At 42.7% G+C, this 57,671-nt stretch carries 50 protein-coding genes and 5 pseudogenes (2 of these 55 cut by a window edge); 41 read left to right on the top strand and 14 right to left on the bottom strand.

Annotated elements, in window-relative coordinates:
• Both G4V62_RS04490 and G4V62_RS04485 read left to right on the top strand, forming a co-directional pair.
• A protein-coding gene (locus tag G4V62_RS04490) for an AI-2E family transporter (RefSeq protein ID WP_165199639.1) crosses the window boundary here: on the top strand, window positions 1-901 show its 3' portion. It extends 179 nt beyond the left edge of the window; only the last 901 of its 1,080 coding nucleotides appear in the window; its start codon lies beyond the left edge, outside the window; the stop codon is at window positions 899-901.
• 511 nt (window positions 902-1,412) lie between these two features.
• Window positions 1,413-1,997, top strand: a complete 585-nt coding sequence (locus G4V62_RS04485; RefSeq protein ID WP_165199637.1) for a redoxin domain-containing protein — start codon at window positions 1,413-1,415, stop codon at window positions 1,995-1,997.
• Window positions 1,998-2,275: 278 nt separating this feature from the next.
• On the opposite strand, the gene G4V62_RS04480 is transcribed toward G4V62_RS04485, so the two are convergent.
• The 3 genes from G4V62_RS04480 to G4V62_RS04470 form a co-directional block, all read right to left on the bottom strand.
• A complete protein-coding gene (locus tag G4V62_RS04480) occupies window positions 2,276-2,968 on the bottom strand; it encodes a TraR/DksA C4-type zinc finger protein (protein WP_165199635.1) in 693 nt (230 codons plus the stop codon).
• A 54-nt stretch (window positions 2,969-3,022) separates the two neighbouring features.
• Window positions 3,023-3,394, bottom strand: coding sequence for a PaaI family thioesterase (locus G4V62_RS04475; RefSeq protein ID WP_165199633.1), 372 nt, complete (start codon window positions 3,392-3,394; stop codon window positions 3,023-3,025).
• A gap of 168 nt (window positions 3,395-3,562) precedes the next feature.
• The gene (locus tag G4V62_RS04470; protein WP_165199631.1) at window positions 3,563-4,504 is read right to left on the bottom strand and encodes a 1,4-dihydroxy-2-naphthoate polyprenyltransferase; all 942 of its coding nucleotides are present in this window, start codon (window positions 4,502-4,504) and stop codon (window positions 3,563-3,565) included.
• A gap of 217 nt (window positions 4,505-4,721) precedes the next feature.
• Between G4V62_RS04470 and G4V62_RS04465 the strand changes: the two genes are divergently transcribed.
• Genes G4V62_RS04465 through menE form a run of 5 tightly spaced genes read left to right on the top strand, consistent with a single transcriptional unit; the run spans window position 4,722 to window position 10,957 of the window.
• Entirely contained in the window at window positions 4,722-6,110 is a 1,389-nt protein-coding gene (locus G4V62_RS04465) for an isochorismate synthase (protein WP_165199629.1), read from the top strand.
• Window positions 6,110-7,834 carry a 2-succinyl-5-enolpyruvyl-6-hydroxy-3-cyclohexene-1-carboxylic-acid synthase gene (menD, locus tag G4V62_RS04460; protein WP_165199627.1) on the top strand — a complete coding sequence of 575 codons (1,725 nt, stop codon included), beginning with the start codon at window positions 6,110-6,112 and terminating at the stop codon, window positions 7,832-7,834. Before G4V62_RS04465 ends, menD begins: the two co-directional genes overlap by 1 nt.
• A 3-nt stretch (window positions 7,835-7,837) precedes the next feature.
• Entirely contained in the window at window positions 7,838-8,698 is an 861-nt protein-coding gene (menH, locus tag G4V62_RS04455; RefSeq protein ID WP_165199625.1) for a 2-succinyl-6-hydroxy-2,4-cyclohexadiene-1-carboxylate synthase, read from the top strand.
• Window positions 8,667-9,479 (top strand): 1,4-dihydroxy-2-naphthoyl-CoA synthase, encoded by an 813-nt coding sequence (gene menB / locus G4V62_RS04450; protein ID WP_165199623.1) that lies wholly within the window; start codon window positions 8,667-8,669, stop codon window positions 9,477-9,479. The genes menH and menB overlap by 32 nt, the downstream gene beginning before the upstream one ends.
• A 17-nt stretch (window positions 9,480-9,496) precedes the next feature.
• Complete coding sequence (menE, locus tag G4V62_RS04445; RefSeq protein WP_165199621.1) at window positions 9,497-10,957, top strand: o-succinylbenzoate--CoA ligase; 1,461 nt, start codon at window positions 9,497-9,499, stop codon at window positions 10,955-10,957.
• Window positions 10,958-10,975: 18 nt separating this feature from the next.
• Here the strand turns inward: menE and ytzI are convergent, their stop codons facing one another.
• A complete protein-coding gene (gene ytzI / locus G4V62_RS04440) occupies window positions 10,976-11,125 on the bottom strand; it encodes a YtzI protein (protein ID WP_165199619.1) in 150 nt (49 codons plus the stop codon).
• Between the two features lie 118 nt (window positions 11,126-11,243).
• On the opposite strand from ytzI, the gene G4V62_RS04435 reads away from it, so the two are divergent.
• Complete coding sequence (locus G4V62_RS04435; protein ID WP_165199617.1) at window positions 11,244-11,582, top strand: hydrolase; 339 nt, start codon at window positions 11,244-11,246, stop codon at window positions 11,580-11,582.
• Here G4V62_RS04435 and G4V62_RS04430 read toward each other — a convergent pair.
• Window positions 11,547-12,404, bottom strand: coding sequence for a DUF6612 family protein (locus G4V62_RS04430; RefSeq protein ID WP_165199615.1), 858 nt, complete (start codon window positions 12,402-12,404; stop codon window positions 11,547-11,549). The two genes, G4V62_RS04435 and G4V62_RS04430, sit on opposite strands and share 36 nt — an antisense overlap.
• A gap of 180 nt (window positions 12,405-12,584) precedes the next feature.
• Between G4V62_RS04430 and G4V62_RS04425 the strand changes: the two genes are divergently transcribed.
• The 4 genes from G4V62_RS04425 to G4V62_RS04410 all read left to right on the top strand — a co-directional run bounded on the left by G4V62_RS04425 (window position 12,585) and on the right by G4V62_RS04410 (window position 16,569).
• Window positions 12,585-13,172, top strand: coding sequence for a hypothetical protein (locus G4V62_RS04425; RefSeq protein WP_165199613.1), 588 nt, complete (start codon window positions 12,585-12,587; stop codon window positions 13,170-13,172).
• 22 nt (window positions 13,173-13,194) lie between these two features.
• Complete coding sequence (ytkD, locus tag G4V62_RS04420) at window positions 13,195-13,665, top strand: RNA deprotection pyrophosphohydrolase (RefSeq protein WP_165199611.1); 471 nt, start codon at window positions 13,195-13,197, stop codon at window positions 13,663-13,665.
• Between the two features lie 410 nt (window positions 13,666-14,075).
• On the top strand, window positions 14,076-15,272 hold the full coding sequence (gene metK, locus G4V62_RS04415; protein ID WP_165199609.1) for a methionine adenosyltransferase: 1,197 nt from the start codon (window positions 14,076-14,078) through the stop codon (window positions 15,270-15,272).
• A 448-nt stretch (window positions 15,273-15,720) separates the two neighbouring features.
• Window positions 15,721-16,569, top strand: coding sequence for a MurR/RpiR family transcriptional regulator (locus tag G4V62_RS04410; protein ID WP_165199607.1), 849 nt, complete (start codon window positions 15,721-15,723; stop codon window positions 16,567-16,569).
• Here G4V62_RS04410 and G4V62_RS04405 read toward each other — a convergent pair.
• Complete coding sequence (locus G4V62_RS04405; RefSeq protein WP_165199605.1) at window positions 16,517-17,083, bottom strand: gamma carbonic anhydrase; 567 nt, start codon at window positions 17,081-17,083, stop codon at window positions 16,517-16,519. The genes G4V62_RS04410 and G4V62_RS04405 overlap by 53 nt on opposite strands.
• 125 nt (window positions 17,084-17,208) lie before the next feature.
• Here G4V62_RS04405 and G4V62_RS04400 point away from each other — a divergent pair, with 125 nt between their 5' ends.
• Together G4V62_RS04400 and tbcS are read left to right on the top strand one after the other, a co-directional pair.
• On the top strand, window positions 17,209-18,018 hold the full coding sequence (locus G4V62_RS04400; protein ID WP_165199603.1) for an alpha/beta hydrolase: 810 nt from the start codon (window positions 17,209-17,211) through the stop codon (window positions 18,016-18,018).
• 19 nt (window positions 18,019-18,037) lie between these two features.
• A complete protein-coding gene (tbcS, locus tag G4V62_RS04395) occupies window positions 18,038-19,120 on the top strand; it encodes a tetraprenyl-beta-curcumene synthase (protein WP_165199601.1) in 1,083 nt (360 codons plus the stop codon).
• Between the two features lie 32 nt (window positions 19,121-19,152).
• On the opposite strand, the gene mnmM is transcribed toward tbcS, so the two are convergent.
• On the bottom strand, window positions 19,153-19,746 hold the full coding sequence (gene mnmM / locus G4V62_RS04390; protein ID WP_165199599.1) for a tRNA 5-(aminomethyl)-2-thiouridylate-methyltransferase MnmM: 594 nt from the start codon (window positions 19,744-19,746) through the stop codon (window positions 19,153-19,155).
• Window positions 19,746-20,687 (bottom strand): annotated as a pseudogene (gene mnmL, locus G4V62_RS04385) (tRNA modification radical SAM protein MnmL/YtqA); the annotation flags it as partial. The gene mnmM and the pseudogene mnmL, both read right to left, overlap by 1 nt.
• A gap of 144 nt (window positions 20,688-20,831) precedes the next feature.
• Between mnmL and G4V62_RS04380 the strand changes: the two are divergent.
• From G4V62_RS04380 to G4V62_RS04355, 6 genes are all read left to right on the top strand, one after another.
• The gene (locus G4V62_RS04380; RefSeq protein ID WP_165199597.1) at window positions 20,832-21,101 is read left to right on the top strand and encodes a DUF2524 family protein; all 270 of its coding nucleotides are present in this window, start codon (window positions 20,832-20,834) and stop codon (window positions 21,099-21,101) included.
• Between the two features lie 392 nt (window positions 21,102-21,493).
• Window positions 21,494-23,917: a leucine--tRNA ligase gene (leuS, locus tag G4V62_RS04375; RefSeq protein WP_165199595.1), complete on the top strand. Its 2,424-nt coding sequence runs from the start codon at window positions 21,494-21,496 to the stop codon at window positions 23,915-23,917.
• A gap of 243 nt (window positions 23,918-24,160) precedes the next feature.
• Window positions 24,161-24,463, top strand: coding sequence for a rhodanese-like domain-containing protein (locus G4V62_RS04370; RefSeq protein WP_165199593.1), 303 nt, complete (start codon window positions 24,161-24,163; stop codon window positions 24,461-24,463).
• A 7-nt stretch (window positions 24,464-24,470) separates the two neighbouring features.
• Entirely contained in the window at window positions 24,471-24,827 is a 357-nt protein-coding gene (locus G4V62_RS04365; RefSeq protein ID WP_165199591.1) for a rhodanese-like domain-containing protein, read from the top strand.
• A 178-nt stretch (window positions 24,828-25,005) separates the two neighbouring features.
• Entirely contained in the window at window positions 25,006-25,473 is a 468-nt protein-coding gene (locus tag G4V62_RS04360; RefSeq protein ID WP_165199589.1) for a Dps family protein, read from the top strand.
• 266 nt (window positions 25,474-25,739) lie between these two features.
• Window positions 25,740-27,356, top strand: a complete 1,617-nt coding sequence (locus tag G4V62_RS04355; protein ID WP_165199587.1) for a putative polysaccharide biosynthesis protein — start codon at window positions 25,740-25,742, stop codon at window positions 27,354-27,356.
• Between the two features lie 82 nt (window positions 27,357-27,438).
• Here G4V62_RS04355 and G4V62_RS04350 read toward each other — a convergent pair whose 3' ends face one another.
• Both G4V62_RS04350 and cysK read right to left on the bottom strand, forming a co-directional pair.
• A complete protein-coding gene (locus tag G4V62_RS04350; protein ID WP_165199585.1) occupies window positions 27,439-27,669 on the bottom strand; it encodes a DeoR family transcriptional regulator in 231 nt (76 codons plus the stop codon).
• Window positions 27,670-27,858: 189 nt separating this feature from the next.
• On the bottom strand, window positions 27,859-28,791 hold the full coding sequence (cysK, locus tag G4V62_RS04345) for a cysteine synthase A (RefSeq protein ID WP_165199583.1): 933 nt from the start codon (window positions 28,789-28,791) through the stop codon (window positions 27,859-27,861).
• A 429-nt stretch (window positions 28,792-29,220) separates the two neighbouring features.
• On the opposite strand from cysK, the pseudogene G4V62_RS04340 reads away from it, so the two are divergent.
• From G4V62_RS04340 to G4V62_RS04320, 5 genes and pseudogenes are all read left to right on the top strand, one after another.
• A pseudogene (locus G4V62_RS04340) lies at window positions 29,221-29,544 on the top strand (MerR family transcriptional regulator); the annotation flags it as partial.
• Between the two features lie 116 nt (window positions 29,545-29,660).
• Window positions 29,661-30,593, top strand: coding sequence for a nuclease-related domain-containing protein (locus G4V62_RS04335; protein ID WP_165199581.1), 933 nt, complete (start codon window positions 29,661-29,663; stop codon window positions 30,591-30,593).
• Between the two features lie 231 nt (window positions 30,594-30,824).
• Window positions 30,825-31,628: a phosphotransferase family protein gene (locus G4V62_RS04330; protein ID WP_246218256.1), complete on the top strand. Its 804-nt coding sequence runs from the start codon at window positions 30,825-30,827 to the stop codon at window positions 31,626-31,628.
• A 304-nt stretch (window positions 31,629-31,932) separates the two neighbouring features.
• Entirely contained in the window at window positions 31,933-32,613 is a 681-nt protein-coding gene (trmB, locus tag G4V62_RS04325) for a tRNA (guanosine(46)-N7)-methyltransferase TrmB (protein WP_165199579.1), read from the top strand.
• Between the two features lie 93 nt (window positions 32,614-32,706).
• Window positions 32,707-33,252 (top strand): hypothetical protein, encoded by a 546-nt coding sequence (locus G4V62_RS04320; RefSeq protein ID WP_165199577.1) that lies wholly within the window; start codon window positions 32,707-32,709, stop codon window positions 33,250-33,252.
• A gap of 141 nt (window positions 33,253-33,393) precedes the next feature.
• Here G4V62_RS04320 and G4V62_RS04315 read toward each other — a convergent pair whose 3' ends face one another.
• Complete coding sequence (locus tag G4V62_RS04315; RefSeq protein WP_165199575.1) at window positions 33,394-33,723, bottom strand: hypothetical protein; 330 nt, start codon at window positions 33,721-33,723, stop codon at window positions 33,394-33,396.
• A 182-nt stretch (window positions 33,724-33,905) separates the two neighbouring features.
• On the opposite strand from G4V62_RS04315, the gene G4V62_RS04310 reads away from it, so the two are divergent.
• Entirely contained in the window at window positions 33,906-34,976 is a 1,071-nt protein-coding gene (locus tag G4V62_RS04310) for a M42 family metallopeptidase (RefSeq protein WP_165199573.1), read from the top strand.
• A 261-nt stretch (window positions 34,977-35,237) separates the two neighbouring features.
• Here G4V62_RS04310 and G4V62_RS04305 read toward each other — a convergent pair whose 3' ends face one another.
• Window positions 35,238-35,699: a YtoQ family protein gene (locus G4V62_RS04305; protein ID WP_165199571.1), complete on the bottom strand. Its 462-nt coding sequence runs from the start codon at window positions 35,697-35,699 to the stop codon at window positions 35,238-35,240.
• Window positions 35,700-35,857: 158 nt separating this feature from the next.
• On the opposite strand from G4V62_RS04305, the gene G4V62_RS04300 reads away from it, so the two are divergent.
• The 9 genes and pseudogenes from G4V62_RS04300 to ytxJ all read left to right on the top strand — a co-directional run bounded on the left by G4V62_RS04300 (window position 35,858) and on the right by ytxJ (window position 44,698).
• Window positions 35,858-36,388, top strand: a complete 531-nt coding sequence (locus G4V62_RS04300) for a hypothetical protein (RefSeq protein ID WP_165199569.1) — start codon at window positions 35,858-35,860, stop codon at window positions 36,386-36,388.
• Window positions 36,389-36,474: 86 nt separating this feature from the next.
• Window positions 36,475-37,539 carry a PTS sugar transporter subunit IIC gene (locus G4V62_RS04295; RefSeq protein ID WP_165199567.1) on the top strand — a complete coding sequence of 355 codons (1,065 nt, stop codon included), beginning with the start codon at window positions 36,475-36,477 and terminating at the stop codon, window positions 37,537-37,539.
• Between the two features lie 366 nt (window positions 37,540-37,905).
• The gene (locus G4V62_RS04290) at window positions 37,906-38,721 is read left to right on the top strand and encodes a DUF1444 domain-containing protein (protein WP_212508658.1); all 816 of its coding nucleotides are present in this window, start codon (window positions 37,906-37,908) and stop codon (window positions 38,719-38,721) included.
• Window positions 38,722-38,731: 10 nt separating this feature from the next.
• Entirely contained in the window at window positions 38,732-39,334 is a 603-nt protein-coding gene (ytpR, locus tag G4V62_RS04285) for a YtpR family tRNA-binding protein (protein WP_165199565.1), read from the top strand.
• Window positions 39,335-39,399: 65 nt separating this feature from the next.
• On the top strand, window positions 39,400-41,682 hold the full coding sequence (locus G4V62_RS04280) for a DNA translocase FtsK (RefSeq protein WP_165199563.1): 2,283 nt from the start codon (window positions 39,400-39,402) through the stop codon (window positions 41,680-41,682).
• Window positions 41,683-41,989: 307 nt separating this feature from the next.
• Window positions 41,990-43,311: pseudogene (murC, locus tag G4V62_RS04275) on the top strand (UDP-N-acetylmuramate--L-alanine ligase).
• Between the two features lie 156 nt (window positions 43,312-43,467).
• On the top strand, window positions 43,468-43,899 hold the full coding sequence (locus G4V62_RS04270; protein WP_165199561.1) for a DUF948 domain-containing protein: 432 nt from the start codon (window positions 43,468-43,470) through the stop codon (window positions 43,897-43,899).
• Window positions 43,900-43,918: 19 nt separating this feature from the next.
• Entirely contained in the window at window positions 43,919-44,356 is a 438-nt protein-coding gene (locus G4V62_RS04265; RefSeq protein WP_165199559.1) for a YtxH domain-containing protein, read from the top strand.
• A gap of 15 nt (window positions 44,357-44,371) precedes the next feature.
• Complete coding sequence (gene ytxJ / locus G4V62_RS04260; protein ID WP_165199557.1) at window positions 44,372-44,698, top strand: bacillithiol system redox-active protein YtxJ; 327 nt, start codon at window positions 44,372-44,374, stop codon at window positions 44,696-44,698.
• Between the two features lie 78 nt (window positions 44,699-44,776).
• Here ytxJ and pilM read toward each other — a convergent pair whose 3' ends face one another.
• Complete coding sequence (gene pilM / locus G4V62_RS04255; protein WP_165199555.1) at window positions 44,777-46,927, bottom strand: pilus assembly protein PilM; 2,151 nt, start codon at window positions 46,925-46,927, stop codon at window positions 44,777-44,779.
• Between the two features lie 162 nt (window positions 46,928-47,089).
• Between pilM and G4V62_RS04250 the strand changes: the two genes are divergently transcribed.
• From G4V62_RS04250 to G4V62_RS04225, 6 genes and pseudogenes are all read left to right on the top strand, one after another.
• Window positions 47,090-48,166 carry a bifunctional 3-deoxy-7-phosphoheptulonate synthase/chorismate mutase gene (locus tag G4V62_RS04250; protein ID WP_165199553.1) on the top strand — a complete coding sequence of 359 codons (1,077 nt, stop codon included), beginning with the start codon at window positions 47,090-47,092 and terminating at the stop codon, window positions 48,164-48,166.
• 509 nt (window positions 48,167-48,675) lie between these two features.
• A pseudogene (gene ccpA / locus G4V62_RS04245) lies at window positions 48,676-49,676 on the top strand (catabolite control protein A).
• Window positions 49,677-49,727: 51 nt separating this feature from the next.
• A pseudogene (locus G4V62_RS20770) lies at window positions 49,728-50,554 on the top strand (MotA/TolQ/ExbB proton channel family protein).
• Window positions 50,541-51,290: a flagellar motor protein MotB gene (locus G4V62_RS04235; RefSeq protein ID WP_165199551.1), complete on the top strand. Its 750-nt coding sequence runs from the start codon at window positions 50,541-50,543 to the stop codon at window positions 51,288-51,290. Before G4V62_RS20770 ends, G4V62_RS04235 begins: the two are co-directional and overlap by 14 nt.
• A gap of 296 nt (window positions 51,291-51,586) precedes the next feature.
• Entirely contained in the window at window positions 51,587-53,314 is a 1,728-nt protein-coding gene (gene acsA, locus G4V62_RS04230) for an acetate--CoA ligase (protein WP_165199549.1), read from the top strand.
• Between the two features lie 363 nt (window positions 53,315-53,677).
• Entirely contained in the window at window positions 53,678-56,866 is a 3,189-nt protein-coding gene (locus tag G4V62_RS04225) for an S-layer homology domain-containing protein (RefSeq protein ID WP_165199547.1), read from the top strand.
• Window positions 56,867-56,941: 75 nt separating this feature from the next.
• Here G4V62_RS04225 and G4V62_RS04220 read toward each other — a convergent pair whose 3' ends face one another.
• Window positions 56,942-57,671, bottom strand: the 3' end of a protein-coding gene (locus G4V62_RS04220) for a transglycosylase domain-containing protein (RefSeq protein ID WP_165199545.1). 2,165 nt of this gene lie beyond the right edge of the window; the window shows 730 of its 2,895 coding nt (coding positions 2,166-2,895); its start codon lies off the right edge, out of view — the gene reads right to left on this strand; the stop codon is at window positions 56,942-56,944.

Below are 57,671 nucleotides of genomic sequence, written 5' to 3'. Positions count from 1 at the left end.
TCGCTTCTTGTCGAAGTATATTTGGCAAACTGCCGCCATTCTTATCGTTTTTGTTGCCCTTTTAGGCGGGTTATTTTTAATTGGAGCAGCTGTGGGCGAATTTTTAATCAACCAATTTCAAGAATTGGTGAAGCAATGGCCGGTCATTTTGGATGCTGGATCGCGGCAAGTCAATGACATCCTTCAGATGATTGATTTTGAGAGTGATATCGTTCAGGAAATGCGTGACAACACATTGGATTTCTTGAAAAGTTCAGTTGGGACAATTGGAAACAACGTGATTGGCATTGCCGGAGCAGTGACTAATGCAGTGACAGTAACTGTCGTTATTCCGTTTATCTTATTTTATTTGCTTAAAGATGATGGTCAATTGTTACCTTCTATGCTTAAGTGGTCGCCGGCTTCATTTCAAACACACGTGAAAGAAACTTTGAAAGAAATGGATCAAACGATCGCAGCGTATGTATTAGGACAAATGCTCGTTGCCTGTGTCATTGGCTTATTCATGTTCATTGGCTATCTTATTATTGGATTGCCATTTGCCGCGGTGCTGGCGCTGTTCGCACTCGTCACGTCGTTTATCCCGTTTTTAGGTCCTTTTCTAGGCATATTGCCTGCGATTGTTATTGCAATACCAGAAGGGACGTTTATGCTAGTGAAGGTGCTCATCGTATTTGTTATTGTGCAGCAAGCAGAGGGGAATCTCGTGTCTCCACAAATTATGGGTAATCGTTTAAATGTCCATCCGGTGACGGTCATCTTAGTCATCTTAGCAACAGGTTCGGTATTTGGATTCATCGGTATTCTCATCGCGGTGCCTGTTTATGCTGTGATTAAAGTCATCGTCTTATCAACAGTGAAATGGGTGAGAGCAGCAAGAGCCGACGATTTGAAAGAGTGATGAAAGAATTGAAGGTGTGTGACTTTACTAAGAAGGAGCACGTTCCTAGTCAATCAACGAATGAGACGCAAGAGAGACTCGTAAATCTTTTTGGTACGCTTATCAAGGATGTAGACGAAGTCGCATTGACTTTGTCTACATCCTTTTTAAATAAAATAGCTTAAAAAAGATAAGGGCGTGAGAGGATACTGCACGTGCTAGCTTAGGCATTTTTGAAGTGTTGGTAAAGTCAACGCTCATTAAAAATAACGGTGGTTCTCGTGACCTATTCAGCGTAAGTCTATTGTTTAAAAGTTCATTTGGGGCAATACGATGATTGGCTTTGCTTTTATTTTTGGCATAATCCTCTTTGAGCGGTTGAGAATTTGCTAATGTATAGACCATCTAGAAGTGAACAAACTGTGAAAGGAGACAGTTCGCCAACTTTTGGTCGACTAACAATGGTATGAACCGTATGCAGTTTGTCGTACAATAATGACAGGTTACGAAAAAAGCATTGAGGTGGTTTATGATGTCTAAAATATCGTGGCGGCGACTGCTCGTTACTTTATTTTTGTTGGGCTTAGTGACTTGGCTAGGCGTTGATTTCTTTGTACAGCAACAAGAAGCGAGTAAGGCTGAAAGTGAACCGGTCTGGCTGACGGGGCCAGATGCAGAGATGCAGCAGGCGTCGTCTGGATTAGAGATTGGTGATCAAGCGCCTGATTTTAAGCTGAATGACTTAAGCGGCAAGGAAGTAAAGCTTTCAGATTACCGTGGGCAGGAGGTCTTGGTTAATTTTTGGGCTTCTTGGTGTGAGCCTTGTAAAGAAGAGATGCCTGTTTTTCAGTCTTATTACGAATCTGACGGACAACGTGTCGAGATATTAGCTGTGAACGCGACAAATACCGAACGGAGCGTAAAAGACGTGGAAACCTTTGTCGAAGCCAATGGCTTTACTTTTCCCATCTTACTTGATCGGGATGCCACGTCGGTCGAAGATTATCTCGCGTTTTATTTACCGGTTACTTATAAAATAGACGAAGAGGGAAAGATATCCGATTTGCATCGCGGGCCATTAACCCATGACATGATGGATGAATGGTTGAGCACTTGAGAGGCCGGCAGTGTTTTTAGGTAGGAATACGATTGACAAAGGAAAGGTACTTTTCTGGAGCGCGCTGACGAACGAAAAATATTCCTGCAGAACGGTAAAAGATTAATCATAACAATAAAAGGAGGTAAGTGTAGACAAAGTGGAATATGACTGAGTCTACACTTATTTATTTTGTTAGCACTATCCATTTTGACTCATCAAGCTGGGATGTAACAGTACGCGGTCGAAATAGAAAAACACGGCAAAATATTCGCAGGGCCGTGTTTTCAAATATTTTTTTAGCTCAGGAAGTCTTCACCAGTCTGTGCTTCATCGTCTAACGCATCTTCGTATGCTTCGTGGCTCTTAGATTGTACATTTATGTGACCCGCTCCATCCAAATCGCGACTTGCCATGAAGGAATCGTGGCGCTCAACCGCGCCAACCCTTTCTTCATTTGCTTCGTTTATATCGACATAGTTTTGAATCGCCGGATCTTGAATATCAGAGGGAGAATCAGAGCTTCCGTAGGTTGCGACTTCCTGCCATGCATCTTCGCCGTCATAACGATTGTCATCGGGCTGAGAAAAGGAGGAAGGCATTGAGGAGAGGATGTCCTCTTCTACAGGACGGTCACTGGCAAGGTGTTCATCGGCTGTCACGGTTGCCACAGTACGCGCTTCCGGGAGTGCTTGAAGCCGTTCTAAAGGAATAGGCGCGCCGGTTTCTTGGCAAATGCCATACGTCCCATGATTTATTCGTTCAAGCGCAAATAGGAGCTCTTGCCGCTCGTGGTCCTCATGCTCGTGCAGTGCCTGATCTTTTTCCCTTTCAAACAAATCAGTTCCGGAATCAGCGGGATGATTATCGTAGTAAGATAATTCACCGCCCATTTGCAGACGATCTTCGTGTGTATCGTCTGCATGTTGTAATGCCGCCAGTCGTTCTTTAATTTGCTGTTTTAGTGCTTGTAACTCGTCTTCTGAAATCATGTTGTCGCTCCTTTAACGATGATGTTTTCCGTAGTATGCGACAATGAAGCAAACTCATTCGACAGATTTGATTGCTATAGTACATCTAGCAATGCAAATTAACTTCTCGGTATCTTGATTAGTGAGGCGAATATCCCAAACCATTGTAGAACGGCCGCTATGAATCGGTTGTGCTGTTGCTACGAGCCAGCCGGATGACATCGGTCGCAAATGGTTGGCATTAATTTCAAGACCTACAGGGATTTGCTGTTCCCCGCAATGTTCAAGTGCGCCGAGGCTCGCTGCTGTTTCTGCAAGTGTCACGGAGGCACCTCCGTGGAGAAAGCCCATCGGTTGGTGCACAACAGGGAGAACGGGCATTCGTAAGATAACTTTGTCCTTTGATACGTGTAAAGACTCGATGCCAAGGTGAGTAAGTAAATTCATGTGCAGGATTCCTTTCATATAACATACGTGCGGTACGCAGTTTGACACTTCCAAAAGAGGCGTGGCGTTAATGATGTTTTTTCGTTGGAACTCAACAAAAAAGAAGTGTAGACAAATGAACAACAACTTTGTCTACACTTTTATCCCTATACTGAAAGAAATGATGGATTATGAGCCGAAAACATGCCCGAGAACGATACCGACAGATAATAAAAAACCAAAGGCTGTGTTCGTTTGTGCGGTCGCTTTCATCGCTGGCATCATTTGCATCGGCATCGTTTTACCAGCAAAACCACGTGAAGCCTGGAACGCTTTCGGCGTACTGAATAGAACAAGCAATGACCAGATCGGTGTCATCCCTGCAATGACTAACGAGATGATCCAGACATAAGAAATAATAAACATGCACGTTAACAATACAATTGCCTTAGGACGTCCGAGTAAGATTGCTAATGTTTTCCTGCCATTTTGTTGATCACCATCTAAATCACGAATATTATTCGAGAGTAAGATCGCACCGACTAAAATAGAAACTGGAATCGACAGCAGGATGCCATGCAAACTAATTGTTTCCGCTTGCACATAGTACGAAAGCATAATGATGACAAACCCCATAAAAAATCCTGACGTTAACTCACCAAAAGGTGTGTACGCAATCGGAAGAGGTCCGCCAGTATAGAAGTATCCTGCAGCCATACAGACTACCCCGATGACTGCAATCCACCAAGTCGTTTCCAAACAAATATATATACCGATCAATGCAGCGACCCCAAAAAGGCTAAAAGCGACACGGACGACTGTTTTTGGACGGATGCCTTCGCGGACAATACCGCCGCCAATACCGACTGATGATTCGTTATCAAGCCCCCGCTTATAATCGAAGTATTCATTAAACATATTTGTGGCAGCTTGAATTAAAATACACGCGATCATCATGGCCAAAAACAACGGCCAATGAAGTGTAGCGCTTTCTAATGACAAGGCAGTTCCTAAAGCAACTGGTACAAAAGAAGCGGTTAAAGTATGTGGCCTTAACATATGCCACCAAATCTGGAAATGACTTTTCTTACCAGGATGAGTAATCTTTTTATTGGCTATTCGATGATTCAAATCATTCGCCGTCCCTTCTTCATGTCGACGTTTGTCAAGATAATTCGCCTATTGGACAAGTGTGACCTCGACATAAAACGTTCATAATTCAGTTTAGGAAATTGGGGGTAAGGTGTCAATGCAAACAATGCCTCTTTTGTTGACACTTGTCTTCCGAGAGGTGTATCTTTAAGGTGCTATCCAATGGATAATGCTAGGAACAAAGGGGGAAACAACAGTGATTGACAAAAGCCAACAAAGCTTGTCGGAGCTACTCGCTGAAGCGAGCGGACGAGCCAAGCAAATGCAGACCCCTATTCTGGCAAGCTGGACGGAACTTATAGAAGCTGTTGATTTGCTCGACTTCTTTCATGAAGCTGCATATACACATAACGACCGGTTTTTCTGGCGAGGCCAGGATGGTATCACAATCGCTGCCTGTGGGGCATGTGAGCTTTTTGAATCAGATCACGACCATTTACATGAAATTGAAGATTTATGGAAAGAACGGATGACTTATTCAGTCAAGAATACACGAAGGGGACCGTTGACCGGTCCTCATCTTTTCGGTGGTTTGTCATATCATGGTGAGCCTTCTAAAGGATCTGTTTGGCAAGGATTCTCACCGGCTCGTTTTATTCTTCCAGAGATAGTGATTACGAGGGAAGAGGAACACAGCTGGTTTACCTTTAATTGCTTAATTACTGAAGAGACAGACCTCACCGATATTTGGCATCGAATGACAGCTTATAAAAATAAAATTGCCAAGCTATCTGCTAGGGAATTTGATGCTGTCGTATTTACAGACATTCTCAATCCCCATTTAACCGAATGGAAAGAAGCGATTGCTTCGTTAACACCTGAGTTAGGAATTTCACCCTTGCAAAAGGTCGTCCTTGCACGCAAAAAAGAAATACGAACAGACCGCCCTCTTGCAGCTGCTTTTGTATTGGAGCAACTATTAAGCAATCATGACGGTGGCTATATATTTGCTGTTTCGATAGGCGAAAGAACGTTTTTAGGTGCGACACCAGAACAGCTGATTAAGAAAAAAGGTCACGTTGTGGAATCGGCGTGTGTCGCTGGAACGATCAGAGCGGGTCAAACTGAGGCTGAGAGTCATGCGCTTGGCCAAGCGCTACTTAGCGATGAGAAAAACTTAGAAGAACATGCGTATGTCGTTCACAATATTGCTGAGCACATTTCCTCTATTGCGGAAAATATAACCGTGCCGACAAGTCCAAGAATTTTAAAGGCGGGGAACGTGCAGCATTTATTTACGCCAGTTCGCGGAATTTCCTATTCTGAACAGACGGTGCTGTCGATGGCACGCTTACTTCATCCTACGCCAGCACTTGGTGGAACACCGACAGATTTAGCTTTGCAAAAAATAAAAGAAGTTGAGCCCGAAGACCGCGGCTGGTATGCTGCGCCGATCGGATGGATGGATATGAATGGCGACGGTGAGTTTGCTGTAGCGATTCGTTCTGGTGTAATCGAGCAGAACCGAGCGTCTCTTTTTGCTGGCTGTGGGATTGTCCAAGCTTCTAATCCTGAGGAAGAAGCCGAAGAGGTGGAATTGAAGTTTTTACCAATGCTTCAAGCGTTAAGGGGGACAACGTTGTGATGGATTTAGCATCATCCAACACTTTAGCTGCTTTCGTTCAAGCGCTTAACCAGTCTGGGGTAGGACACGTAGTCATTAGTCCCGGATCAAGGTCGACGCCATTGGCCTTATTGTTTACGAGACATCCACAGATGAAGGAGTGGGTCTTGTTGGATGAGCGCTCAGCTGGTTTTTTTGCGCTTGGACTTGCGAAGCGGACCCAGCAGCCGGTGGTGCTTTTATGTACTTCTGGTACCGCGGCATCAAACTATCTTCCAGCAGTCACTGAAGCAAAGCATGGGCGGGTTCCATTGATTGTCGTGACAGCAGATCGTCCCCATGAGCTTAGAGACGTTGGCGCGCCGCAAGCCATTCATCAGCCTAACATGTATCAGAATTACGTGAAGTGGGAAGTAGACTTACCGATACCAGACGGCGATGAGGCGACACAAAAATATTTAACGATGGCGGCCAGTCGGGCAGCACACATTTCGAGTCAATCTCCAGCTGGCCCAGTCCATCTAAATGCCCCTTTTCGAGAGCCGTTAAGCCCACATCTAGACTGTACCTTTACGGGCCATGGCACACTAGTGCGATATTTGAATACCGAATGGACTTTATGTTCAGACGCAGTGCCGGATATGATACAATGGCTCAATAGGGAGAAGCCCCTCATCATTTGGGGACCTGATCAATTCAATGAACAAACAGAGCGCATTCTCACAATGGCTCAGCAGTTTAATTGGCCTGTGCTTGCTGATCCGCTGTCACAGCTTCGTCAAGGTGAGGGAAGTGTATTTTTCATCGACCAATATGACAATTTTCTTCGAGAGTCTGCCCATGTTGATGCTTTGCAGCCTGAAGTTATTGTACGAGTTGGTGCACACCCTGTATCAAAAGCTTTGCAAAAAGCGATCAATCAATGGAGCCAAGAAGCAGCTTATATTGTTTGGGATGAAGAAGCGTACAATGATCCTACGCTAAATGCAAACATACATATCCAAGCGAAGAGTGAGCGGTTTGTCAGGATGATCAATATACACAATCGAGACGTTGCGCCTGCTGATGAAAAGTGGCTCGGTTTATGGCAACACGCACAAAACGTATCTCTTGCTGAAACTCAGTGTGTCGAAGTCGAGGAGAACTTACAGGAGCATGCGATTTTTCCGATGCTTCGGAATGCGATTGCTTCATATGATGCTTTGTTTGTTGGAAATAGTATGCCAATCCGTGATTGTGATTCTTTTTTTCATTCGCTGTCACAGCCCTTGGCGATTTATGCGAACCGTGGGGTGAACGGGATTGACGGTGTTGTGTCCACAGCTTTAGGGGTTGCTGCTGCGGGATGCAGAGTGCTTCTCGTTCTTGGGGATGTTTCGATGTATCATGACTTAAATGGGTTACTTGCTGCCAAGCTTTATCAGCTGCCTGTAACCATCGTTGTTGTTCATAATGACGGTGGGGGAATATTCTCGTTTTTGCCACAAAAGAAAATGACTGAAGCAGAAGAATTTTCACGTCTGTTTGAAACACCTCATGGATTAGATTTTTCCTATGCTGCTTCTCTGTATGGTGCATCCTATGAAGTGGTGTCTTCACCGGCTGCTCTTGAGCGAGCTGTTGAACCTCGTGATCACTTGCACATCGTTGTTGTGAAAACGAGTCAACCGGATGGCGTAGAGGAACGTCGTGAAAAATGGAAAAGAATACGCATCAGTATTGATGGGAGAAGGGATAGAGACTAAAGGATGTATTTTCAGGCAAGAGGGGTGCCTTATCACTATCGCGACGCAGGACCTAAGGAGGCACCGGCGTTATTATTGCTTCATGGTTTTACAGCAAGTATCGAAACATGGGAGCCGTTTATTCCGCTATGGTCACAACAACATCGGGTGATTTCTGTTGATTTACCGGGTCACGGAAAGACACCTTCACCAGCTGAAGAAGGTCGCTTTAAAATGCAAGAGGTTGTTCATGATTTATGTTTGCTGCTTGACCATTTAAACATTGAAAAAACGTCGATATTAGGTTATTCAATGGGTGGGCGTGTCGCGATTTCTTTTGCTGTTCATGCGTCCGAACGAGTAGAACGGCTGATCGTTGAAAACGCATCGCCTGGCTTAAAGACGGAAGAAGAGAGACGCCAGCGCAGAGAGCGTGATGAGCAACTCGCTCATCGGATTACAACGTTCGGAATGGCATCTTTCGTTGCTTATTGGAGAGAGCTCGATTTATTTGCTTCACAAAAAGCGCTCCCAATGTCAGTAAGAGAGACGCTAGATCAAGAACGTTTACAAAATAGTCCTTCAGGCCTTGCTTCAAGCTTAAGGGGGATGGGGACAGGTGCACAACCGAGTTATTGGGATGCACTTCCTACACTTTCCGTGCAGCTTACATTTATTGCTGGCACATTAGATCAGAAGTTTTTAGACATCGGTCAAGACATTTGTGAACGCGTGCCAAACAATACGATGTTGGTTGCGGAAAATGCAGGGCACGCGGTTCATATTGAGTCCCCTGTATGGTTTGCCACGACAGTATTAAATGCACTGAATGATCAAAAGGAGGAACAGACAGATGAGTTGGGAAATGGTAAAAGAGTACGATGAAGTGTTGTATGAACATCGGGGTGCGGTCGCGAAAATTACAATTAACCGACCTCACGTTCATAATGCTTTTACACCAAATACAGTCACGCAGTTAATCGATGCTTTTGCGAGAGCTCGTGACGATGAGCGCATCGGTGTTATCATTTTTACAGGTGCAGGTGACCGGGCATTTTGTTCGGGTGGAGATCAGAAGGTTCGTGGTCACGGTGGGTATGTCGGTGATGATCAAATTCCGCGCTTAAATGTTCTTGATCTTCAGCGCCTCATTCGTACCATTCCGAAGCCCGTCATCGCGATGGTTGCCGGGTATGCAATTGGCGGCGGACATGTGTTACATATCATTTGTGACTTGACGATTGCTGCGGAGAATGCAGTCTTCGGGCAAACAGGACCTAAAGTTGGTAGCTTTGATGCTGGTTATGGTGCTGGTTACTTAGCGCGCATTGTCGGCCATAAAAAAGCTCGTGAAATCTGGTACTTATGTCGTCAATATAATGCACAAGAAGCGTTAGATATGGGGCTTGTCAACACGGTTGTCCCACTTGAACAGCTTGAAAAAGAAACGTTACAGTGGGCAGATGAAATGCTGGAAAAATCTCCGACAGCGCTTCGTTTCTTAAAAGCGTCCTTTAACGCAGATACGGATGGTTTAGCAGGGCTGCAACAGCTTGGAGGAGACGCTACACTTCTCTACTACACGACCGATGAGGCAAAAGAAGGACGAGATGCCTTCAAAGAAAAGCGCTCACCAAACTTTGATCAGTTTCCGCGCTTTCCATAAGTTGGAGTGGATATGATATGAAATTACCACGGCTTCTACAAAAACGAGCGATGCTTACACCGGCATCGCTCGCTTTAATCACAGAGAACAGACGGTGGACATTTCAAGAGATGCACGACGAAGTAAAGAAAATGGCAGCGCATATTTCTCAATTTGACGCCGAACAAGCTCATGCGGCGTGCTTTATTGAAAACAAAGCAGAGGCGGTGTTTTTTTTCCATGCTTGTCAATATACTGGCATGGTCGCTGTGCCGCTAAATATGCGTTTGACGGAAGAAGAGCTCGTTTGGCAAATGAAGGAAGCAGAATGCTCCATTTTATATTATACAAAAGGCTATGAGGAGAAAGCGCTCCATGCCGCTAGGTGCTTACAAATCACAGCTTGTGCCATTGAGGATATAGTAGACAAGACACATTGTGCTGCTCTTAATAATGATGAGATGATAGACAGCGATGCTCCAGCGACCATTATGTTCACTTCCGGGACAACAGGTCAGCCAAAAGGGGTTTGTTTAACGTGGGGAAATCATTATTGGAGTGCTGTGAATGCCGCCTTGCAAAGTGGTTTTTCCGAGCAGGATATTTGGTATACAAGCCTTCCTTTATTCCACGTTAGCGGTTTTTCGTCGCTGATTAAAAGTGTTGTTTCTGGCTTGTCTATTTATTTGGATGCGCGCTTTCAGCCCGAACGCGTATGGCAACTCATCGAGTGTGGTGAAGTGACGCATATTTCAGTTGTTCATAAAATGATGGAAGACTTGCTCGCGGTCGCTGATGGGAAAGAAGCACCTCCTTCTTTACGCCAAGTCTTGATTGGTGGTGGATCGACTCCCTGGGAGCTTATTCATGAAGCGTATGACTTAAAATGGCCGTTGACGGTCAGTTATGGTATGACCGAAACAGCCTCACAGGTTGTTTCGGTCGATATCAGTGAGCAAACTCCACGTGGAACAGCGGGCAAACCGATGCTGATGAATGAAGTATGCATTTGTCAACCGGATGGTAAAGTGCTTCATACGGGACAGGAAGGGGAGCTATGGGTTAAGGGACCTACTGTCTTTAACAGCTATGTCAATGCCGCCTCTACAAAAACAGAAGAGGGTTGGTTTCCGACAGGGGATATTGGAAAGCTGGATGAGGATGGGTATTTATATGTATTAGACCGACGGAGTGACATGCTTATTTCTGGTGGGGAAAATGTTTATCCAGCTGAAATTGAGCATACACTTGCAGCTCATCCAGCCGTTGAAGCTTGTGGTGTCTCGAAGGCAGTAGATGACAAATGGGGTGAAGTTCCTGTAGCATATTTAGTGCTAAAGCAATCCATCGGTTCACAAGAATTGCGCGCTTGGCTTAAACCGAGACTTGCCTCATATAAACACCCGAAATATATGTATACAGTTCAAAGTTTGCCCCGAAATGCAACTGGAAAGCTCCAGCGCCATTTACTTAAAACACTGCAAAAAACAGAGATATAAATAAAAGTACCCATCCAGTTAATTGACATCGGATGGGTACTTTTTTTCGTCGTCGCTTACGATTGGATCGACGGTATGTTTGTATTGATAACCTGTTGAAATTGTAATCACACTTAGCACAAGTACAATAAGAATGATGATGATCGTCGTAATCATCCAAAACAGCATAAAAGTCCTCCTAGTCTATCGCGGCATCCTTCGTATTGTAATAGACTCCAGATTTCTTTTCAAGTATGAATAAGTTTCGTCGAAAACGAGCATAAGAAAAGAAAAGGAGGCGACTGATTTGGAAAAGCAGGTATATACTGTTTCAGTGGCGAAACGAGAGATAAACGCAAATCAGACGAATAGTCCGTATGAGTTTAAGGTGAGCGCTACAGAAGATGAAATTGAGCACCTTCGAGAGCTTTTTAATGAGTTAGGCACGACATCTTTTGATAATTTTGTTCGGGCACACATTCCATATATTCAATATCATGATGACATGGAGAATGACATGTACGACCGTCAGTTAATCCAAATTTATCGTTATATTGAAAGGCTAGGTGATGACAAAACGAGAGAACATATTGAATCCATGCGTGTCGGTTTATGGGATGACGGAAAGACTGACCATTTGAGCTGACTCCTGAACAGATTCTGGGAGCTGTACTTGTTTTGCTTCATTCCAGTTTGAGTATGTGATCTTGATCGCTTGTGAAAGCTGCTCTGTAGCACTTCCTTCCGCAGTTGACGTCATTTCAAATGAAGTTGTTATTGTGGAAGGAACCAACGTATCACGATCAATATTGATGTTTAGTGTGAAATTTTGTAAATCAAGCTGTTGATAGGAAACGCCAGCCGAGTGTCCGCCTGATAAGACAAAATTTGGATTCAGATGGTTCACGATATATTTTTTTGCCTGTTCAGTTGGCTCGTTATAAGAAAGGACCCAATCAGTATCGTTTTTTTGTACTGTCCATCCTTCTTGAGAAAGGACTGTACGAATGTCATCAATTTGTGCAGAGGCGAACATCTGCTCTTCATAGATGTTGGACCGCTCCATCGCTTGTTCTTCTGATGTCGTTAGCCATGTGTGCTGTATAGGGTCATATGTGAAGAAGCCTTCTGGTGTAATATACGTCTCTGTGGTTGATTCTTCTTGGACCTCAGGAATCTGAAAGGTTTGCTCGAGATACATCGCTCTATTCGGCTGTGTGTGAACATCTGCCGCAGTGTTTGTTTGAATATTTTGCTGACGACTCGTTCCATCGACGGGGAATGAGATGTCTTGCGAGAAGTCAATTTCAGTATGAAATGAATTCATATCTTCGACAGCAGCGAAGGTTTGAGCGAACATGCGTTCAACATTCATATCCGTATTGGAGCCGTCCGAGCTCGTATTGGGGTTGCTGGCACAAGCGGTAAGTAAGCTGAGACAGAATATAAGTAAAAGAAATTTCTTCATCTGACATGCCCCTTTCTTTATCAATCTATAAATAGTTTACCCTTTTATGGCGTCGTTCTACACCTAAATCCTTTAAAAGAAAGCTCTGATGTATCATTGTGAACGAGGTTTGAATGATTCTGAATAAAGGAAAAGAGGGTTGTAAGGGATAACATTCAAATAAAAGGAGGGATCCCTTTTATGCTTAAAAAGTTTGGCCTCGGTATCATTACTTTAATCCTTATGCTAGCTTTCGCCAAATATTATTACTCGCCTGGAGACATGAACCCTGATGTGTTTGTCGATCAGAACGAGGCTGTTACAGTTAAATCGCAAAATAGAGCTGTCGTTGCCTCGGCGAACAACAACATACCTGTGTCGCCGCAGTCCCAATATATTAGTAAAGAAGAGGCTGCTCCGATTGTAGAACGATTAACCTCTTCATTTATGGATACGCTCGTTCAACGAACAGCTGACGATAACGAAGTCATCAAATATCAATCGAAGGAAGAATTACTTGATCAATTTGAAAAAATTTCCACAAGAGAAGCTGCTCTTCCATATGTTCGATTTTATTTTGAGGAACGCGATCAATCCCTATATATTGTACCTACAGAAACACCTCCATGGTTTAAAGTTGATGAAGATTTTACGATAAAGGACGTCGCACACGACGGGTTCACAATCGTGCAGGAAAATACATCGGACTTATATGGCGAATATTCCATTGAAATGCGGTTTACAAATGCGGACGGATCATGGAAGATAGAAGAAGTTATTCACCGATAATGAAAAAAATGGAGCTAAGTGAATGCACATATTTGAAGACTATTATCATAACAAAGTTCGGTTGTCTTTTCAGGATCATCCCTTTTCCCGTGCTCCTGGTCACGTCCTTGTATTAACAAGGTACAATCAGCATTGGCTATTAACAAAGCATCCAAGAAGAGGGATCGAATTCCCAGGTGGAAAAGTTGAGCCTGGTGAGCTACCGCGCGATGCGGCCTCACGAGAGGTTTATGAGGAGACTGGGGGCGTCGTATCCTCCCTCTCATACATAGGGCAGTACAAAGTAGATGGTAAGCAGGAAAGTATTGAAAAAAACATATACTATGCCACTGTTTCAGTGTTAGAGGAGACCGACCATTACTATGAAACGGAAGGTCCTGTGTTATTTAAAGATTTACCTGAGAAAATAAAGAAAGACGCCCGTTTTAGTTTTCATATGAAGGATGATGTCGTACAGCTAAGCCTTCGTCACATTCAAATGCTGTTTCATTGAGTTTTGCGTGAGTTTTGTTACTAGCAAAGTTTAATTGTACACTTAAGAACCGTAAGTGATCTGGTAGTCCTGCCCTACAAGAGAAGCTTTATTTTAGTGTTGAATCTGTGAACCAAAGTGCATAAGCGTAATTCTTTTACGAAACGAAATGCTCTTGATCAACCGCGATTGTATATTTTTAAACGTTGCCAGCTTATGTTTACAAATATGCTGTTCATCATCACCTGCAAAGCTGGCAAGGGATGTGACAAAGCGTTGACACTGTTTTCGGCTTCGGCTACAATTGAGTAGGTTTATAGTCGGGACGACCTTTTCCACTTTCACCTGGGAAAAGGTTTTTACTCGTCGTGAAACATAGAGTACATAGAAGACCTTGTGAAGGTACAATGTACTAAGGAGGTATAGATTTATTGGGAAATATTCGACGGCTTTTTACCTCTGAATCTGTAACAGAAGGTCACCCTGACAAAATGTGTGACCAAATTTCTGATGCTATTCTAGATGCTATTTTGACAGAGGATCCGAATGCACGTGTTGCCTGTGAAACGACGGTCAATACAGGGCTAGTACTTGTCGCAGGTGAAATAACGACGACGATGTATGCGGATATTTCAAAAATCGTACGCGAAGCGATTCGTGATATAGGTTATAATCGGGCCAAATATGGTTTTGATGCAGAAACCTGTGCTGTACTTACGTCGATTGATGAGCAGTCTCCTGACATTGCGCAAGGCGTTGATCAAGCGCTTGAGGCGAGAGAAGGAGCGATGACTGAGGAAGAGATTGAAGCGATTGGAGCTGGAGACCAAGGGTTAATGTTCGGGTTTGCTTGTAATGAAACTGATGAACTGATGCCGATGCCGATTGCCTTGGCACACCGCCTGTCCCGACGTCTAGCATCTGTCCGAAAAGATGAAACCCTCTCATATTTGCGTCCTGATGGAAAAACGCAGGTGACCGTAGAATATAATGAGGATGGGAAGCCTGAACGGATTGATACAATCGTCATTTCTACGCAGCATCACCCTGACGTGACGTTAGAACAGATTACAGAAGATATGAAAACGCATGTGATTCACCCTGTGGTTCCTGACGGCTTTATCGACGAGAACACGAAGTATTTTATCAATCCAACCGGGCGCTTTGTGATTGGCGGTCCTCAAGGAGATGCTGGTCTGACTGGCCGGAAGATTATTGTTGACACGTATGGCGGCTATGCTCGTCACGGCGGCGGGGCATTTTCAGGCAAAGATCCGACGAAGGTTGACCGTTCGGCGGCTTACGCAGCTCGGTACGTAGCCAAGAACATTGTGGCAGCTGGTTTAGCGGATAAGTGTGAAGTTCAGCTTGCTTATGCGATTGGTGTTGCACAGCCAGTATCTATAGCTATAGAGACATATGGTACCGGACGTCTTTCGGAGGAAAAATTGGTCGAGCTCATTCGACAACACTTTGATTTACGTCCAGCCGGGATTATTAAAATGTTAGATTTACGACGCCCAATTTATAAGCAAGTCGCGGCCTACGGACATTTTGGCCGTAATGATTTACAGCTTCCGTGGGAGCAGCTCGACAAGGTTGACGCTTTAAAAGCTGCACTGTCTTAAATGTGGTAGCTACGGCTTGTGCATGATTCATGAAAATGATGACTGCGCAGGCCTTTTTGTCGTTGTGTGAAAAGAAAATGAAAAATGGGTGATGCTGGCAACGGAAAAAGGTATAATAGAGATAATATTCCTTTGCTGAAGACTTGGTAACACCAAGGTCGTATGGCTTAAGTTTGTTTTACGATCGTTTTTTTGGAAAAAATGGTCATGACTCGTTCATTTTTTCGCATGATGGTCTAAGTGAACATGAACAGAAGAAAAAAGTTGCTGAGCGGATGCCAAAAGAATTGAGGTAGATTGTGTCTACATTCTGTTCATTTTTATGCGCGATGGTCTTGTTAGCCACACACTTAAAAGTGATTAGATCTATTGATTGTGAATCATGTAAATTGTTAAAGAGTATGCAATACGGCCGATTAGGGTCACCGTGATGGAGGGAGGTTCTCAAATGTTAAAAGGCGGACTCACGATGCTTGAAAGTATGCTTGATAAGCTGCCACGTTCAGAAAAGAAAATTGCAACATATATTATGGAATATCCAGAGAAAGCTGTCCAGTGCACAGCGAGCGAACTCGGTGAACTGAGCGAAACAAGTAGCGCTGCTGTGATCCGGCTATGTAAATCTCTTGGATTAAAAGGCTTCCAGGAACTAAAGTTAAGGGTCGCAGGTGATTTACAAAAAGAGCCTTCCTATGGATTTAGAGATATTCATCCAGATGAAACAACAGCAGACGTCATGTCGAAAATTACGAGCAATGCCATTGCAAGTATCACAGAAACTGCAGAATTGTTACAGGTTCAAGCAATTAATGATGCAGTGACAACGATACGTAATGCGAGTGCAGTACATATATTCGGTATCGGAGCTTCAAGTATTGTGGCAAAAGATTTTCAGCAAAAGCTATTGCGGATTCAAAAACATGCGACGGCGTATGAAAGCCGTCATATGGCTTCTATTCAAGCAGCTGGTGCTGAAAAAGGAGATGTTGTGATGGGCATCTCCTTTTCGGGGAATACTAAAGAAGTTAAAGAATTTCTCGAATTGGGAAGAGCAGCTGGAGCTGTTGCGATTAGCTTAGGGAGTTATGGTCAATCGCTGGTCTCATCAGTGGCAGACATTGAGCTCTCGACATCACCGACGAGAGAAGCGACATTTCGCAGTGGAGCGACATCGTCAAGAATAGCACAGCTGCTCATAATTGACGTATTGTTTATGTGTTTATGTACGTCTGATTACGAACGATCTATTCAAGCGATTGATTTTTCGCGCCAGGTAATTGATCGTTTAAATCAATAGATGCGTGTTGCTGCTTTTTGTAAGCTTGCCCTTTTTGCACATAATCATTGCAAATGCGTTTCATGTCAGCGAGCTCTTCTTTAGTGAGCTCACGAACAGGGCGAGCAGGGCGACCCAAAGCGAGCGTGTATGGAGGTATTTTTTTCCCCCCAGTTAGCAAACTCCCAGCACCGAGCATTGCGGATGTGCCTAACTCTGAGTCATCAAGCATCGTCGCTCCCATTCCTACAAGTGCTCCTTTTCTAACTGTAGCGCTGTGAATCATTGCTTGATGCCCGATTGTCGCTTCTTCTTCAATGATCACAGGCAGCCCTGGCGACTGGTGAAGGACGGAGCCATCTTGAATGTTTGCAGATTGGCCGATGTAGACAGGTGAGACGTCACCGCGGATGACGGTCTGGTACCAAAGAGAGACGTATTCTGCAATATGAACATTTCCAGTGATCGTTGCATTTTCTGCAATATAAGCTGTAGGGTGGATGTGGGGAGAGTATTTTCCATAAGGTATAATCATCGTATCATTCCTTTTCGGATCGTCTAATGGCTTATGGTTCATTTTAAGAAAAACAGTTCATTTGTACAAGGAACGAATTTTTTTCATTCAACCGAAGAGAGAACAGAATTTGGAGGGACCGCATAGTGTGGATTTATCAAACAGATTATACCCCTAAAGGTGTCATTGTTGTAATTCACGGCGCGGTAGAGCATCACGGCCGTTATCATTGGTTAAAAGAGCATTGGCTTGAAGAAGGTTATCACGTCATTTTAGGAGACCTTCCAGGACAAGGGCTTTCCAATCGTAAACGAGGACATATTGATTCATTTGAAGAATACTTAAAAGAAGTACACAGCTGGCTTTCTGAAGCACAGTCATTCCTTCTTCCTATTTTTGCTATTGGACATTCTATGGGGGGGCTTGTCCTTGTACGTCTCTTGCAAAAGCACACTATTCCGTTAGATGGGGTTATTCTTTCTTCACCGGCACTGGGTTTGCGTTTTAAGCCGGCACCGCCACTGAATGTGCTGGCAAAGGGGATGAATGTCCTCATGCCGAGATTACAAATGAGTCCAGGACTCACGCCGAATATCGCAACCCGCAATAAACATATTGTAGATTCTGATAGCAATGATTCGTTAATGCTGCAAAAAGTATCAGTTCGCTGGTATAGCGAGCTTGTAAAAGCGATGGAACTCGCCTTCAAGGAAATGTCGGAATTTCCGGATGTTCCTCTTTTGATCATGCAGGGAGGAAACGATAAAATAGTAGATAAACAGCTTGTGAAACAATGGTTTAATGAGTACGATGGTACTGAAAAAATGTATAAAGAGTGGCCAGGGCTTTATCATGAAATCTTTAATGAGCCTGAGAGAGAGCAAGTGTTTCGGTTTTGTACTCGTTTTGTTCAAATGCATGCTCAAGGCTTTCACATGTCTGTCGATCAACGTTAAAATACCGGAGGCTGTTTGAATGAAGACACCAACGACCATTGTTGGTCTAATGAAATCAATGTATACGTCCGTATTTCCTGAGGTGCATAATCAGCTTAAGGAGTGGAAAGCACGAGCAGCCACCATTCCTGATGATGAATTACGTGAGCAAGCTTTAAAAAGCATTGATCATAAAACGTTTCATTGTGAAGGCGGTGCGGTCTACGCGCTCTTGTCTGGAAAAGCGCATTTTAAAGAATGCGTCAAATTTATTGTGGCTTATCAAACGATTAGTGACTACCTTGATAATTTGTGTGACCGGAGCACGTCTTTAGATCCTGTTGACTTTGAAGCTCTTCATGAATCGATGGCTCATGCTTTAACGCCCGGGGCAGTTCCGGTGAATTATTATCGACATCGGACAGAGCAAAATGATGAGGGTTATTTACAAGCACTTGTTGAAACGTGCCAAGGCGTACTTGCTCGTCTGCCGGCATATGACTTAATTGCTGACCATCTCCTTACGTTAGAAGGTTATTATGCTGATTTGCAAATTCATAAGCACGTGAAAAAGGAAGAGAGGGAGGAGCGACTCATTCGGTGGTTTGAGGCGCATCGTCACACTGTTCCTGAAATGACCTGGTATGAATTTTCCGCTTGCGCCGGCTCAACACTAGGAATTTTTTGCTTGGCCTCTTACGCTTTTCATTCATCATTTACAAAAGAGGATGCAGGACAAATTTATCAAGGCTACTTTCCTTATGTACAAGGCCTTCATATTTTACTCGATTATTTTATTGATCAAGAAGAAGATCGAATGGAAGGCGATTTGAATTTTTGTGAGTACTATGAGTCACGGGAAAGCATGATCCAACGCTTTGAGCATTTTGTTACGAAAGCGGATGATCATCTGCGAGGCATTCCGAATGAAAAATTTCATCGACTTGTGAATCGTGGTCTCCTCGGTCTATATTTATCGGATGACAAAGTGAATGAAACGAAGCTTTCCAAGAAGATAGCGAGATCGATTCGCCAGCTTGGTGGTTTTCCATCGTTATTTTTTTATGTCAATGGCCGTGCATATCGAGCATTGCAAAAAAACAATAGCTCATTACAGTTTTAGTGTTCAATAAACGAATCAACCCCCCTGAAATCTCAGGGGGATTGTTGTTTTTCGGTGTTTCTCTTTTGTGGAATGAGGGCGTAAATCGTTGGTGCACTAGGGTGGTTAATAAGCCCGTAATGTAAGGCTCGGTGAGTGGTTGACGGTATACTTTCGACGAATTCCTGCACGGCTTGTTTTTCCTCTGCGCCACCAGGGTGTCCTGGGTAGGCAACGACGATAATCAATGCGTTTGGTGCTTTTTCGGTTAGAGCGGCCAGAGCGTTGAGTGTTGATGCTTCTTGCGTAATGACCGTTTTATCGCTCCCAGGGAGATACCCAAGGTTAAATATCGCTGCTTTTATACGTACGATCTCCTCTTCAGGAAGATGTGTTGCCCAGTTGGCATGACTGTCGAGAAACAACGTTGCCTTCAGCATTGCCTCTTGTAGCCGTTTCTTCGCTTCGGTGAGTGCTTTTTCTTGGATATCAAAACCGAAGACGACGCCGTCAGGACCGACGAGTTTACATAGCTTTACTGTGTCATGCCCATTTCCGACTGTCATATCAATGGCCATATCCCCAGGCTGTAAATATTGTTCAAGCAAAAGGTGAGCAAATTGAAGTAAGGGCGGTTCAGGGCGCATTATGTCCGCCCCTGTAAAGCATAACTACCTTGATACGTCCCTCTTCGTTCGAGCTCTTTGTCAATCGCATTTAACACTTCCCATTTATTAAAGCTCCACATTGGGCCAATTAACAAATCAGGAGGCCCGTCACCAGTAATACGGTGGATAATCATATCTTCAGGTAACAGCTCTAGCTGATCAGCAACAAGTTCTACATATTCCCCTTGCTCTAGAAACTCGAGTTGCCCTTTTTCGTATTGTTTGACCATTGGCGTTCCTTTAAGTAAGTGCAATAAGTGAATTTTGATGCCTTGAACATCCAGCTTGGCTACAGATTGTGCCGTTTCCATCATCATTTCTTTCGTTTCCATCGGTAAGCCATTAATGATGTGACTGCAAACCCGAATGCCGTGTTTACGAAGCTTTTCCACGCCTTCGATGTATGTTTGAAAATCGTGGGCACGATTAATTAGGTCAGCGGTTGATTGATGGACGGTTTGCAGACCGAGCTCTACCCATAAATACGTTCGTTCATTAAGCTCTGCCAAATATTCAACGACATCATCAGGAAGGCAGTCTGGTCTCGTCGCAATGGACAGCCCAACGACGCCTTCTTGCTCTAAAATGGGCTCGTACGTCTGCCGCAGTTGTTCGACAGGGGCGTGTGTGTTTGTAAACGCCTGAAAATACCCAATATATTTGCCGGTTTTCCATTTTTTATGCATTCGTTCCTTGATTTTATGAAATTGCGTGACGACATCTTCTGCTCGATTTCCGGCAAAATCACCTGAGCCCGCCGCGCTGCAAAAAGTGCATCCACCGTGTGCAACTGTGCCGTCCCGATTTGGGCAATCGAATCCACCATCAATAGGTACTTTGAAAATTTTCTCGCCAAACAGCTGTTTTAAATGAAAATTCCATGTATGATAACGTTTTTTATCATGTGTATAAAAATAAGGACGTGTTTTTCCATGATTGCGTCACTCCTTCTGTCCAAGTAGACCATTAGACATTGTAGCATATGGGAGGGGCGTGATGCGAACATGACACGTGAATATTTGTCTGATAAAGGCCTCACACTATGATGCAAAGGAGGTTTTACTATGGCGACAAGAGCTTCTATTGATCAGTGGGTTCAAAAAGCGAATGAGACGATTGCCAGTGCTGAAGAATCATGCTCACTTCATAATCGAGAAATGCATCTTAGACAGGAAGTTGATTTTCAACAAGCGCAGCAGTCTTTACAAGGAATTGTGGATGAAGGTGAAAAGTTAAAGGATTCAGGGAATGCGCAGCAACGTGAGACAATTGACCGAATGATGATCGCGCTTAGGAAAACGCAACAGCAGCTGATCATGTCAGATCAGCTGTAGAATACCATTTTCATGGCAAAGCTTGACACTTCGAGAAATTCCGTTAAAATGAGTGATATAATAAAGCCAAAAATAACAATTAAGGAGTAGTAGCTGAAGAATGTCCGGGCTCAGAGAGATGACAGAAGGCTGCGAGTCATTGCCGGAGCTTCAACGAACTCGCCTTATAATTGCAAAGCAAAACTTTGCCGTTTTCCGCGTTAAGGATAGAGATGATACGTGTTTTTGATGCGTATAATTTTGGGTGGTACCGCGGGTGCTTATATGATAACTCTCGTCCCAGTTTGGGGCGGGGGTTTTTTTATGACCTACATAAATGATTTTAATCTCAGCTTCAAACGGGCTGTACGTAAAAAACGACAATCAGTTTTTAGAACAAGGAGGATGCCAAAATGAGCTATCGCCATAAAGAAATTGAACAAAAATGGCAGACGTATTGGGAGGATAATAAGACATTTCATACGGAGGATGATGTCGAAAAGCCGAAATTTTATGCATTAGACATGTTCCCCTATCCTTCTGGATCCGGTTTGCACGTCGGACATCCTGAGGGATATACGGCAACAGATATTCTTTCACGTATGAAACGAATGCAAGGCTACAACGTATTACACCCAATGGGGTGGGATGCATTTGGTCTACCGGCGGAACAATATGCCCTTGATACAGGAAATGACCCGAAAGAGTTTACGCAAAAAAATATTGACACTTTTAAACGGCAAATTAAATCTCTCGGTTTTTCGTATGATTGGGACAGAGAGATCAGCACGACAGACCCATCTTATTATAAGTGGACTCAGTGGATTTTTATCCAGTTGTATAAAAAAGGATTGGCCTATATTGACGAAGTCCCTGTAAACTGGTGTCCTGCGCTAGGAACTGTTTTGGCCAATGAAGAGGTCATCGACGGAAAAAGTGAACGGGGGGATCATCCTGTTGAGCGTCGTCCGATGCGTCAATGGATGTTGAAAATTACCGAGTATGCGGATCGTTTACTGGAAGACTTGGAAGAGCTTGATTGGCCGGAAAGCATTAAAGATATGCAACGCAACTGGATTGGTCGATCTGAAGGTGCAGATGTCGTGTTTCAAATTAAAGGACACGAGGACAAGAGCTTAAAAGTGTTCACGACCCGTCCAGATACGCTGTTCGGTGCAACATATTGTGTACTTGCTCCAGAGCACTTATTGGTAGATGTGATCACAAAAGATGATCAGCGTGAAGCTGTTGAGGCATACAAAGAAAAAGCCCTGCATAAGAGCGATTTAGAGCGGACTGAGCTGTCAAAAACAAAGACAGGCGTCTGGACAGGTGCATATGCAATCAATCCGGTGAACGGCGAGGAAGTGCCGATATGGATTGCGGATTATGTCCTTGCTAGCTACGGTAGTGGCGCGATTATGGCTGTCCCTGCTCATGATGAAAGGGACTATGAATTTGCAAAAGCGTTTGACCTGCCCATTCGTGAAGTGGTTGAAGGTGGAGATATGACGAAAGAAGCGTACGTTGGTGATGGAAAGCACATCAATTCCGATTTTCTTAATGGTATGGATAAAGATGAAGCCATTGCAGTCATGATTGATTGGCTTGAAGAGCAAAGCGCCGGTGAAAAGAAAATTACGTATCGTCTCCGCGATTGGCTATTTAGTCGTCAACGTTACTGGGGAGAACCTATCCCAGTGCTTCATCTTGAAGATGGGAGTATCCGTCCAGTCCCTGAGGAGGACTTGCCAGTAACCCTTCCGATCACAAATGAGATTAAACCTTCCGGAACAGGCGAGTCACCGTTGGCAAACATGACCGATTGGCTGAATACGGTAGATCCAGACACCGGAAAACCAGCACGAAGAGAGACGAATACGATGCCACAGTGGGCAGGAAGCTGTTGGTATTACTTACGCTTTATTGACCCGAACAACGATGAACTTTTTGCTGATCCTGAGAAATTAAAGCATTGGTTACCTGTGGATGTCTATATTGGCGGAGCAGAACACGCAGTACTTCATTTACTGTACGCCCGCTTTTGGCATAAAGTATTGTACGATCTTGGCTACGTACCGACGAAAGAGCCTTTTCAAAAGCTGTTTAACCAAGGAATGATTCTCGGTGAAAACCATGAAAAAATGAGTAAATCAAAAGGAAACGTTATTAACCCGGACGATATCGTTGCCTCCCATGGTGCAGACACTTTACGTTTATATGAGATGTTTATGGGACCTCTCCATGCCTCGATCGCTTGGTCAGAAAACGGCCTCGATGGCGCAAGGAAGTTTTTAGACCGTGTATGGAGGTTGATCGTTTCTGATGAAGGTGATAAACAATCAGCCATTTCGAATGAGAGCGGTGAAGGTCATCCGCTTGAAAAAGTATACAACCAAACCGTTCAGAAGGTCACTGAGGATTACGAGAATTTGCGATTTAACACAGGTATCTCCCAGTTAATGGTTTTCGTAAATGAAGCGTATAAACAAGAAACAATTCCATACTCGTTTGCAGAGGGTTTAATTAAATTGCTTTCGCCAATCGCTCCGCACGTTTCTGAAGAGTTATACCAAAAGCTTGGGCATACTGAATCACTTGCATATGCTACTTGGCCTGCATATGACCCTGACAAGATTCAAGCTGATGAATCCGAGATTGTTGTTCAAGTGAAGGGAAAAGTACGGGCGAAGATTGTAGTCCCAGCGGATGCTTCTAAAGATGAGATTGAAAAAGCAGCACTTGATAATGAAAAAATCCAGGAGTTAATTGAAGGAAAGTCGATTAAAAAAATCATTGTCGTTCCTGGAAAACTTGTGAACATCGTGGCTGTTTAATCAGTGAAAATATTTTAAATGTGACTTGCTTAAACGTGTAGACAAGGTCTAGCTAAAATGACTGTGTCTACACGTTTTTTATCAAGCCAGCACACTTGTTTCAATGAATTGACATAAATTAGTCCAATCGCACTCATCGAGCCAAGTGGCTAATGTATGCTTTTAATCATTAGGCAAAATGATTGACGGATGTTTCTGTTTCAGTAAAAATGATGACAGGTTAAACAAAAAGGAGACGATCACGTGAAGGAAATTTCTACTGAGGAGCTACTTAATAAAATCGATGAATTAGCGCATGTAATTATCGATGTCCGCGAAGATGAAGAAGTGGCAGAAGGAATGATTCCGGGCGCGGTTCACATGCGATTAGCGACGGTCCCAGAAAGGCTGTCTGAGCTTAACAAAGACAAGGAGCTTATCTTCGTGTGCCGATCTGGCCGTCGAAGTGAAAAAGCGGCTGAGTATGCCGAGTCTCATGGTTATACATGTACGAATGTTGTCGGTGGCATGCTAGCATGGCAAGGCTCGACAGTCAATCCGGAATGATGAGCCTATGTCTATCCTATTTGGTTTATTAAGTATGGTCGTGTTGTCTTTATTTGTCTGGCGTTGGTACGTACAGCCATCTTTTTTAATGCGCCCAATTTCTTTAGAACAGGCAAATGAAGATGAGCATTGCATCGTTGATATCCGTGATTTTATTTCCTATTATCGAAAGCCGATGCCGATTGCTAAAAATATTCCCCTGTCGTATTTATCAAGAGAAATGCGTGAAGGGTCTATTTGCTCAAAAGAGATCGTCATCGTTGCAGATAATATTCATGCGGCTCGTTCTGCAGCACGTGTTGTTAATCGACAAGCAAAACAAAAAGTGAAGTACTCACTTCTTCCACCGCAAGCTAGTGTATAGTGTGGATAAAATATGACATTCAGCAAAAATAGGTTTTCCTTTTACCAAAACAGGTTATCATATCTATAGAGGCAAAATAATAAACCATTAGCTTAAAGGTTGATTGCTTTGCCGTCGATTTCTTTTTCAATTACAGTAAAACTCGACGATTATTTTTAGAAAGTGGAGGAGAATAAGAATGCCAAACAATTACCAATCACAAGAAGCATCTGCACTAGAGCAACAGGTGAATAAGCAGCTTGCCAATTTACATGTGTTGTACATTAAGCTTCATAACTATCATTGGTATGTCAAAGGACCACATTTCTTCTCACTGCACGAGAAATTTGAAGAAATGTATAACTCGATGAAAAATCATATTGATGAACTCGCTGAGCATATGTTGGCGATTCGCATGAAGCCTTTAGCATCAATGGACGAATTTCTACGTGAAGCATCGCTTCAGGAAGCGAGTGGTCATGAAAGTGCAGAAGAAATGGTTGTAAGCATTTCAGACGATTTATTTGCTCTTATGGAAGAAAGTAAAAAAGTAATCGAAGGGCTTGAAGAGCAGCAGGAGTTCGCGATTGCTGATATTTTCCACGCTATGCTTGAAGAGTTTAAGAAAGATGACTGGATGTTGCGTGCGTATTTAAACAAAGAATAATGACTAACTAAAGTGTAGGCAAAGCTCAAGGCTTTGTCCGCGCTTTTTTTTAGGTGCAACAAAGTTTTTAGAGCTTACAAATGAGCTTACAAATGCAAAAAAAAGTGAGAATCCCCTTTGAATTGAAAATGTGGGGGTTTTTCAAGTGCAGTAAAAAATTTACATACGGACGAGTTTTTAATCAGCATGCCTCGTTGCCCTCCTGCAGACGAAAGTCAAGTATGGTAAAATACAGAAGTCTGTGAACGATGACAGGAGGCTTAGTAATGGCAGACTCAAGGTTATTACGGGGCACGTTTTTATTAACTGCGGCCACGTTTATTGCAAAATTTCTTGGCATGATCTCTGTTTTTCCGTTACATGCGCTAATCGGAGAACAGGGAGGGGCTTTATATAGCTACGCTTATATTCCATATTCAATTACTTTGAGTATAGCGACATTAGGTATACCGCTAGCTGTATCCAAGTTTGTTTCAAAGTATAATGCGATAGGGGATTACGAAACAGGCCGGCGGCTGTTTCGCTCGGGGTTAAAGGTGATGGGGCTTATGGGCCTTTTGTCATTTGTAGCGCTATATATGCTTGCGCCATGGATCGCCCCCTTAGTGATCAATGGTGATACGTTTTCTGCTGACGATGTTACATATGTGATTCGCATGGTTTCCGTTGCACTCATTATCGTACCGGCGATGAGCTTAGTACGAGGGTTTTTTCAAGGATATCAATCGATGGGACCGTCGGCGGCTTCGACAGCGATGGAACAGCTTGTACGTGTTATTTTTATGTTAGTCGGTGCTTACATTGCCTTGTTCTGGTTTAACAGCTCTTTAGTGACAGCAGTAGGTGTAGCAACCTTTGCAGCATTTATCGGTGCAATTGGTGGACTATTTACATTAGTATATTTTTGGAAAAAAAGAAGGCTTGGCTCCATAAAGAAAAGCACCAGTGCTGCTAAGGTGCCTCTTGATGAAATGTATAAAGAGCTCATTCGCTATGCCATTCCATTCGTTTTTGTTGGACTTGCGGTCCCATTATTTCAACTCGTTGATATGTTTACCTTTAATAGAACTTTAGCGGCAGCAAATTACGAAGGGGATTCAAATGCACTATTCTCTGCATTTACCCTATACAATCATAAGCTGATTATGATTCCAGTGTCACTTGCGACCGGCTTTGCGCTCAATCTCATTCCGACAGTGACGTCTGCGTTTACAGCAAACAAGCTAAAAGATGTACAACGCTATATGACACAGGCATTTCAAGTCATTCTGTTTTTAATTACGCCGGCTAGTCTTGGGTTGTCGGTATTAGCGGAATCGGCTTATGCTTCTTTTTTTGACGTCAATGAGCAGTTTGATTCATACGCGCAAATTCTTCGTTGGTATGCTCCCGCGGCACTCTTGTACGCCTTGTATACGGTTTCGACTGCATTGCTGCAAGGGATCAATCGGCAAAAAGTAGCAATGCTGAGTCTGGCTATTGGCTTTATTATAAAATGCATTTTAAATGTGCCATTCTTATATTGGTTTGATGCGATTGGTTCGGTGTTGGCTACGATGATCGGTTTTTCTAGCGCTGTTTTCTTTAATTTGTATGCGATTCACCGAAGTACAGGCTATCGCTTTAGACAGCTGGTCAAGCGCTTTATCCTTATCTTAGTGATATGCTCGATTATGGTGATCGCAGTTGTCTTATGGTCATCAGCATTGGCAGTGTGGTTTCCGATTGAAAGCAGTAGGCTGAATGCCATTATTGTGTTAGGCTCTGGCGTTGCGATCGGTGCTCTGCTATATTTTTTAATTTCATTACGCATCGGTTTAATGGAGAAAGTGTTAGGTTCGCAAATTCTAAAGAAATTGCGTCTTCCGACGAGAGGAGCATAAAAAAGCGGATGCCTATCTTCGTGAAGTAGGCATCCGCCGCAAAAAAAAACTCCGTTCAGCCCTCACGGAGTTTTCAATATGATTAACTGCTTTTGGATGATGCTTTGTTTGCTTTCCTTGTGGTTGTCCATTGACCGCGGCTAGGGCTGTGTACCAAATCGTTGTACGCCAAAACATGCAAATCCCGTTGAATCGTTCGCTGGGTGATCCCAAATTCGTCAACGAGCTCGGTCGTAGAAACCGTCCCATTCTGACGAATATACAGGTAGATCGACTTCACTCGCGTTAACATCCGATTGGTTGATGGATTCAAAGAACCACTCCTTCACACTTTGTAAACAAGGGTGCCTGGATGAGGTACATGTGAGTTTACCCTATTGTATGCCGCTTATCTTATTTTACTACGTTGAATTGGTCTAATGGAATAGATAAACAAACTTTTACACACATTTTACATGGTGTTTATTATGGAAAGCAACTTTTAAAATATGGCATCCTTCAATTAATTTTGCTCAAAAAGATCGCTTGATAAATAACGTTCACCTGTATCACAAGCGATGAAAACGACGATATCTTTAGGTGTGAGCCGTTTAGCGACTTCAAGCGCTGCATGGCAAGCAGCTCCAGAAGAAGGACCCACAAGCAGCCCTTCAAGGCTGGCTAGCATGTGGACAGCGTGATATGCGTCTTCATCAGCTAAACGGATAATCTCATCGTACACGTTTTCATTCAATATATCTGGAACAAACCCTGGGCTCGTGCCGACGAGTTTATGCTTGCCTGGTTTACCTCCCGAAAGCACAGGCGACCCTTTAGGTTCAACGACATGGATAGAAATGTCAGGGAAGGTCTTCTTTAGCACTTCGCCAATGCCAGTAATTGTGCCACCTGTTCCTGCTGTGGCGACAAAAGCACTTAATGGCTTGTCGAGTGTTTTCATGTCAGAAATAATTTCTCTGGCAGAGGTTGTTCGATGAGCGTCTGGGTTTGCGCCGTTACTAAATTGCATAGGCATAAAGCTGTTATCGATGTCTCGTAGCAGCTGTTCCGCTTTGCGAATAGCTCCAGGCATCTTTTCGTCTCCAGGGGTTAAGACGACTTCAGCGCCATATGCCTTTAATAAGTTAATTCGTTCCTGAGTCATCGTATCTGGCATGACGAGAATGGCACGATATCCGCGGGCAGCTGCATTCATCGCTAAGCCGATCCCTGTATTTCCACTTGTTGGCTCGATAATCGTCGCACCAGGCTTTAATTTTCCTTGCTTTTCTGCTTCTCGAATCATATTAAAAGCTGCTCGGTCTTTAACACTGCCGCTAGGGTTGTACATCTCAAGTTTTGCAAAAACCGTTGCACCGCTTGTCGGTGAGAGTTTGTTTAGTTTCAACATCGGAGTGTTTCCAATAAGATCAGAAATCGAATGAACAATTGTCACATGCACACGTCCTTTTATTATAAGTGATCCGATCGGTTTAATTGTATCATATTGATTTTCAATACTCTATTTTTACGTGCGGAACTTTAGATCGTTTAAGCATCATCTGCTGCTTGCTACATGGGTGGGTGCAGACGTTGTGCGCAACTTCTAAATCACTGTCCAATAATGCTTGTCACAGCGTCGCACCTCGCAATAATCATACATAGACAGTCTATCGAATAGTTGAGATATTTGTACTTCCGATCGTGTGGATGCACCGGCTTCGGTTTTAGGGGTAACCTGAGTGATGTTAACTAACCGACATATGCTTGTTTGTACATAAAAATGCATGAGGTGAGCAACAGCTAGCTAAAATCTATATAATGTTATAAAACCTTGTTGAATTTATATAATCTCATTGGTTGTAATAAGTTCAGAGGTGAAGATATGAAATATTATACAATGGGTCAGTTTGCAGATTTAATAGGGAAGTGTACACAAACATTAAGAGAGCGGGATAAAAAGGGAAGTTCAAACCAGATCATGTTGCCCCGACAGGCTATAGATACTACTCCAAAGAACAACTTCATCATTTCTTAGGAATTAAAGGGGAAAGGCAATTAGATAAGAGAGTATCCTTGCATAAGCAGAAAGATGACCTTGAGAGACAAATCGATATTGGAAGTGGTATTAATTAACAATAAAAAAGGGTTAAATCAACTAATAGATATGATCACAAACTCAGAAGTGGAGAAAGTAGTCATTATTTATTGAGGTTCAGCCTAGCTTTCAACCTAAATATAAAGTTTTCATACATTTCCTCTTCAAAAGAATGGTGAAGAACACGAAATTAATAGTAATAGACCGTCATCTGAGGAGGACAAACAGTGGCACAGTTAATTAAGCTACAAGATTTCGTTTCACGATATGAATCCGATATGTTTAAATACCCAAGTCAATTTATTCGTTTAAAGCAACAGCGTTGGAGACACCTAAAAGAAGCTTATCAAGACCAACGGTTGATGGAACCACTGCAATTGCAGGATGAAACGTCGTTAAAGGACTGGGGGATCGAGGACGACGGGGGATTGACATGGAAAAACCGTATGAAGCGCTGGTTTCAGCGCAAAAAAAGAGACAAAAATGAGCCTGAACAGACCGAGCCGTTTCAAGGATCGATTGATGAAGTTAAGGAATTTTTTTTAACTGAACTTTTTAAATATCAGCTTAAATGGGCTAGTTCCACATTGCTCCAAAAATCTTATGGTGTAAATACGTATAAAAGGGATGAACAATTAGCCTATTGGCTCCGTGTTCTGCCTGATAATTATTTAATTTTATACCGACCTGTTTTTGAAATTCATCATACACGTGTTGAAGTGGATACAATCATTCTTGGCCCATCTGAACTGTATTGTATATCGACCTTGTCAGGAAGAAAAGGCTCACTATATGAAACGGATGGAAAAACATACTGGCTACAAGACGGACAGGCCGACGAGCATCATATCAACCCACTTCAAGAACTTGAGCAAATGGAGAAGATCGTACATTCGATCATCCCTAAAGAACAAAGAAAACTGCATGTTAAAAAAATAGCTTATACGGATAGCGGTTTTATTGACGCGAGTACTGAGCGTCCGGGGCTGTCTTACGTCGATGTAAGAACTCACGAGTCATGGATGAAACGGCTTCAAGCCAATTCTTCGCCGATTAAATACAACCAATTAAATACAGCGAGATTGTTGCTTGATCATTGCTATACACAATCAGTCAAGCGGACAGAATGGGATACACATGAAGATGAATTGATTCGGTAACCATTTGCGCCTGCTAGCGTTTTTGATATAATAGAGCAGTAATGAATACGACATGGAAAAAGAAGCTTTAGCAGCTCTCATCAGTTGAACTGCAAGAGTTGCATGCAGGTCTTGATAAATCATTACAAAAGTACCTGTAAGAAAGCTTCTTTTTTTGAAAATAAGCTTGAACAGCCGTCCGTTTTATATATACGGACGGTTTGTATTCAGGGCGCTAAGGCATTGGAGATATTGAGGGTGAAATGGTTGGAAGACATCCTAGGAAATGAATGGAAAATTAAACCGGCAGGTGGGGCTACTGGAGAGGCGTACTATGCGCAGTCCCAAAATGAAAAACTTTTTTTGAAACGCAATTCTTCACCTTTTCTTGCAGTTCTGTCTGCGGAAGGGATCGTTCCAAAGCTTGTTTGGACGAAGCGATTAGAAAATGGAGATGTTGTCACTGCCCAACGTTGGCTACAAGGGCGTGAATTAAAGGCGGCAGAAATGCAGCAAACGAAGGTGGCTCACTTACTCAGTAAAATTCACCGGTCAAGCGACCTGTTGAATATGCTCAAGCGGCTTGGAAAGCAGCCGATGCACCCGACGATGTTATGTGAACATGCACTTCATATCACATCGCCGTATTACACCGATCCTTTGCTGAAAGCCTCAGTCACTTTTTTATCGCGCAACCTTCCGTATGTGCAAAGTGATGAAAAAGTCGTTTGTCATGGAGATGTCAATCATAACAATTGGCTTATTAGTGATGAGGAAGAGCTGTATTTGATTGATTGGGAAGGTGCTGTTGTTGCTGATCCTGCCCTTGATTTAGGCATGCTGTTGCATTGGTATGTACCGCGGCAACATTGGACGGATTGGTTAGATGCTTACGGTATAGAATTAACAACAACGCTTGAGTATCGGATGAAGTGGTATGTCGTCTACCAGTCATCTGTGTCTTTGGCGTGGCATCGGATGCGTCAAGAAACGCGTGAAGAAAACCACTGGTATCATGTGTTAAAGACATTACTCAATCAATTGAATCTCCTTTAGGCTTGTAAACTACGTATTTTGTGTTCTAGCAAACTCATGTGCTCAAGCGAATAAAGAAGGGGTTATAGTCTCGTGGAAGCATATACGTTCTACGAGCTCGTTTTTTTTATGTCTAACCTTGTAAGTGCATTGGCCCGAGGGGGTTTCGTTTGCGTGAGACTGTGAGGTTGAAGATGTGCAATTAATTTAAGGCTGTTAAATGAAATTGACTTTCACCTGCTCGCTATCGTCTTTATATAGCGATTATTAAAAATGAGTACTTCCTTATTTTGTTTTTGTCGATTATTTTAGTGGAGGTTGCAACATGCGTGTAAGAAACAAACCGTGGGCAAAGGAATATCTTCAATCTGAACCAGATGTTGTGATTCAAGAGCCTGCAGCATATCGTGGAAACTGGCTCAACGGCCGTGCAGAAAAAGAGCTACATGTGGAGGTGGGCTCAGGGAAAGGACGCTTTTTATCGGGGATGGCGAGCATGCGAGCGGACTGTCTGTTTATTGGTATTGAAAAGCATGAAAGTGTCGTCGTTTCTACGTTACAAAAACGCTTAGATGCGAACGTCAGAAATGCCTTTATTTTACATGAGGATGCAAACCATCTTGAAACGTGCTTTGCACCAGAGGAAGTTAGCGCCTTTTATTTGAATTTTTCTGATCCTTGGCCTAAAAAACGCCATGCGAAACGCCGTTTAACCCACCGATCTTTTTTGCAGATGTACGAGCGTTTACTAGTACCAGGCGGCGGTTTGCAATTAAAGACAGACAATCGCGGACTTTTCGCATTTTCAATTGAGGAATTTTCTAATAGAGGCTGGCAATTGCAAAATTTGTCGCTTGATTTGCATGCTGATTTGCGTGAAACTGAAGATACGGACAGCAATTATATTAATGTGGAGACAGAGTATGAGCAAAAGTTTTCGGAAAAAGGTTTCCCGATCTATAAGTTATGGGCATGTCCGCCAGCAAATCGTGAAAATAGTCGATGAAAAGGCTTTTTTATGATAAACTATTTGACGATCATCATTAATTACTAAATGACTCGTGATTGATCATCACGACAGAGATAAGGGGGAAAATCAGTGAGAAAATGGTTAAAAGGTAGTCTTGCTGCATTTGTACTTATGTTTATCGTTGGGGCAACGTCTGTACAAGCGCAAGAGGGAGAACAATATGTCGGAGAGTTTTATCAAAGTGCTAATGAGTGGCTAACTGAAGACAACACACATTTTAAAAAAGGTTCACTTGACATTTACAACCCGACCGTTTTTGAAGTGGACGATCCGGAAGGGAATTTTTCAACCATCGTTGGAGCAAAAGTTGAATACAATTCTGTACGTGATGAAATCTTTGGGTTCACACATGTTGAAACAATGTATTTCAACCCAGCTGATTCCACTATCGTCGATAAATCGCTAGTTTCAGGCTTTGAGCCTATTAAAGCTTTTGAAGAACAGTATCAAGGTGAATCTGGTAAGTTTATGCACTTTACTGTTATTATGCTACTTCTGTCACTTTTAGTGATCGTGCCTGTCATTCTCATGGGAATTTGGGCTAAAAACCGTTATTCAACAATGGAATTTGCAACACAAAACAATGTATACCGTAATCATACGACTTATGTGTAAACAATAATAAAAACCAGCTTCTGTCAATAGATAGGAGCTGGTTTTTTGATAAGGTGTTCTTTCATATGCTTAAACTCATGGCAATATATTTGTTGCGCTTTGCATCCGGTCTCAGGAAGGGAGACTGTATAAGACATATTTTTATCTGTTTTCAACATTTTGATGTGGGGTGAGTACATATAGCTTTCCGCTGTAAATGTCCATTTGAAAATGAAAATGGTGATTGCCATATGCGTCTGTTGCCATAACACCTAATTCTAAAGTTTGTAGTGGCTTTCCTTGGATCATCGTATTGGTCGGCGAGTTGACGACCCAGGCACCGTTGATTTCATAGCCAAGGTCTCTTACGAGGCGTTTTGCGCGCTCTAATGCTTCGTTTTCGCTAATTCTCCAGCTAAACAATGTTCTTATGATTAATCTTCCAGAAACGGCACCGAGACAAAGTCCAATAAGCAGGCTTGATTTAGACATTTCAATTCCCCTTCCTACATCATCTTGTTAAAAGTATAACACACCTTACTTTGAACTAAAAAACCACTATGCTTTGCAGATGAAAGAGGTTTCGGTAAAATGGAAATGTACATAAAAAAATTACACTAGTTTAAGCAAATGAATTTTGACGTGATCGCACATGTAGAGAGGAGATATCATTCATGCAACGTGAAACGAAAGAAATGTTTAGAACACTAACTGAGTTACGAGGGGCACCTGGCTTTGAGCATGATGTTCGTGCTTATATGAAAAAAGAACTCGAGCCGCTCTCAGATCGCTTGATTCAAGATCGACTAGGGAGTGTTTTTGGAGTGAAGGAAGGACCTAAAGGAAGCCCGAAAGTCATGGTTGCTGGTCATATGGATGAAGTAGGGTTTATGGTGACCGGTGTTACGAAAACGGGGATGGTTCGTTTTCAGCCTCTAGGCGGTTGGTGGAGCCAGGTCCTTCTCGCGCAACGGGTTCAAATTGTAACTGACAATCATGTCATTCCAGGGGTGATTAGTTCAATTCCGCCACATCTTCTGGACGAATCTACACGTAATAAACCGGTAGATATTAAACAAATGCTCATTGATGTAGGTGCAGATCATGCGGATCATGCAAAAGAGCTTGGAATTCGGCCAGGGCAACAAATTATCCCGATTTGCCCATTTACTGAAATGGCAGATGACAAAAAAATAATGGCGAAAGCGTGGGACAATCGTTATGGGTGTGGGTTAGCGCTTGAGCTATTAAAGAATGTAAAGGATGACGTTTTGCCAAATACACTTTATTCTGGTGCGACGGTACAAGAGGAGGTAGGTCTGCGGGGAGCTAAAACAGCGGCTAACCTCATTGAACCAGACGTCTTTTTCGCATTGGATGCTTCGCCAGCAAATGACATGACTGGCAGTCAAAAAGAGTTTGGCCATCTTGGGAAGGGTGCGCTTTTGCGTATATTTGACAGAAGCATGATTACTCATCAAGGCATGAAGGATTTTGTTTTAGATACGGCTGAAACGAATGATATTCCCTATCAGTATTTTGTTTCACCAGGCGGTACGGATGCAGGTAGTGTTCATTTGAGTGGATCGGGCGTACCCTCAGCTGTAATCGGAATATGTTCTCGTTATATACATACGTCCGCTTCAATAATTCATACGGATGATTATGAAGCAGCAAAAGCCTTATTAACAGCTCTTGTGAAAGCGACAGATCAGTCTGTTGTCGATACACTCCGGGCCACTTAAAAACGTTTGAAGTGAAATCATAAAAGAAGAACACAGTCCGGTTATTACGTTAGTGTTAGAGTGAGTGTAGACAAAGGCTTATTAGGCTTTGCTGCACTCTATTTTTTATTTTTTTGGCTTGAGAAGTCTGCTTTTTTACATTCTTCGTGCGGAGCAGCCGAAGAAACGATCGTTTAGGAGAGGGAGGGCGAGCCAACGGGTGACGGTTGGCAGCTTTCAATAAATTGAAGCACCCCTATCTAAAGAGGTGCTTCTAAGCTTTTACTTTGCAGTGTAACCGTTTGGCTGTAAAACGTAAGAAAGAACATCAGTCGCTTGCTCAAGTGTATCTACAGTGACCTGTGCATCATTGGAGATTTCTTTTAACGCATGGTGGAGAGAAGGATCGCGAACGAGAATAAGTGGTTTGTTTAAACTGATAGCTGTACCACAATCTTGTGCTGTATTCCACTGTCGATAGGCGTCTCCAAAATACGCAACGACGACGTCGGCTTTATTCATAAGTATTTTTGTCCGAAGGTTATTAATGGACGATGCGGATTCATCTTTTAAAATGGATGTTGGTTGTTTGCCAATAATCTGTTCACCTATATGGTCTGAAAGGTCATGATCTTCCATTGGACCAAATAAATCAACAGAAAGCTCTTTATCCCGGCAATGCTTCGCAAACGTTTTTTGCCAAGGGTCATGAATTTGTCCAGCTAAATAAATTTGCAGGTTCATTTGTTTTTTCACTCCTATTGGAAAAAATATGTGATGTTTGAGGTATTTTCCCGAAAAAACGATTGCCCAATCCCCTAAAGCGGCTATCCATGTGGCGAAAGATATGCACGACTTGTAACAGCTCAATGGATAACAACATGATGTAAGGAGGTTCCACGTTGAAACGTTTAAACAAATCATTTCATTTTTCCGGATGGGTCATCATTTTGTTGCTTATTGTGACGAGCTGCGGTGTATCTGAAAATGAGGCTTTGCAAACGTTGAAGAACGTTGTGCAGGATGCGAAAGAAATGACACCGCCTCAACCAAACGAAACGACGAAACCACTCACTTTTTATAAACCAGAAACCTTTGAAATTACTGAAGAAGATGAATACAATGTGATTCTAGAAGAACAAGGTCACCTTTTCATTCTTTACAGCAATCCTTTAGGCGATGAGCAAAAACAGCCTGAACATGCTAACGAGTTCTTTTCTGATACACTTTCTTTTGCCGAGAATGAAGGTTCAGCACAAATCAAGATAATAGTGACAAAGGAAGATGAAGAAAGCTATCTGATTACTGTTGAAAAGGGACCGATTAAAATGACGAACAGAACCGACGACCGCTCGCACCTAAGTCGAAATGCTCAATATATGCTTGAGATCATGGCATCTGCTTCTCCATCATCAAAAGAAAAATCTTCGTAGCACGCGGTTTTTCTTGTCATGTGTCTTTACATTTGTCCTTTCTTCTTCTACGATGTAAAAAGTGAAGTGAAAGGACGGGGAGCATCATGAAACGTTTTCTAGAGAAAAAAGGCGTTCACCTATCAATAAAAGTGTATCTAATGGATGGGCTTTCAGCAATGGCCCTTGGACTTTTTGCAACGTTAATTATCGGGCTTATCGTTAAAACGATAGGTGAATATGGGAAGCATATTGCCGGAATGGGGTGGCTGACGCATTTAGAGCCGGTTGGACAGCTTGCTATGGATTTAATGGGACCGGGAATTGCGGTAGCGGTAGCGTATGGATTAAAGGCACCACCGCTCGTCTTGTTCGGCTCACTTGCTGCCGGACAGACGGCAGTGATGCACGGTGCTGGTCCGGCAGGGGCATTTATAGCTGCAATTGTTGCCGCTGAGCTCGGTAAGCTCATCAGCGGAGAAACACGAATTGATATTATTGTGACACCACTTGTTACACTTTTAGCTGGATATTTTAGTGCTGTCATTATTGCACCTCCGATCGCTCAGCTCATGAGAACAATTGGGGGGATGATTACGTGGGCGACAGAGCAGCAACCATTGATCATGGGCATACTCGTCGCTGTATTAATGGGCTTAGCCTTGACTGCACCAATATCGAGTTTGGCGATTGCGATTATGCTTGATTTAAGCGGTATTGCCGCAGGTGCAGCTACAATTGGGTGCTGTGCACAAATGATAGGTTTTGCTGTGAGTAGCTTTAGAGAAAATGGCTGGTCTGGATTTATTGCTCAAGGGATCGGTACATCAATGTTGCAAGTACCAAATATTCTTAAAGCGCCCGCTATCCTGATCCCACCAACACTTGCCGGGGCAATACTAGCTCCGTTTGCGACTGTGTGGCTTCAGCTTACAAACAATGCTGCCGGTGCGGGGATGGGAACAAGTGGCTTTGTCGGTCAAATTATGACATTTCAACAGATGGGGTTTTCAGTAGACATCCTTTTAGCTGTTCTTTTCTTACACCTTCTTGGACCAGCGATTATTTCATTTGTTATATCTGAGTGGATGAGAAAACGGGGGTGGATTAAGTTTGGTGAGCAAACCTTGCCAAAGTTCGGGACAACAGAAAACACAGAGGCTTCAAGATGAGCCTGTTGCCAAACGCTGTCATCCGTCTTTACTCCTCTCATGAACTGAAGTTTTATTCGAGTCTTCGGTCGCCTACGCGTCTTCAAGCGGGCTAAAATCATTGGAACGAGTTGCTAAGCGGACGCGATAAACGTGTAGAAAAAATGATCATAGATTTTGTCTACAGACTAAAGAGCCGGTTTTCCGGTTTTTTATTTTTGGTTATAAATAAGTCTGCCAAAAAGCAGAAAGAGCCGTTTACCATAGACTTTTTGTATTTTTTTATCCTTGAAAATTATGCGAGCATTTTTTTAGAGTTTTGTTCAAGTCAAACCTTCTGATACAATAAATAAGTGGATAGATTTGTGCAGCAAAGGAGTTCTAATCATGGCTCAAAAAATAACAGTGCCCGCGATGCGGAAAAAACTTGAACAAGCGTTAGCAGATCCCGATATTCAGTTTCAATTTGATCGGGAGAAAGATACATTACGAATTGAATGGTCGTCTACTAAAAAAGGATTGGACTTAGCGATTTCACCTCTGATAGCTAAATATGAGGAGCGCGAAGAGCGGGCGGTTGACGAAATCGTTTTTCATATTCAAGAGACGATGAAAGCGATGAAAGAAACGCAGAGTTTACATGGAAAGGAGCGCTACGTGTTTCCGGTCATACGTTCCACGTCGTTTCCCATAGAAACGAAAGAGGGTCAGGCGTTAATTTACAAAGACCATACTGCTGAAACACGTATTTACTATGCGCTCGACTTAGGGAAGAGCTATCGTTTAATTGATCAATCGCTTATAGAGGAAGAGCAATGGTCTATGGAGCAGCTGCATGAAACAGCGTTGTTTAACATCCGCTCGTTAGACACATCGTTGAGAGATGATTATGTAGCAGGGAATCGCTTCTCCTTTGTCAATACGAAAGATGGTTATGATGGCAGTCGGATTTTAAATGTGTCGTTCCTTGACTCGTTTAAAAGCTCGTGTAAAGGAGAAATGGCTATAGCTGTTCCTCATCAGGACGTACTCATATTAGCTGACATTCAAAATGAACAAGGGTATGATATTCTTGGGCAGATGGCGATGCACTTTTTTGCCGAAGGGTATATCCCGATCACTGCATTATCCTTTTTGTATGAAAATAAAGAGCTTGAGCCGATTTTTATACTAGCTCAAAAACGACCAAGATCAAAGAAGTGAGGAAAAGACGATGAATGTATATTACAACCTTGAGGGCATTGGAGATGTCCTTATCCTGTCATTACACGATGAAAAGCCGGCAGAAATATCTGTGGACAGACGAGGCCCTGTCGCTGCCGTGATGAATCAAGAAACAGATCAGATTATTGGATACAATGTATTCAATGTGTCTTCGTTCTTAACAATTTCTGAGCGAGGGCGTCTAACATTGTCGGACGAAGATGTTGAACGAATTCAAAAAATCATCTCTGAACAAGGCTTTTCCGAACCACTTGACTCAGCAACATCGGCGTTTGTCATTGGCTATGTGACGTCATGCGAAAAGCACAGCAATGCTGATCATTTGAGCGTCTGTCAAGTAGATATAGGGGCGAAAGAAGTGCAAATTGTATGTGGTGCACCAAATATTGCTCAAGGTCAAACCGTTGTTGTCGCAACTCCAGGAGCGATCATGCCTAGTGGGTTGCTGATTACAACTTCTGAATTACGTGGAGAATTGTCAGCCGGGATGATCTGTTCCGCCAAAGAATTACAACTAAAAGATGCACCAAATGAAAAAGGAATCCTTGTTTTAGATGGTGAAACATATAAAGCAGGAGATGCTTACCAATAATGCGAGTCACTTTATTCGACGCGTGGCTCGTAAGTCAAGGTATAGCCATGAAGGGATGAAGCGTGATGAGCAACTGGTTCAAACGATTTTTTGAAAAAGAAGAGGAGCTTTATGAAGAACTTCCTAAACAGAGGGAGCAAATTCAAAAGCGGGACAAGCTGCAGGCACGGATGACGTTCCAATATCCTCAAGGCCATTTTCGTTTCCCGGTGATTCCTGATCAACCTGCTGAAGAACAGGCGCCACTTTATGAAAATGACAATGAAGACAAAGCTCGTTCTTTTCAGCAACGGTCTACAGACACGCACTCTATACAATCAACAACTGAAAGAAAGACACCTTTTACACCTACGGACGTTCCTTCACCAGTTTATGGTTTTAATGAGAGAAAACCATCGCTGGAAGAGTCTCAACCAACAGATGAAATCGTGCCGTTTCCTTCAGCTCGTCGAAGAAAACAGCTGACTGAAGAGGCTAACAAAGCTACATCTGTACAAGAAAAACACGTACTTGTGGAAAGTAGACACATTCAGGAAACGAGTCAGAGTGATCACGAATTCACAGATGCGCTTGAAGAGGAGAACGAAAAAGAAGAAGAGCAAATTAACATAGCGGCAGCACCTTTTACAGAAGACTCCTGTAAAAGGAATGCTGCTGCAGCAGCAGAGCCATGCGAGGAAATGGTCATAGAAGAAAAAGAGCAAGAACATAAGCAAGAACAACAACAACAAGAGCAACAAAGAGTGCAAGAGCAAGTGCAAAGGCACGAACAAAAACAAGTACAAGAGCAAGTGCAAGAACGTACGATGAGCCATGCAGTCGCAAAAGAGCAAGGCATTGAAAAGCCTAAGCCGAAAACGGAAGAATCGTCCGTCGTCCCTTTCAATGTCGTGATGCTGAAGCGTGATCGTCAGCGGTTAAAAAACAAAGAAGCGCGAGCTTATCAATATCCCTCTTTGCAGCTGCTTCATATTCCACAAGCAAAAAGTGATCTTGAGAAGGAGTGGGTTGCTGAGTGCAGTCAAACCTTAAATGAAACGTTAGCAAATTTCAACGTTAATGCGACGGTTGTCGATTCCGTTCAAGGGCCGACTGTTACTCGTTTTGAATTGCAGCCTTCACCGGGGGTCAAAGTGAATAAAATTACAAATTTGCAAGATGATATCAAGCTTAGTCTTGCTGCTAAAGATATTCGTATCGAAGCACCGATCCCTGGTAAAAGTACGATCGGTATTGAAGTGCCGAATCGCACAGCGCGCGCAGTAATGATCAGGGAGATTCTTAGGTCACCTCAATTTTTGAAGCACCCATCTCCTTTAGCGGTTGCGCTCGGTTTGGATATTGAGGGTATACCAATCGTAACCGACCTGCACCGAATGCCACACGGATTGATTGCTGGTGCGACTGGATCGGGAAAAAGTGTGTGCATCAATGCAATACTAATGAGTTTATTGTATAAAGCGACGCCAGATGAAGTTCGTTTACTTTTAATTGATCCGAAAATGGTTGAGCTCGCACCTTATAATGGTGTTCCTCACCTCGTAAGCCCTGTGATTACTGATGTTAAAGCAGCTACGGCAGCTTTAAAATGGGCTGTTGAGGAAATGGAAGAAAGGTACACGGCTTTTGCTGATAATGGAGTTCGTGATATTGCCCGCTATAACGAAAAGTTTGCTGGTCGCAAGCCGAAGATGCCTTATATTGTCATCGTTATAGATGAACTAGCAGATTTAATGATGGCTGCGCCACAGGATGTTGAGGAGGCAATCGCAAGGCTTGCTCAGAAAGCCCGAGCTTGCGGCATTCACTTGCTTGTCGCTACACAGCGTCCGTCCGTCGACGTCATTACTGGGTTGATTAAGGCGAACATCCCAACACGGATTGCTTTTTCGGTATCATCGCAAACCGATTCCAGAACCATTTTAGACGCCAGCGGGGCAGAGAAGCTTTTAGGTAGAGGAGATATGTTATTTTTAGAAAATGGCTCGTCCAAGCCATCTCGTCTGCAAGGTCTGTTTGTTGCAGATGACGAAATTGACGCCGTTGTATCTCATGTAAAAAAGCAAGGTGAACCTGAATATCTTTTTAACCAGGCTGAACTGATGGAAAAAACGGCAGCGATGGATGTAGAGGATGAATTGTTTGAAGAGGCCTGTTATTATGTTCTTGAACAAAATAGTGCATCAACATCAGGGTTACAGCGCCGCTTTCGGATCGGCTACAATCGAGCCGCTCGCTTGATTGATATGATGGAGGAAAAAGGGATTATTTCTGGAAACAAAGGAAGTAAACCAAGGGATCTATTAATCTCAAAAGAACAACTCGAATCCGTTATACAAACATCTTAAAACCAGTTGTTTGTTTACATTTTAGATCAGCAAGGCAAGGAGCCGCTGGTCTTTTTTTGTTGACTTTTGAGAAATATAAAAGAAAAAGAATATGAATTGGCATGTAGCGGGAAAGATTGGTATGATAGGTGAGGTATGTAGCAAAGGGGCAATCAGGCCTTTTAACCAATTTGTTTTTAATTCATATACTGATTACATATAGACGTAGTAACGACTATTGCTGAACAATAAAAATGTTTTAATAAAAGCATGTCCGCTCATTGTTGTGGACCACTTCGAAGTGTGTATTTAATTGGAGGTTAGAATGATGTCTTTATATCACTTAATCGGCATAAAGGGTACTGGTATGAGCTCATTAGCTCAAATCTTGCACGACATGGGTCATACCGTACAAGGCTCAGATATTGAAAAATATATTTTTACACAAAGCGCTTTAGAAGCGAGAGGTATTCCAATTCTCCCGTTTTCCTCAAACAATATCCATAAGAACGAAATTATTATTGCCGGAAATGCTTTTGGGGATGATCATGAAGAAATCTCGGAAGCAAAAACGTATGGCATTGAAGTGAAACGATACCATCATTTTTTAGGAGAACTGAGTGAAACGTTTCCTAGCATCGCTGTAACAGGCTCACATGGGAAAACGTCGACAACGGGCCTCTTAAGTCATGTGCTTTCGGGGTATAAACCGACCTCGTACTTAATTGGTGATGGGACAGGTCAAGGTTCGGTTGATAGCCAGTATTTTGTGTTTGAAGCATGTGAATATCGTCGTCACTTTTTGGCTTATACACCCGATTATGCGATCATAACAAATATTGATTTTGATCATCCGGATTATTTTGCAGATTTAGCAGACGTCAAAAATGCCTTTTTCGAAATGGCTCAAAAGTTAAAAAAGCCGTCGTGGCGTGCGGAGATGATGAGCTACTGCATACGTTGCAACCCAATGTACCGGTTGTATATTACGGATTTGGTAGCGACAATGATATTCAAGCTAGAAATATTGAGATAAAAAGGGATGGCACAAGTTTTGATGTATATGTGAGAAATGATTATTATGGGCAATTTCATATCCCATCTTACGGCGATCACCATGTGCTCAATGCATTAGCCGTTATATCGTTGTGCCATTATGAAAATATTGACCAGTCCATTGTCGCAAAGCAGCTAAAGTCATTTAAAGGGGTAAAAAGACGCTTTTCCGAAAAAAGCTGGAATGACCAGGTCATCATTGACGATTATGCGCATCACCCGACCGAGGTGAAAGCAACTTTATCATCAGCAAGGCAAAAATATAAAGCGCGAGATGTTGTAGCCATCTTTCAACCTCATACGTATACACGCACGAAAACATTTGCAAAAGAATTTATTCAATGTCTTCAGGAAGCGGATGACGTTTATTTGTGTGACATTTTTGGCTCCGCAAGAGAAGCGAGTGGGATGTTTGATATTGAAGAAATGATGAAGGAGTTACCGAACGCTAAACGACTGCATGAACATAATGTTCATCAGCTTGCACAACATAAAAATGCCGTTTTAGTGTTTATGGGGGCAGGAGATATCCAAAAATATGAGGACGCCTATATGTTACCTGATCAGAAAAAAGCAAAAGTCTTGGGAGACTAAGGCTTTTGCTTCACACTTTTATTATTTTTTTTAAAGGGATATGAAATGATTTGTGGAAATAATACATGATAAGTGTATGTTTGTATTTACGTTAGAACGGGTAGACTCACTAGGACACTTACTACATTTTTACTACAACATGGAGGTGAATTCCCTATGCCGGCGATTGTAAGTTGGAGCATTGCGTTGGTTGCGGTCGCATTTGTTGTATTGGTCATTTTTTTAATTCGCACACTCATTGCTCTTCGTGCGACACTTGAAAGCACTGCTTCTACATTAGATAGCTTAGAAAGTCAATTGCAAGGTGTCACGACGGAATCAACAGAATTGTTACATAAGACCAATGCGCTAGCCGAGGATATCCAAGGCAAATCCGAATCGTTAAATTCTGTCGTCGACTCAATTAAAGGCGTCGGTGATACGATTCAGCGTGTCAATCAATCGGTACGTCGTGTATCTGATGACATTGGACACCGTGCGGAAAATCGTAGTGAGCAAGTTGCTCAAGCGGTTGAATGGAGCCAAGCGGCAATGGATATTTGGTCAAAATGGAAAAAACGTAAAGAGATGGACAAGACATCAAAATAATGGATTAGGAGGAAGTAATATGAGTACTATAAATACAAAAGATTTTATTATCGGTACACTTGTTGGAAGCATTGTAGGTGCTGCATCAGCTTTGCTTTTGGCACCAAAAACAGGTAAAGAGCTTCGTGGCGATTTGAATGAGCAAGCCCAAGTCGTACGTGACAGAACGACCCAACTGACATCTTCCGCTATGGAAAAAGGCACAGAGTGGAGAGATGTTGCACGTGAAAAAACAGCCCATTTGTCTAAAACAGTATCTGAGCAAGCAGCTGACATTCGTAAGAAAATCCAAAAAGATGAAAATGTAGATTCAGCACCAGCTCCTGCGGCAACAAATGGACAAGAAGAAGAGGAAACAGACACGCTAACGGCAGCTCCAACTCCAGAAGCTGAAACCGACGCAGAAGAAGCGCCGACGTCATCTTCGACGACAACAAATCCTACGACAAACTCATAAGGAGAGCAGGATTATATGGAGCAAATATCTTCTCAGAAAGTTTTTGAGGAATTGCTACAAAACAAGTCATCCTTTTTCTTGTTTAAACATAGCCTTACCTGTCCAATCTCAGCAAAAGCGCTTTCACATTTTGAATCATATGATAAGTTATCGCACCTACCCAACTATCTGATTCGCATTCAGGAAAACCGAGAGCTTTCCAATGCCATTTCAGAGCAAACAGGGGTAAAGCATGAATCACCTCAAGTGATTTTAATTCAAAACGGCGAAGTGGTGTGGAACGCGTCACACTCTTCAATCACAAATAATACGCTGCGTGATGCTGAACAAAAGATCATGTAATGATATTTTAGAAAAATATTAAAACAGCGCATAAGTAGCACGCGGAAGGATTTAATAACAAATCCTTCCGCGTGTTTTTTATGTATTGTTTTTATCAGTATGGTGGAAAAGTAACTCCAGTTCATCACCATGGCGAATCTTGTCTTGAAATGACGCTTCGTAACCATTGATGCGGACTGAAAAACTGCCGCTTGTTGGAACGGTAATATCGACAGCTGAAAAAACATCTTGAAAAATAAATTCCTTCGTGCCTACTGTTTTTAGCTGCAACTGATCATCATGCTTTAAGACACTTGTGCTGTCTAGTTTTTTATTGGCCCTTGTCCAGAATGCAGTTGGTTTCGTTAGTTTAATCGCTTGGCCGTTAAACATGATCGAAATCTCTTGCATAAGCGTGACATGTGTTCGTTGACATAGTTGATCGAAGAGCGAAACATGTAATGGCTGGATATCAAGACGATCTCCTTCATCAAGAGTCGTTTGTATTGAAGCTGGTTGACCGTTTAACATGATTGAATGGCTCCCTGCGTCTAGCTCAATGGGAGACTCATCAGCCAGTACTGTGATTGTTTCAGTAAAAGGGCGATTTTCGTGCCAACAAACGTCGAGAGCTTCTTCAACGGTCCATTGTTTCGTCCAAGTCACTTGATCCCCATCTGACAAAATAGTGTTCAAAGGGCGCTCAATGCCATTGATTTGAAGGCGTGGCGCCAATTCGACCGGTTCGTCATTCAATGAAAAAGAAAGCGACGGGATATCACCTAGGACATCTCTAAGAGTGGCGTGAGCATTTGCGCCATCATCCCCTTTTTTTAGAGTTAGCTCATCGCGATTCTCGACTCGAGTGTCTAAAGAAGCCAAAGCGCCATTCACAAAAATGGAAGGGCTTTGTCCCCGCTCACCTGGGATCATCACTGCCGTACCGTTAATTGTAATAAACAAGCCAAGCCCTAAAGCGCCATAATATTTTTCTAACTGAATTCCAGAAGCAAGTAAGACATCTTTTACAGTTAATGGTTTAGAGTCAAACATCCGAACTGGTTGTCCGTTGAGCTGGACGCTCTTATATTGAATCGGGTTTTGTAAGGCGGCAGAAGCGATACCGAGCGGTGTGACAAACGCAGGGCTTGCTTCGAGGTGTTCGCCTATGTCTATATCCTTTATTACCGATGAATCTCTCACGGCGACTCGCTGCTTAGGAAGTTGTAGTTCGTCGGCTAATGCCTCTGGCAGACCAGGTGTTAAGCTTCCTCCCCCAATCAGCATGACCGCTTGTGGCGCTCGTTTATTCAATTGCAAAATTTCCTGGGCAATGCTGGAAGCAAGTCGACTCGTTGCTGTTTTTAGCTCCTTGACTAACATATCTAGCGTAACTTGCTGGGGAAATCCAAGAATATCTTCAATGTCTGCTGAACCGTTGGCAATAATATTTTTCTTGGCATTTTCTGCTTCATAAAAGTCTAATAAATATGCATCTGACACAGCTTCACTGATTTCATCGCCAGCAATTGGCACCATTCCATAGGCAGTTACGGTCCCTAAATCAGTTAAGGCAATGTCAGACGTGCCAGCCCCGATATCGACGAGAGCGATGTTCAAGCGGCGCATTGATTCAGGAACGAGTACGTGCATGGCAGCGATAGGTTCAAGTGTCAACGCCTGAAGCTCAAGGCCAGCCTTATGAAGAGCTGAAATAAGGGAGTCAACAACAACTTGTGGTAAAAATGTCGCAATAACTTCAACGGTGGCTCGCTTTCCACGTTGGTCGAGTAAGCTGCCGATCTCTTCCTCATCGAGATAGTAGCGAACGACGGAAAAACCGACGCAATAGAGGGCATCTTTATGCGTCATCGCGTCTGAAGCGGCGAGCTCCATGCGTGCTTTTTGAACAGCTTCAATCTCAAGGTGCTGTATATCTTTTGGCTGTAAAACGCCTTTTTCTGAAATATCCCATGTAGCATGGGCTTGCATCGTTTTTAAGGCACGCCCTGCAGCTGCGACACAAGCTTTCGTTAGTGGGCCATACGTGCCCTCGAGCTCAGTTTTTATTTCTGTAATTTTTTGGGCGACTGCTGCTATATTATGGATTTGTCCGTCTACCATCGCACGATTCGTATGCTCGCGAATGATCGCATGTTTCACAGAAAGACCTTGTTCACTCTGCTCTAAAATCAGTCCAACAACTGAACGCGTTCCAATATCGAGTGTGAAGATTGGTGAATGGGTCATGAAAAAGCCTCACTTTCAAAAATAAAATACTTTAGCGCTTAAAAGCGTTCAACCAAAAAAGAAATAATTCGTGACATCATCCATTCTATCGTTTATAATAAACTCAAATGTTACAGAATTGAACGTTTTCAAACGTTTTTTATGAAAAAGGGAGGAATAGGGATGGCTGAACAACTAGAGGAACTAAGAAAAGAGCTGGACAAAACAAATTTAGATATTCTTGAACTTTTGAATAAAAGAGCTGAACTTGTTCAGAAAGTTGGGCAAGCAAAGGATGCACAAGGCATGAGTCGTTATGATCCAGTGCGTGAAAGAGAAATGCTGAATCAGATAGCAGATAACAATAAAGGTCCTTTTGAAACGAGTACAGTTCAACATTTGTTCAAACAAATCTTTAAGATGAGCATGGAACTGCAAGAGGACGACCATCGTAAAGCGTTGCTCGTTTCACGGAAGAAGAAGCCTGAAAATACAATTGTGGACGTAAAAGGCGAACACATCGGGGACGGTCAGCAGCGTTTTGTCGTTGGACCTTGCTCTGTTGAAAGTTATGAGCAGGTTGCTGCTGTTGCTAAAGCAGTCAAGGATCAAGGAATTAAGCTACTTCGTGGGGGAGCATTTAAGCCACGTACGTCTCCATATGATTTTCAAGGTCTTGGCGTAGAAGGGCTGCAAATTTTGAAAAAGGTCGCTGATGAATACGACCTTGCAGTCGTAAGTGAGATTGTGAATCCTGCTGATATCGAGACAGCGCTCGATTATCTTGATGTCATTCAAATTGGCGCTCGGAACATGCAAAACTTTGAATTACTGAAGGAGGCAGGGAGAGCGAATAAGCCTGTATTACTGAAACGTGGTCTTTCAGCAACAATTGAAGAATTTATTAATGCAGCAGAATACATTCTCTCACAAGGTAATGACCAAGTGATGCTATGTGAGCGTGGCATTCGCACGTACGAAAAGGCGACCCGAAACACGCTCGATATTACAGCTGTTCCGATTTTAAAGCAGGAAACACATTTGCCTGTATTTGTTGATGTGACTCATTCAACGGGACGCAAGGACCTACTTTTACCAGCAGCAAGAGCGGCTCTAGCTATTGGAGCAGATGGCGTTATGGCAGAGGTTCACCCAGATCCTACCGTTGCTCTATCTGACTCTGCACAGCAAATGGACATCCCCCAATTTGAACATTTTATGAAAGAATTAAAATCGAAACAGCTTGTTCATATAAAATAATAGTTGATCGACAAAAGTGTAGACAAAGTCATTTCTTGATTTTGTCTACACTTATTTAATTGGAACGGATACTTAGTCTCTTGTCGTCATTTGAAAACGATTTTGCTTCTGCGCAAAACTAAGAATAGCGTTAGTGACAAAAAGGGAATACGAAGATAAAATGAGACGAAAATCACCATTCTATATGAAGCTTTTTCTTTGTGATTCGTATGGAAGAGTTTTAGATTTTTCCGTAGAAGGGAATAATTAACACCAATTGTGTCAAAATAATAACAAGTCTCATGAAAATTTATGAAAAAACTTGAAAGATGCGCCGTTAAGCGATTGCGGAGTGTACTATTCTATCGTATGATTAATGAAATATCAGGTGTTTAGCTAAATCAGCACCCTTTGAAAATGAATAGTAAACAGTATAAACATGAGTATTCTGTAGCGTATGTGTATCCGTGGAATAAGCAAAAAACGAAGGTGTACAGAAGCTGCAAGTAGTTTTAAGGAGGAATATGCATATGTCCAATATTACAATTTATGATGTGGCTCGTGAGGCAAGCGTTTCGATGGCAACGGTCTCGCGTGTCGTGAACGGCAATCCGAATGTGAAACCTACCACAAGGAAAAAAGTATTAGATGCAATTGAACGTTTAGGGTACCGTCCTAACGCTGTCGCTCGAGGGTTGGCTAGTAAGAAAACGACGACTGTCGGTGTAATTATCCCTGATATTTCTAGTATCTTTTTCGCAGAACTGGCGCGTGGCATTGAAGATATAGCTACGATGTACAAGTACAATATTATTTTAAGCAATTCAGATCAAAATAAGGATAAAGAACTTCATCTTTTTAACACGATGCTCGGGAAGCAAGTGGATGGTATCGTATTTATGGGTGGAAATATTACAGAAGACCACGTAGAGGAATTTAACAATTCACCAGTACCGGTCGTTTTAGCGGCTGCATTTGAACCGGACAATCGTGTACCTTCTGTAAATATTGACTATGAGCAAGCAGCGTTTGACGCAGTGAAGCATTTAATTGATGCTGGACATACATCAATTGCTTATGTGGCAGGGTCTTATAATACACGAAAGACTGCGGTTTTAAAGCTTTCAGGATACCAAAGAGCGCTAGAATCCTCAGGTTTAACCTACGATGAAGACAACGTCTATGTAGGAGATTTTAATTACGAGACGGGGATCAACGCAATGACACACTTTAAAGAAAATTCAATGCCTACAGCGATTTTGCAGGAACTGATGAAATTGCTCTTGGCTGTATCCATGGTGCACAAGATCATGGGCTCAATATTCCTGAGGATCTCGAAGTCATCGGTTTTGATAATACAAAGCTTGCGACAATGGTTCGCCCAACATTGACAACCGTCGTGCAGCCAATGTATGACCTAGGGGCCGTTGCCATGAGATTGCTTACAAAATTAATGAACAAAGAAGAAACAACGGAAAAAATTGTGCAATTACCACACCGAATTGAATTTCGTCGCTCAACAAAAGGGTGATTCTTGCCGATATAACTCCTAAGAGGGTTCGGATAAGGTAAGGTGAGAGCAGTGAAAAAGATGGATGGATTTACTCCAGTTGGAATTTTACTAGGTCTAGGTATTATTACGTTTGGGATTTTTTCCAATAGTGGCTTTGAAGCGGCTATGACATTTATCCATCTCCCATCAATTTTTATCGTTATTGGTGGCCTTGTTGGAGCGATGCTCGTCAACTTTGGACGAGCACAAATGCAGCGTCTTCCAATCATCATTAAACAGTGTTTTATTAAAACTGACCGAAACGTTGCTGAGCTTGTCGAACGGTGTGTGTTTCTAGCGGATAAAGCAAGAAGAGAAGGGCTTTTATCGCTTGAAATGGAGCTTGGAGAAGAGAATGATGATCGTTTCTTAAAAAGGGTATTTTGCTTACTGTTGATGGTGTTGAACCAAATGATATGAAGGACATTTTAACGTCTGAAATTATTGCCTTAGAAAACAGGCATGCCAAGCACCGTCAATTGCTTGAGAAAGCTGGTGCATATGCTCCGGCTTGGGGAATGATAGGAACACTTATTGGTCTCGTTTTAATGTTAAGGGATTTAAATGACCCGTCAACGCTTGGTCCGAGTATGGCAGTGGCGTTGATTACAACATTATATGGAACACTGATGGCGAATTTACTGTTTCTTCCTATGGCTGCAAAACTAAAAGCGAAAACAGATGAAGAAGTGTTTTATAAGCTTGTTGCAATCGAAGCAGTCATTGGCATTCAATCTGGACAAAATCCTACTCTGTTAAAGGATAAGCTGTCCTCATTTGTTCCTTCAGAACCGATCAATGCGCCTAAAGAAAAAACATCCATGTCTTCAGGGGATCTTTTCAATGAAACTTCTTAAAGAACGTCAATTGAGAGAGAACGCGAAGACTGGAGGAACGTCTTGGATTGTCACATATGCCGATTTAGTGACATTGGTTCTTGTTTTTTTTATTCTGCTGTTTTCAATTTCACAAGTTGACTCGACAAAATTAGAAGAAGCTGTACAGTCATTTAAAACAGCAAGCACAACTTCAATGCAAACGAAGGAGATTGCTAGCTCAGATGGTGTGTTAGAAGGTGGACGCGCAGTTATCGATCCATTAGATGAGTTATTAAAGAAAGTCAAATTATACCTTCAAGAAAATGGTTTAGATGGTCAGATTCAAGCGAGTCGTGACGAACGTGGCGTTGTGCTAGTGTTAAATGAACGCGTCTTATTCCACACCGCAGAAGCCATTGTTTTGCCAGAAGGACAAGATGTATTACGGTCTGTAGGCGAGTTTTTACATACCATTCCAAATTTCATTGAAGTAGAGGGACATACAGATGTACGACCCATATCGACGTATCGTTATCCGTCGAATTGGGAGCTTTCCACGGCAAGGGCGAGCAGCGTCATTCGCTTCTTAACGAATTCATACGATCTAGATCCAACGCGCTTTCGAGCTGTCGGCTTAGGAGCCACCCAACCGGTTGTTACTGGTAATGACCCAGAGCAGTTAGCACAAAACCGGCGGGTTGAAATTGTGATTACGCCGCAAACGGAATTGGATAAAACGAATAAAGAGACCTCAAAAGCGGTACCGAACAGTTAAGCCATTCCAGATCGGTCTGAGTGAAGGCAAAGTCTTAAAGGCTTTGTCTTCTTTTTGGCTTGAAAAGCTCATAATAGGTAGGATAGAGAAAAAAGTAAGATAGGAAAACCTACGTATGTACGAGTGCAGCTAGGAAAAGCTATGAGTGTTTGTCAATGGTTTGACAGGTCAACATTCGCTTACCTCATAGTCAATTTAGTCGGTAATCATTAGAATGTGCATATTAAATTGAGAAGTTAGACTTTTTGTATTATACTAATTAAGAACAATATTGGGTCATAGAGGAGGACACTTAGATGAAAGCGGAAACGCTTCCTGCGTATAAAGGTGATTATCAACTTCAAGATTATTATGAAACGAGAAAGAAATTTTCATGGACTGATGTGGAAAAAGCTTTTAGCTGGTATGAAACTGGGAAAGTAAACATGGCTTATGAAGCGATTGATCGTCATGCAGAGAGCGAGCGAAAAAATAAAATCGCTTTGCATTATCGTGATCATTCAAGAGCTGAATCATATACGTTTTTAGAAATGAAAGAGCTTACAAACAAAGCAGGGAATATCTTACGTAACGAAGCAGAGGTTAAAAAAGGGGATCGCGTTTTTATTTTTATGCCAAGATCTCCAGAATTGTATGCGCTTTTTTTAGGCGGACTAAAAATTGGTGCGATTATGGGGCCGCTTTTTGAAGCGTTTATGGAAGCTGCTGTAACGGATCGTTTGCAAGATAGTGAAGCCAGCGTTTTAGCAACGACAAAAGATCTGTTACCGCGTGTTCCTGTTGAAAAGCTTCCGCACCTTAAAACAATCGTCATTGTTGGAGAGATGCCTGATGATTCGTATGAGGACGTTCAATTGATCTCTTATGACGAAAGTTTTGGTAAAGCTTCAAACGAGCTTGATATCGAATGGGTTGACCGAGAAGATGGGATGTTGCTCCATTACACGTCAGGTTCAACAGGTAAGTCAAAAGGAGCCCTGCACGTTCATAATGCGATGATTCAGCATTATATGACTGGTAAATGGGTATTGGATCTACGTGAGGATGATATTTACTGGTGTACAGCCGATCCGGGCTGGGTTACAGGAACCTCCTATGGAATTTTTGCACCATGGTTAAATGGTGCAACGAATGTGATCGTCGGGGGACGCTTTAAACCGGAAGATTGGTATAAGACAATCCAAGATTTTAAAGTGACCGTTTGGTACAGTGCCCCAACCGCATTTCGTATGCTGCTCAGTGCCGGTGATGATTTAGCAAAAGAATTCGACTTGAGTACTTTGCGTCATATTTTAAGTGTTGGTGAACCGTTAAATCCTGAAGTTATCCGTTGGGGGAACCGTTTGTTTGGTCATCGTATCCATGATACATGGTGGATGACAGAAACAGGTGCAATGCTTATATGTAACTACCCGTGTATGGACATTCGTTTAGGATCTATGGGTAAGCCGATTCCAGGCGTTGAAGCGACAATTGTAGATGATAAAGGGAATGAGCTACCGCCATATCAAATGGGCAATTTAGCAATTAAAAAAGGTTGGCCATCGATGATGCGGAAAATTTGGAAAAACCCTGAGAAGTATGAAGCGTACTTTTTGCAGGGAGAATGGTATGTTTCCGGCGACTCGGCATACATGGACGAGGACGGATACTTCTGGTTCCAGGGCCGTGTCGATGATGTCATCGTAACAGCGGGCGAGCGTATCGGTCCGTTTGAGGTAGAAAGTAAGCTTGTGGAGCACCCAGCCGTTTCAGAAGCCGGAGTGATCGGTAAACCTGACCCTCTACGCGGTGAAATTATTAAGGCGTTTATTTCATTACGAAGTGGCCATAGTCCTTCTGATGAATTAATTGAAGAAATTCGGAATTTTGTCAAGACAGGCTTGGCTGCCCACTCAGCTCCACGGGAAATAGAATTCAAAGAAAAACTTCCGAAAACGAGAAGTGGTAAAATTATGCGACGTGTGTTAAAAGCATGGGAGCTTAATTTGCCAACAGGCGATTTATCAACGATGGAAGATTAATCGTTTATCAAAATGTAGACAAAGGTTTTTTCCTTTGTCTACATTTATTCTTAGCTTGATTTGGAAAAGATTGTCATCCTAGGCGAGTAGGCGAGGGAATGCCCGAATAGAACCTCCACTTCATGAGAGGACGAGTGAGCCTAGCAACGACAGATGTGAGCGTTTGTAAACAAACGGATACCTGCACTTTTTGTGTAGGTATTTTTAGCTATGCAATAAAAAACATATATTTTTTACCGTTTAAGCAAGCTGTCAGGCTTAGGGAAATCGTTGCCAGGAGGAGCCTACATGCTGTAAGCTAGAGATGGTTAGTGTTTCTTTCAAAGGGATTAAATGAGATTATACATAAAGGGAGATGGATTCATGAAAGACCATCGTTTTTTAGCAAGTACGGTCGGTGTTGCAACAATAGCTGCTTTAGCTGTACCGAGTGCCACTGGGCTAGCAACAAGTTTCACAGATTTAACGGACAGCTATGGTCATTATGACAATATTATGCGCTTGGTAGATGAAGGTGTCATCGAAGGGTTTCCTGATGGTACATTTCAGCCAGACGCGCCGTTGACGAGAGCCCAAGCTGCAATTATGTTTTCACGCGCACTTCAATTAGATGTTCCTGAGGGTGCAGATGATTTAATCGCCAACTTTTCCGACGTGTCGGAAGATGACTACTATGCGAAAGAAGTGGCAGCTCTTGTTGAAAGTGGCATTACAAAAGGCTATGGTGGTTATTTTGCCCCAGAAAATTCATTGTCTCGTGAAGAGATGGCGACGATGCTCGTCCGTGCATTTGCATTACAAGATAATGGTGAAGAGATCACATTAACTGATCTTGATCAAGTGCAATCTGTACACGAAGAAAATGTAAAAATTCTGTTTCAAAATGGGGTAACCAAAGGAAAAGGGGACGGCTCGTTTGGTCCTAATGATAATGTCACGCGAGGGCAATTTTCTTCGTTTATGGTGCGTGGTTTAGACATTGCCGGTGTTAGCATAAATATCGAACAGCCTGACGATGTCGTTATTCAAGTAGGTGAATCACCTGAGCTTCCTCATTCACTCGAAGTGACTTTAGCGAACGGTGAAACAGAGGACGTCGACGTAGATTGGGACACGAGTGAGCTCGATACGTCAGAAGAAGGTACATACACTGTTCATGGAACACTTGAAGGCTATTCGCAAAAGGCAGAGATTGAAGTGGTTGTAGAAAATCAGCCACTCCAAGTAGAAGACGTCGAAATGGAAAACTTGAAGCAAATGATCGTTAAGTTCAACCATTCTGGGTATAAAAAGCACATTGTTGAAAATGAAAGTCATTATGAGTATGAAAATAACGACGGAGATGTCGTCGACATCCTTGAAGCTCGTGCCGAAGAAGATCGTGTTATCCTGACCTTAGCTGAGCCGTTTGAAGATGAAGGGTATCTTTGGATAAGTTCGGCAATCGATGGGGAAGAAAGGGACTACGAGCTGGAATTTAGAGACACGACACCACCAGAAGTTGAAGAGGTCATTCCAGTAAGTGAAGATACGATCAAAGTGCTCTTTTCTGAACCGATGGATACAGGTACAGATAATGGTAAAGAAGTAACGAACCGAGACATTGAAGAGGCTTTTGAACTGGAAGATGAACGCCACCGTGTGACGGAGATTCGTTCCTATCATTATGGTCAGGCATTAAATATTACGTTTAATCGTGACCTTGAAGAGGGCGATTATACCCTTGATATTGGGCGTGGAATAACAGATTACTTTGGTTTCGTCGTTGAGAATGACAACTTTGATTTTGAAATGGCATATGATTCATCAGATCCTGAAGTTGTTGAAATTAAAGATATTTATCCTACACAAGCAACGGTTGTTTTTAATAAAGACATCAAGCTAAAGAGCGGTGCTGCATCTCATTTCCAACACTCAAACGGAGATGCTAAGGCGGACGAAGTCAATGTCATTAATGGGAATGAGGTCGTCGTGACATTCCCTGAAGATCAACCTTTGCCTGAAGAGGGAGAGATTGAAATTGACAGAGATGCTGTCGAAGATTACTGGGGCAACGAAAATAGATCGTTAGACATTGAGTATGAGATTCATGATGACGGCGATGCGCCAGCAATTACTCGCGTCAGCATGTTGAAAGAATCGCAGACGGCGGATCGTTATGTTACAGTCGAAGTCTATTTTTCTGAGCCGGTCACTAAAAAATATGCATTATCTGAAGAAAACTATGAGGTTGTCGGTGATGACGGGAAATCGGTTCGGGTAAAAACTGCTTCATATCTTAGCGATTCTAACGGACAGGCTGTGCGCCTTGTTCTCGACAAGCGGTATGGAGAATTTAAAAACCAAGAATATACTTTGTATGTTGATGACATCGAGGATTATTTCGGCACGTCAGATGACGAGCTGACGTATACATTTGATGCTGGAAGTATGTCCGCTCCTAATGAGTTTACTGGAACAGCGTTTACGGAAGACGATGATGAAGTTCGTTTCGTCGTTGATTTTGGACGCGAAATGCAGACAGGTGGGGGTTATGGCATTGAACAGTTAAATATGTATGAAGTGTCGTATCGCTCAACGTCTATTCTATTGAACGAATTGGATCAAACATCTGGCTTTCGCGTGGATATCAATACGTACGATGATGATTCTAAGGCGGAAATCATTATTGAAAAGGATGGAAAGCCAAATCAGGCATGGGAAGATTTATTTGAAGACCTGTTTGACGCTGTGGAAGCTGATGAGCTTGAAGATGTAAGGCTCACAGTAGGCCGAGTTGCTGATCAAGATGGAGTCCGGACTAACAGCTTCTCTAATCAAGTCGAGCTAGATGCTAGCCATTCTTTTACACCTAAGCAAGATGAAGTTGAAGCAACGGCGCTTGATGAGCTCCAGATTGAACTGGCTTATGAGCTGTATGATTTTGATGACGATGATCTCATCGTTTATGCAGATGAGAATAATAACAGAGATTATGATGATGGAAAGGATACAGAGCTTGATATATCAGTAGAGTATGAAGATGAGGACGACACCCCTTACATTTATATTTATCTAGATGACGAGCTCGATGATGACTTAACGTACGATCGAGAAAAAGTGTACGTGACAACCATTGATGAAGATGACGTCAATACAACAAACCGCTTTGGACAAAAGCTATTCGTTGAAGATTTGCCTATCGTTGGCGGCATTGCTGCTCAGCTTGAAGAGTCGAATGGTGAGAAACATGTTTATGCTCATGCGTTAAAGGGTGAGGATGACCGTGCTGTTGTTTCTTTAGAGTTTACAAATGATATTGATGATCGTTCCGTTAGTTACTTATCCTTTACAATCTCAAACGGTCTTTATCCAGTTCGTCAAGTCTACGTTGATGGGGACACTGTGTATCTTGAGGTTGATTTAGACGGTGGTGATGTTGACGATCTGATTGGCGAATACGTAGAACAACAAGCACCTATTGCTGATGAGAACGACAATCGTATTAGAGGGCTTGATCTGAGAATTAATGATGTACAAGAAGATTTGTCTGAGAGTCGCTTGCGTGATTAAGCGCGTATTATATAAGAAAGCCATCAGCATTCACAGCTGATGGCTTTCTTTAACTTACAAGGTCGGTATTTTCATTTATTCAATGGCTTGAGATTCAGTTTCGGTAATGGATGTCGCAGCTTCATCACCGTTTGTCTCAAGTGCTGCGTCTTGTTCATTATTTGAATTAGTGTTTATCGTCTCTTCGTCTGCGTCTTGATCAGCAGCTTTATCTTCATTGCTCTCGACCTCGGGTTCGGGTGCAGGTGGCTCAGGAGCACCGATAACGACTTCATTCGACGGTTGGGACGTATTCCCAGCAATGTCAACTGCGACGACTGTGTATGTTGCAGGGCTAACCGGAAGCTGTCGCGTTGTAGAATCTAGTGTAGAAACGAGCTGTCCGTTTTGGTAAACGTAATAGCCAACGACGTCTCGATCACTTCCTGACCAAGAAATGGTGTCGCCACTTCCTGAAAGTGTGACAGGAGTAGGAGCGCGTCCGTTTTCTATAGACGTGCTAGGCAATGGAGTGACCAAGTTAATCGAGCCTGCGAGAAGCTGACGAGGGTTCTCGATTTGGTCATATCCAGACGATTTAACAAAGTCAGGGTTGAGCATTGCCCCATATTGGACAAAATCTGACGGGGTAGAATCCATTGCGGCATATGGTGTGCCATCAACGAAAACATATTGACCAGAGACGAAGCTATTATCCCTTTCAGTTGGGCTATACTTCTGATTAATTAAATCGGTGGTGACCATGCCGGCTTGCTGACAAAGCTCCGTTGGTAGTTTACCAGATATGCCGCAAATCGATTGCGTA

It is taken from the genome of Litoribacterium kuwaitense, assembly GCF_011058155.1.
Lineage (GTDB): Bacteria > Bacillota > Bacilli > Bacillales > DSM-28697 > Litoribacterium > Litoribacterium kuwaitense.
Note: the sequence above shows the minus strand (reverse complement) of the source record. Positions and strands in the feature narration are given on the sequence as shown.

Excerpts from the sequence above, each read along its gene's own strand:
- G4V62_RS04485 (WP_165199637.1), top strand. The coding sequence starts at position 1,413 with ATGTCTAAAATATCGTGGCGGCGACTGCTCGTTACTTTATTTTTGTTG.
- G4V62_RS04480 (WP_165199635.1), bottom strand. The coding sequence starts at position 2,968 with ATGATTTCAGAAGACGAGTTACAAGCACTAAAACAGCAAATTAAAGAA.
- G4V62_RS04475 (WP_165199633.1), bottom strand. The coding sequence starts at position 3,394 with ATGAATTTACTTACTCACCTTGGCATCGAGTCTTTACACGTATCAAAG.
- menD (WP_165199627.1), top strand. The coding sequence starts at position 6,110 with ATGGATTTAGCATCATCCAACACTTTAGCTGCTTTCGTTCAAGCGCTT.
- menH (WP_165199625.1), top strand. The coding sequence starts at position 7,838 with ATGTATTTTCAGGCAAGAGGGGTGCCTTATCACTATCGCGACGCAGGA.
- menB (WP_165199623.1), top strand. The coding sequence starts at position 8,667 with ATGAGTTGGGAAATGGTAAAAGAGTACGATGAAGTGTTGTATGAACAT.
- menE (WP_165199621.1), top strand. The coding sequence starts at position 9,497 with ATGAAATTACCACGGCTTCTACAAAAACGAGCGATGCTTACACCGGCA.
- ytzI (WP_165199619.1), bottom strand. The coding sequence starts at position 11,125 with ATGCTGTTTTGGATGATTACGACGATCATCATCATTCTTATTGTACTT.
- G4V62_RS04430 (WP_165199615.1), bottom strand. The coding sequence starts at position 12,404 with ATGAAGAAATTTCTTTTACTTATATTCTGTCTCAGCTTACTTACCGCT.
- G4V62_RS04425 (WP_165199613.1), top strand. The coding sequence starts at position 12,585 with ATGCTTAAAAAGTTTGGCCTCGGTATCATTACTTTAATCCTTATGCTA.
- ytkD (WP_165199611.1), top strand. The coding sequence starts at position 13,195 with ATGCACATATTTGAAGACTATTATCATAACAAAGTTCGGTTGTCTTTT.
- G4V62_RS04410 (WP_165199607.1), top strand. The coding sequence starts at position 15,721 with ATGTTAAAAGGCGGACTCACGATGCTTGAAAGTATGCTTGATAAGCTG.
- G4V62_RS04405 (WP_165199605.1), bottom strand. The coding sequence starts at position 17,083 with ATGATTATACCTTATGGAAAATACTCTCCCCACATCCACCCTACAGCT.
- tbcS (WP_165199601.1), top strand. The coding sequence starts at position 18,038 with ATGAAGACACCAACGACCATTGTTGGTCTAATGAAATCAATGTATACG.
- mnmM (WP_165199599.1), bottom strand. The coding sequence starts at position 19,746 with ATGCGCCCTGAACCGCCCTTACTTCAATTTGCTCACCTTTTGCTTGAA.
- G4V62_RS04380 (WP_165199597.1), top strand. The coding sequence starts at position 20,832 with ATGGCGACAAGAGCTTCTATTGATCAGTGGGTTCAAAAAGCGAATGAG.
- leuS (WP_165199595.1), top strand. The coding sequence starts at position 21,494 with ATGAGCTATCGCCATAAAGAAATTGAACAAAAATGGCAGACGTATTGG.
- G4V62_RS04365 (WP_165199591.1), top strand. The coding sequence starts at position 24,471 with ATGTCTATCCTATTTGGTTTATTAAGTATGGTCGTGTTGTCTTTATTT.
- G4V62_RS04360 (WP_165199589.1), top strand. The coding sequence starts at position 25,006 with ATGCCAAACAATTACCAATCACAAGAAGCATCTGCACTAGAGCAACAG.
- G4V62_RS04355 (WP_165199587.1), top strand. The coding sequence starts at position 25,740 with ATGGCAGACTCAAGGTTATTACGGGGCACGTTTTTATTAACTGCGGCC.
- trmB (WP_165199579.1), top strand. The coding sequence starts at position 31,933 with ATGCGTGTAAGAAACAAACCGTGGGCAAAGGAATATCTTCAATCTGAA.
- G4V62_RS04315 (WP_165199575.1), bottom strand. The coding sequence starts at position 33,723 with ATGTCTAAATCAAGCCTGCTTATTGGACTTTGTCTCGGTGCCGTTTCT.
- G4V62_RS04310 (WP_165199573.1), top strand. The coding sequence starts at position 33,906 with ATGCAACGTGAAACGAAAGAAATGTTTAGAACACTAACTGAGTTACGA.
- G4V62_RS04305 (WP_165199571.1), bottom strand. The coding sequence starts at position 35,699 with ATGAACCTGCAAATTTATTTAGCTGGACAAATTCATGACCCTTGGCAA.
- G4V62_RS04295 (WP_165199567.1), top strand. The coding sequence starts at position 36,475 with ATGAAACGTTTTCTAGAGAAAAAAGGCGTTCACCTATCAATAAAAGTG.
- G4V62_RS04290 (WP_212508658.1), top strand. The coding sequence starts at position 37,906 with ATGGCTCAAAAAATAACAGTGCCCGCGATGCGGAAAAAACTTGAACAA.
- ytpR (WP_165199565.1), top strand. The coding sequence starts at position 38,732 with ATGAATGTATATTACAACCTTGAGGGCATTGGAGATGTCCTTATCCTG.
- G4V62_RS04280 (WP_165199563.1), top strand. The coding sequence starts at position 39,400 with ATGAGCAACTGGTTCAAACGATTTTTTGAAAAAGAAGAGGAGCTTTAT.
- G4V62_RS04270 (WP_165199561.1), top strand. The coding sequence starts at position 43,468 with ATGCCGGCGATTGTAAGTTGGAGCATTGCGTTGGTTGCGGTCGCATTT.
- G4V62_RS04265 (WP_165199559.1), top strand. The coding sequence starts at position 43,919 with ATGAGTACTATAAATACAAAAGATTTTATTATCGGTACACTTGTTGGA.
- ytxJ (WP_165199557.1), top strand. The coding sequence starts at position 44,372 with ATGGAGCAAATATCTTCTCAGAAAGTTTTTGAGGAATTGCTACAAAAC.
- pilM (WP_165199555.1), bottom strand. The coding sequence starts at position 46,927 with ATGACCCATTCACCAATCTTCACACTCGATATTGGAACGCGTTCAGTT.
- G4V62_RS04250 (WP_165199553.1), top strand. The coding sequence starts at position 47,090 with ATGGCTGAACAACTAGAGGAACTAAGAAAAGAGCTGGACAAAACAAAT.
- G4V62_RS04235 (WP_165199551.1), top strand. The coding sequence starts at position 50,541 with ATGAAACTTCTTAAAGAACGTCAATTGAGAGAGAACGCGAAGACTGGA.
- acsA (WP_165199549.1), top strand. The coding sequence starts at position 51,587 with ATGAAAGCGGAAACGCTTCCTGCGTATAAAGGTGATTATCAACTTCAA.
- G4V62_RS04225 (WP_165199547.1), top strand. The coding sequence starts at position 53,678 with ATGAAAGACCATCGTTTTTTAGCAAGTACGGTCGGTGTTGCAACAATA.